The organism is Algoriphagus sp. A40, assembly GCF_002002735.1.
Lineage (GTDB): Bacteria > Bacteroidota > Bacteroidia > Cytophagales > Cyclobacteriaceae > Algoriphagus.
Map to the genome: position 1 here is coordinate 57,672 of NZ_MUNY01000034.1, position 57,671 is coordinate 115,342.

The window sequence follows — 57,671 nt, forward strand, 5'->3', positions numbered from 1 at the left end:
ACCTTCCAGGTCAAAGCCAAACGAACTGACATCTACCAGAAAATCCTGCATCGTACCCGTCTGATTTAAGATCGTTGCTTTGGCGTGAAGTTGCTCGAGCGGAACCGGATAGTCAGTGTTTTGCACAAACCCATCTTCCAGATTCAAGCGGATATCCATGCTCGGAAGTACTTTCATCGTCGAATCGTAGCGGCCCTTTGCGCTGGCATTGAAGTCTAGGATTCCCGCCAATTGTGTCTTGTCAATGGGAAAAATGGACGTCAATTCCTTCAGATTAAGTCTGCCGTTCAATTTTCCTTCCATGTCATAATCTCTGAGATTGGCCAGTTTGAAATCGCCTGAGAGCGGATTGGAACCCAAGTTCATGGAAAAAACCGGGATGGAAATGCTGGTGTTTTCGATGGCTGAGCTTTCATTTTTTGCCTGAAAATTCAGATTGATATCCTTGACAGGCATCGGCAGATCGGGATATTGAAACATCCCGTCTTTGACCTCCAATTGGACATCAAAAGCCGGGAATTGGGTTTCGTTGTACATTCCTTTGACAAAGCCCTGAAAGCCGAGTGTTCCGGAGGTTTGAATAGAAGAGAAACTTTCCGTGTAGATCCCCGGCACAAGCGAAAGGATATTTTTGAAATCGGTCTGCTCGCTGCCAAAGGTGAGATCCATGGCAATCCCATCTTCGGGAAGCCCGATCACGCCGCTCAGATCAAAGAGGAACTCATTAAGTCCAAAATGGCCGTCTGCCAGCGTAAACTTCATCTGCTCAAGATCCACTTGCAGCAAAGTTTCTCCTGTGAATTTTTTATCAGTTAGGTAGTGAACTCCCTCGTAATTCACATCGGCGATGGTTGCTTTTAGCTCCAGTGGCAAGTCATAGACATCAGACGTAAATTCACCGCTTCCCTTCGCCTCAATACCTGCCAAAGCCATGACAAACTGCATGGATCGGTCGTCGTAGATCAGATTGACATCGCTTACTTCGATGAGGTCAATTCCCAGTTGGAAGTTGCTTTCAGTTGCAGGTTCTGATTCGGCGGATTCTTTGGCAATGTCATAATTGGCCAGGCCGTCTTCGAGGACTTTGATGTAAATATCGCCTCCATTCAGACGAAGGCCTGTCAAAGTGGGATAATCGTCAAAAAGGATGGATTTGAGATTGAAGTCAAGAGCCAACTCCTCTGCATGAACCAAGGTGTCGTTTTCAAAAGGTTCCAGTCCCACAATACCGAAATCGCCAAATGCAGCACTGACGGAGGGAAAGCTTCGAAATAAACTCAGCGAAACCTGATCCACGTCGTAGTAGATTTTGGCATTGAGTGCCTGATCAAGTTCCTGATTGACCCGGGCGATGATTTTGTCTTTGAACAAAAAAGGGATGGCGACCGCCCCCGCAACCAAGAAAACCAGAATTCCCAAAAATATAAGAATGAACTTCTTCATAATTGAATTTCAATTGTCGAATTATCTAACGAACGAAAGGTGGAATTAATTCAGTGGAAGCAAAGAGGGTGGAAGCTTTTAAAGTATTGCTAGGAGAGATTTGATTTTTCAAATTAGGATTTTTTGCCACTAAGACTCTAAGACACAAAGTTTTTTTAAATTAAGGTTAACAAGCCATACCAATTTATGAGTTACGGAAAGCCAACTGATTTTGAAGAAGAAATAGGAAAAGCAGTTGTTCATGCTGCATTTACAGTCCATAAATCACTTGGGCCTGGGCTTTTAGAACGTGTGTACGAAGTATGTATGGAACATGAACTTAAAAAAAATGGCTTTGAGGTTAGACGGCAAGTTGACATTCCGATTTGTTATGATGGAATTTGGTTCGATGAAGGTTTAAGATTGGATTTGTTGATAAATGAGCGGGTAATTGTCGAACTCAAAGCAGTTGATGTTGTAAATCCAGTATGGCAAGCCCAAATCATAAGCCATCTAAAACTTTCCAAATTGAATCTTGGGTACTTGATTAATTTCAATGTTCCTGTTATAAAAAGTGGTATCAAAAGATTTATCAATTGAAAAACCAATCAAATCCCTCTTTGTGCATTTGCGATTTAGTGGCCAAAAATTGCACATCACTTCTTTGCGATTTTGTGCCTTAGTGGCAAACAAAAAGCCTGAGCGATGGCCCAGGCGATTTGGTTCAAAAAGCCGTGGTCTATGTCTCCACAGACCACTATATTCTTTAAATCACATCTTCAAATTCTGCATCTCCAATTGCGGCGCAAATGGCTGCTCGTAATACCTTTTTCCAGTCGCTTTGTAAAGCGAATTGGCCACTGCGGCAAAGACAGGAGGGAAGAAGGGTTCTCCCAATCCGGTCGGATCTTCTTTGCTGTCTACAAAGTAAACCTCAATCTTTTTTGGAGCTTCCTTATGACGGATCATGCGATACTTGTCGAAATTGGTCTTCGTTGCTACCCCATTTTCAAAGGCTAACTCTCCGAAAAAGGCATTGCCAATGCCATCTACAATCGCACCTTCACCCATGTTGGTGGCTGAATCCGGATTGACCACAATACCGCAATCAACGGCTGCATAGACTTTTTCTACGACAGGTTTGGAATCTACAATCTTGGTGTCCACTACCTCTGCCACGTAGGAATTATGGCAGAAATAGGCCGAAACACCACGGTGAACGCCTGCTGCCGGAGTGTTCCAGTTGGATTTGTCACGTACCAGTTCGAGCACGCCCGCATATCTCTTGGCATCGTAATCATTGTTTTCACCTACCGGATTGGTCTCCGCACGCTTAAGAAGTTCCAAGCGGAAGGCGATCGGATCTTTCTCCATCACCTCTGCCAATTCATCCAGAAAGCTTTGCTCAGCGGCGGCCATGAAGTTAGAACGGGGAGCACGGAAAGCACCGACGGTAATATTGGATGGTATTTCCCAAGCTTCCGCCAGGTAGTTGTCAATAGCTCCGGCTGGAAACCGATTGGCATGGAGTGGGGATTCGGGGACACCACCTGCTTTCACATGGAGGGCCAAGAGATTGTTGTTTTCATCCAAAGCTGCCCGATAAGTTGCCGAATAAGTGGGGCGATAGATGCCATACGTCATTTCGTCCTCACGGGTATAGACCATTTTGACCGGAGCTGCGATTTTTTGGGAAATTAAAGCTGCTTCCAACAAGTGGTGGCCATAGGCTCTTAAACCAAATCCTCCGCCCATTCGGGCTAGATTGATTTTGATGTTTTCTTTAGGTATTCCCAACCGATCAGCTAAGGCTGCACTCATTGGCTCGGGCCATTGGGTAGGTCCATAAAGTTCGGCCTTTTCAGCAGTCACATGGGCAAAAAAGTTGGCAGGTTCCATGGTGTTGTGGGCCAGGAAAGGAGCAGTATAGGTTTTTTCCAATACTTTTGCTGCCTTTTTAAATGCTCCCTCAGGATCACCGTCTCTTCGGACAACATTTCCGGGCTTTTGGGTATATTCGGCCATTTTTTCCCGATGGTTTGCTGAGCTTTCCAGTCCTTCAGGAACGGTTACTTTGTAAGGATTTCTACCTCCAAATCCCGTCATGGTGAAGCTTGATTCAGGAGCATTTTCCCATTCGACTTTCAGATTCTTTTTTGCCTGGAAAACTTCCCACGTGGAATTTCCTACTACAACCAGAAGTTCGGGGAAGGTCGCGACATCAAAGAAGGTTCTCACATAGTTTTCATTGAAAATGTTGATTGTGAAGACCTCTTGAATCCCCGACATTCCTAAAACATAAGAGGCATCAAACGACTTTACCTTCATCCCAAAAGCAGGAGGATGTACGATGGCCGCGTACTTCATTCCTTCTACTTTGTAGTCAATCCCGAAAAGCGGTTTGCCAGTCACAATTTTTTCGGCCTCAACATTTTTCTTCGAGTTACCGATGATTTTGAAATCGGTAATGTCTTTTAATTTGGGGTTTTCCGGTACCTCAATCGCAGTGGCCAAGGACGCCATTTCACCGTAGTGGGCCTTTTTCCCACTTCCCTTGTGCTCCAGGATTCCAGCTGAAGTGGTGATTTCTGAGGCGGGAACATTCCAGATTTGTGCTGCTGCGCCAACGAGCATGGCTCTGGCCGTGGCTCCCGCTGTCCGAAGTGGTGTCCATCCCTGGCGGATAGATTGGCTACCTCCGGCAGACTGTCGTTGGAATCGCTGGGAATCAAAATTGCCCTGCTCGACGATCACTTTTTTCCAATCCACATCCAGTTCCTCGGCAAGGATCATAGGCATGGATGTTTTTACGTTCTGTCCAAATTCAGGAGAAGAGCTATAAAGTGTCACGACGCCGTTTTCCCCGATTTTGATATAGCTGTTGAGCTCAAACCATTCCTTTGGCATCGCCAAAAGCTCCTCCTCTGTGGTAGGTTTGCATCCCGCCAGCCAGCTAAAGCTGAGTACCATGCCTCCGCCAGCCAGTGCTGACACTTTCAAAAATGACCTGCGGTCCAATTTTTTATCTAAAGTTGTCATTGGTTTATCGGATTAAAGGTTTTGGGAGGCAGTGATCACAGCGGCTTTGATTCGGGTATAAGTGCCGCATCGACAGATGTTACCGTTCATTGCGTTTTCGATTTCTTCCTCTGAAGGATTTGGGTTTTGCTGAAGCAAAGCTGCCGCTGTCATGATTTGACCGGCCTGGCAATAGCCACATTGGGGCACATCGTGTTCCATCCAGGCTTTTTGCACCGGATGGTCGCCAGTTTCGGAAAGTCCTTCAATGGTGGTGATTTGAGAATCTTGGGCAGATGAAACTGGAAGCTGGCAGGAGCGAACCGCATTACCGTCCAAGTGGATGGTGCAGGCACCGCACTGGGCAATGCCGCAGCCGAATTTGGTTCCCACCAAGTCCAGGTGATCTCTCAAGACCCAAAGCATGGGGGTGTTGGGATCCACGTCTACCTGTTGGGATTTACCGTTGATGTTGAGATTGAAAATGGCCATAGTTGTTAAAATTTAAGAATTCAAGTTAGAGTTTTTATGAGTGATGACCTTACGGAAATCAAACATAAGTTTTTATAAATCAAGCGGATCTGGATAAACGCTGGTCTGGATTTGCAATCCAGACCAATTATCATTGGAATTTGTAATTCCAATTTCTCTGGTTATGTCTTGTGTTTTCACTGACCAACACATGTTTCCTTCTCCGTTGCGCTGGTTTTTTAATTTGCCTTCCAAATCTAGATTCCAGACCAGCGCTGAAATCATGTGTATTCTCATTCGCCAGGGGTTAAAACCCCTGGCTATTACAAATTCGCCCCTACAGGGCTATTCTTTCAACTCTCCAATTGCTTTGCAAAAGGCTGATCGTAAAGCCGCTTGCCAGTCGCCTGATACAGCGCATTGGCCAAAGCGGCAAAAACCGGTGGATAGGCTGGCTCCCCCAAACCTGTGGGGTCACGCTGATTTTCCACGAAATAGGTCTCAATCGCTTTTGGAGCCTCTGTCATCCGGATCATCCTGTATCGGTCAAAATTACTTCGGTCCGGCGCTCCGTTTTCAAACTTCAATTCCCCAAACAGGGCAGTACCGATTCCATCTACAACCGCACCTTCGCAGAGGTTTTTCGCAGCATCAGGATTGACGACTAATCCGCAGTCGACGGTCTGAATGACTTTTTCGACCTGAACCTTCCCATTTTCCACTTTCAGATCTACCACCTGAGCAGCGTAGCTATTGTGGCAGAAATAAGCCGAAACACCACGGGAAATCCCGGATTGAGTTTGACCCCAATTGGCTTTTTCTTTCAGCAATTCCAAAACTTTGGCAAATCGCTCTGCATCGTAGTCGTTGTTTTCACCCACTGGCTTGTCCTTTGCTTTTTGCAAAAGCTCCAACCGAAACTCGATCGGATCTTTATCGGCTGCCTCGGCTACTTCGTCTATAAAAGACTGCTCGGCTGCAGCGATAAAGTTGGACCTTGGGGCCCGAAAGGAACCCACGGTAATGTTGGATGGGACAGTCCATTCCTCAGCCCAGTAATTTTCCACGGCTCCTGCCGGGAATCGGTTGGCATAGAGCGGAGGCTCCACCAAACCGCCTGCATTCACATGAAATCCGATCAGATTATTGTCTTTGTCCAAGGCCGCCCGATAAGTAGCCTGGTACATGGGGCGGTAGATTCCTCCTGTCATGTCATCCTCCCGGGCGTAAATCAACTTGATGGGCGCGTTCATTTTTTGTGAAATCACCGCCGCCTCGATCAGCCAATGTGCATAGGATCTGCGCCCATAGCCTCCGCCCAGCCGGGTCATTTCGATGTTGATATTTTCGACAGGAATTCCCAATCGGGAAGAAAGGGCCTGTTCGGTCAGTTCGGGTTTCTGAAGTGGACCGGCACAATCGACTTTATCTCCTTGCACATGTGCAAAGAAATTCATCGGTTCCATGCAGTTGTGTGCAAGGAAGGGACCATTATAGGTTCGTTCGATGACTTTTGCAGCTTGCTTAAAAGCTGTTTCAGGATCTCCGTCTTTCCGGACTGTTTTGGCTTTCTTGGAAGCTTCGGCCATTTTTTGCCTTTGTTCCGGCTCATTTTCCAATCCTGCTGGGATGGTCCGGTTTTCTTTTCGACTTCCCCAGTCCCGTTTTTCTTCAAAAGTGGAAAAAGGCTCCCATTCCACATTGACGGCCTTTTTGGCTTTCATCACTTCCCAAGTGGAATTACCGACGATAGCGACCAAATCCGTAAAGCTGGTGGTGTCAAAGAAGGTCCGCTCGTACTCGTCTTGGTGGGACTTGATCTGGAAGATGTCCCGAATACCAGGAAGGCTTTTGGCAGTCGCAGCATCAATTGATTTCAACTTCATGCCATGGGCAGGAGGATGGATGATCATGGCGAAAAGCATTCCCTCTTTTTTGTAGTCTATTCCAAAGAGCGGTTTACCGGTGACGATGTTTTTTGCCTCCACGTTTTTGTGTGAGGTTCCAATGATTTTAAAATCCTTGATTTCTTTCAGTTTGAATTCTTCAGGGACGGGTAATGTGGCAGCCAGAGTTGCCATTTCTCCGTAATGGGCCTTTTTATTGCTTCCCGTGTGAATCAAAAACCCAGGTTCGGTTCTGATTTCTGAGGCAGGAACTTTCCATGTTTGCGCAGCTGCATTAATCAACAATTGTCTTGCGGTGGCTCCGGCCGTTCGCAAAGCCGTCCAACCCATGCGAATGGCCTGACTTCCTCCTATGTACTGGCGAGTAAAATTATCCGTATCCAAAGGAGCCTGCTCGACAATCACCTTAGTCCAGTCGGCATCGAGCTCTTCGGCAACGATCATCGGCATGGAGGTTTTGATATTTTGACCGCCTTCGGGATTGGGAGACATGAGTGTGACCAGGCCGTTTTCCCCGATGCGGATATAGCCATTGAGCTTAAACCATTCCTTTGGCAGCCCTAGTGTTTCCTCCGAGTTTGGTTTGCAACTTGCCAGCAAATTAAAGCTCAACATCATTCCCCCTCCCGCCAAAGCAGAGACTTTGAGGAAGGATCTTCGGTTGAGTTTGGAGTTTAGGGTAGTCATCGTCTGAGAGGTTTTAACCTTTACGTTCTCTATCTGATCCATATGCAGTCAATGAACCATCTTCTGGATTGAATTTTTGCAAGATTGTAAGCAGTTTTAATTTATATAAAATTCTCCGCTACGGACTTACACATTTCAAACACTATCAAAGTACCGCTTTGAAGAGGTCGTCACTTTTCACTTTCTCGTAGTAATCCAAGACTTTCCAATTGATTACATTTTTCATTGATCTACCAAAGTACACTCTGGGGTTCTGGTGCCGAGAAGCTTGAATTTCTCGATCTCAGCTCGTATCTCTTTCAATTCAGCAACTGTAAATTTCACAGCAAGTGCGCCTAAGTTTTCAGCTAAATGTTGTTGGCTGGTAGTCACCGGAAAGGCACGAAACCAACCTGAGGTATCGATAATTTGGTTTTCTGCCACCCGTTCTGGCTTGGAGCCCAATTTCGATACAAAGCCAGGCTAGCGCAATCCAAGGAGATAGGCTGAAATGTCGGCGAGTTCCTGAGCGCTCATCCCCAAACCTGAGGGGGTCGGCATGATGGATTTTTTCTCCTGTTTCCGCTCCTCAATTTCTGAAATAGCAACTGTGGTTCGCTTGCCTGTCAGATCTTTGATGATCAGGGCTTTTTCGGTTTCGCCTTGGACAAAGCCGTAGTATGACTCTCCTGATTTCAACTTCACCAACCAAGGCTCGTACCCAAAAACGATCCCACCGTCGGGATTGATAATCGCATCGAGCAGGGTTGTTTGGTCGTATTTAGTTTTGATTTGGGACAGGTCTGGCCCGATGTCTTTTCCGAATCCATTAGCTTGATGACAGGTCGTACAGTACTTTTTGAACCCAATTTCACCTTTGACCGGGTCAGCTGACAAGCCCGACACGTGAGCCACGGCATAGTTCTCACCGTTGCTTTTGCTGCCAAAGTAATTTCCAGCCTGCACTCGCACTCCCAGGTCAGGATTGGCGGAAATGGTCTCTTGAACGGTGGCGATCAGGTCATTTGGTAACTCATCAGCTGCAAGCATCGCCATCAGAATCTGCCCTCCAATCGGATCTTTAGCCATGGCTTTCGCCTGACTTTTCCGATCGTTAAGGGACATTTTTTCCTCCAAAAGAAGACTCTTCTTAGCCTTCATCACTGCCAGTTGTTTGGTTTTTTCCGGATCGACGCCGATTTTTTTCCAATCCAAAAAAGCCTGCCAGTCATTGTCCTGACGAAATGAAAGCCAAAACATCGCCTCATCAGCGATTTGCTGATCGGCGCTTTTGCTCAACGAGAGCATCGCTTCTGCGGCACTTTTTTCTGGGATAAAAGCCAAAGATGTCAGCGCATAATCTTGCTCTTTTCTATCCAATTTCCCGCTTTCCAAACGCTTCCTCAGTCCCGGCACAGCATCCACACTCGAAATTCTCCAAGCCAAGACTTTCAGCTCCTCCGGCCAGTTTCCGTCGTCTAGTGGCTTGAATTTTTCATACGAAAGCGCAAAAGCGGCTTGTTCATGGCCTTCGGCGACTTTGCCCAAAGCGTCCAGGTACCAAGGATCCGAGGGATCAAAATTCTGAAGCAGCGACACAAAAGCCGGTTTTCTTTCCTCCCAAGATAAATCCCACAAAACGGTCGCAAGCTCTCGGCGCAAAAATGCAGATGGGTCAGTCAAGAGCTTGACCCGCGGAATCGCACTGAGATTTTCGGTAGCCTTCACCGCCCGAAAGGCTTCAATGCGGATCGTTTCCTGCTCACTGTCGAGGAGTTTGAGGGTTTTTTGCAGCCCTTGATCACCTAGTTGTGCCAAAAGAAAAATCGCCCGAGACTGTACAAAGGGATTTTCATCGGCCAGGAGGGGTTCAATCAGCGGAATGGCCGATTCTCCTTTTGCTTTCAAGATCTCAAAAGCCCGGAACCGAACATTTACGGCGGGATTTCGCAGGACCTCGACGAGTCCTGCGTCAGAGTTGTAATCCATTGTCGGATTCGTTAATTTCTTGTTTTTGGGGACGATGCGATAGATTTTGCCGCTGGCGGCGGAGTCCTTCATCTGGTGTCCGCCCACTACCGGATCGTACCAGTCGGCAATGTAGATGGCGCCGTCCGTCCCTGTCACCAGATCACTCGGGCGAAACCATTTCGACTTCTGGCTCTGAAAAGAAGTGTCGTTCCAGACGTATCCCTCGTCATCGACATTGACCGAGGAAAATAGAATTTCCCGTACGCCGAGGTCGTAGCCAGATTTTGAAATGTGAGGCTGATAGCTGAAAATAACGTTCCTTCCGGCATCTGCGCTCATTAGCGTTCCGGTGAAGGCTGCCCCAAAGGCATCTCCTTCATAGCGCATCATTCCTGTCGGCGATCCGGCACCGGACTTGTCCCCGGCGGGCATCACGCCGGGATCGTCCTGATGCCAATGCGCACTGAAAATATCCTGATCTGGCCGCTGATCGGCTTGCCAGGTTCGGCTGCCATCGGCACTGAAATATCCTGCGTTACCTCCCTCCGGAATCCAGGAAACCCGACAAGCAACGACCTGATCGTCGTTGTCATTTTGCCAGAGATCACCACGGGAATCCACAAAAACCTCGTAGCTGTTTCTGAAATTATGCGCTAATACTTCCAGCCCGGTACCATCGGGATTGATCTTCAAAGCCAATCCTCCTACATAGATCTTACCATCGTCGCTGACTTGGCTGCCGGCATTGCTGGTGTTGTAGGGCGAACCTCCGGTATAGAGACTTCCGGATCGGAGCTCCCAACCGTCGTTGTCAGTCACGTGGTGCGGCCCGGCATTTCCCGTGTTGAAGTAGAGCTTGCCGTCTGGTCCAGCCAAAACTGAATGCAGGGAATGGTCATGATCTAGTCCGCCAAAGCCCGTCAGGAAAATCTCCTTGGTGTCAGGCACATCGTCACCATTCTCATCCGTGTACACCAGCAAATGCGGCGCACAGGACACGAAGATACGGGTGCCGATCACTGCGATGCCGAGAGGCGATACCAAATCGCTGTCCTGAATAAATACCTTGGAGGAATCCGCTACTCCATCTTGATCGGTGTCCTCGAGGATCATCACCCGATCACCTTTGGAGTGATGAAGAAAGGCAGTCGAATCGTTGTTGTAATTTCGGTAGTTTACGGCTTCAGTGACCCAGATTCGGCCTTTAGCATCCACATCCATATTGGTGGGATTGAAAAAAAGAGGAGACTCAGCCCAAAGCGTTACCTCAAAATCAGACGGTGAAAAAAGCAGTGGGGCCTCCTGAACCTTGGTTTTGCAGGAGCCGAGGCATGCGATTATCAGCAGGGACAGAATAAGAAATTTTGAGCTCACACCTGTTTGATTTTTTGATTGACGAAAGAGAGATTGTTTTGATATGCCTGGACGATATCCGCACCTGCCGGAGTTGACCACTCGATCTGCATCCATCCCGATCCCCGGTAGTCGGATTGGGCAAGGAGCTCGCCGATCTTCACCCAATCCAAATCTCCTTCACTCAGCAATTTCCCGTTTTCTTTGATGTGGATTTCGCAAATGTGCTCTTTGGCAAGCAGCGGAATCTCTTGATAGATCGGATGACCTGCGTCTGCTGAATTGCGGAAATCATAGTAAATCTTCACCGCCGGGGAGCCCACGGCATCGATGATTTCAAGATGCTCAGCGGCTGAGAGGTAGGATTCAATCCCCAATATCACCCCCGCTTTTTCTGCCTTTGGAGCGACTTCCTTCAGTCTGCGAATCACTTCCTGCTTGCCTTTCGGATCTTCTCTCAGGTCATTTTTATTGAAAAAGGCCAGCAGAATCACTGGAAGCTTCATCTGTTCGGCGACATCGATGCTGTCCGAAACCCACTGTTCCGTTTGCGGATCTGACTTGTAGGGGTAGTTGTTGAGTTCACCGATCGCCAAACTGCTGATAGGAATCCCAAGCTTATTGGACTGCTCCTGATAGGCTTGCTGCACAGAATACTCGCGCAGGTGAAGCTTGTTTTCGACGTTCCCGAGATTCACCTGCAAACCATCCAGACCGATCTGCTTCGCCAGTGCCAAACCTGCCGGATTGCTATTCTGTCCAATCGACCAGTCACATGCTCCAACTTTGAGACTGAGTGTTCTGTAAGGACTGGCAGCGAGGTCAAGCCCCATTCCCATTAGGACAGAGACCAGTGCAGATCGTTTGATAAATTCACGTCTTTCAATCATTTTCTAGGTGGTTGATCTTGGGTTAATGCAACGTCCGGGTAGTTCTGTTGCCCAAGTGAGTGTCTCACTCACTTGATTTCAATGGGTATTTCTAATTAACAATTCCGGTTAGTGAAAACACTAATCGGTGCGTGGATGTACGAGTTCCTCAAGCATTCAGGGTTCAATTCCGGCTTATTTCAGCTCCCTTTTGAGAAAATCCATGACCCTAACCCGGATTTCATCCGCATCAAACATCGTCCCGAAATGTGGTGCACCGGGAACGACAATCAGATCTGCAGGGACACCCGAGACTTTCAGCCAAGCGTGCAACAACTGGGATTGACGGGGTGAAACCAGGTCGTCCTTTTCTCCATGAATGATCAGAAAAGGAGGATCATTTTTGTCGATATAGCTCACAGGGCTGGCGATTTTCGCCAAATCTGGACGATCCAAAGGTGCGGCACCGATCAGCAATCCCTCGGGAGATTTAGGGTCAATGGCCCCAGGGAAAAGGGTCAAATCGGCTGGGCCATAGAAATCTACCACAGCTTTGAAATCAAATGCCTTGCTGCTTCCGGGCATGAAAAAGGCATCTACCGCATTGTTTTTGGAAAGCCCCAACATGGATGCCAGGTGCCCGCCAGCTGAAAAACCCATCAAGGCAATGCGGTCCCTGTCGAATCCATAGTCCTTCGCATGGTCATATAGGTAGGAAATGGCCGTATTGCAATCCAGCATCTGGGCCGGGAAAACCGCCTGCGTGCTGAACCGGTAGTCAATCGACGCCAAAGCATAGCCCTGATTGATGATTTCGGCTATCGTCTCCTTCATATAACCCATATCGGCATATTTATCATTGCTCAGCCAACCGCCTCCATGAACCCAGATCACCAGAGGGACTTTTCCGGTAGCATTGGGAGGAAGGTAAATGTCCAACAGGTGCTTTTTGAGCGTGTCGTTTTGATAGGGGATGTTTCCATGCAAGGTGGTGCCCTCTGGGAAAATGCTTATAACACGATTCTCTTGGGCAAATCCAATGGTTTCCAGAATTCCAATTAGAGTCAAAGCGAGAAAGAAAAACTTCTTCATTTATCAGTGGTTATAGGTTAGATCAATTTCCGATTAAGATACCTTTTATTCGGCTTACTGGTTTGAAGCAGGTAATCCGATCCCAATTTTTTCCAGCCATTTCACTAATTCTTGCCGGACTTCCAGTTCTTTTTCCGCCTCCATCAAAAAGAGAAACCCGTCCCTTTCTGATCCGCCCCGAACAGAAAATCCTTCCAGAATCTCACTGTTAGGATAAAGCTCCGGAACCTTATCGAAGCTGCTTCCGATGCCATAGAATCCCGAGCTGTTTGAATTCTGTAAGTTTTAATTTGATTCCAGTTACTTTCTAGTCTTGAAAAGCCGGATTTTTGTAAAATAGTATTATGTAATTCCTGAAAGGAAAGTAGTTATGGAATATCCAGAAAGCTTGGAGGAATTTTATAAAAGGAAGTTTAACTGGATTCCTGAAAGCCTTGCACAAGACATAGGCCATTTCAATTTGTTCCGCCTGGAGCCTTATTTAGAAGGAAAATTAAAAGCGATCCCCTATCGGAGGCGTGATTTTTATAAGGTTATGCTGGTCAAAGGTGCAAGTACGGTTCATTATGCGGATCGGATTTATGAAGTAAAAAAGCAGGCGCTATCTTTTTCCAATCCTTTGGTACCGTATAAGTGGGATCATTTTGGCGAAAATAGCTCCGGAATTTATTGCATTTTCAATCCTCACTTTTTTATGAATTTCGGCCAAATTCAGCAGTATGAGGTCTTTCAGCCAAATGGTACTCACATTTTTGAACTGACTGATGAAGAAGCGGTGGAGGTCGAAAAGATTTTTGAAAAAATGCAGAGCGAATTTAATTCTGAATATAAATACAAGTATGATTCGCTGAGGGCCTTAGTCTTTGAACTGATCCACTTCGGTATGAAACTTCAGCCAGCTGAAGTCCAAAAGACCCAACATGGAAATGCGGCATTGCGAATTGCCTCCATTTTTCTGGAGCTTCTGGAGCGGCAATTTCCCGTGGACGATGCCCACAAGACTATCGAGATACGAACTCCTGCTGATTTCGCTTCGCAACTGAACATCCACGTCAATCACCTCAATCGAGCTATCAGGGAAATGACCGGGAAGACCACTTCGCAGCTCATCGCCGACCGCCTCTTGCAGGAGTCCAAAATTCTGCTCAAACAAAGCAACTGGAACGTCTCCGAAGTGGCATATTCCCTGGGTTTCAACGAAGTGACGCATTTCAATAATTTCTTCAAAAAACAGCTAAATCTCAGTCCAACCCAATTCAGGAAAGGGCCCTTGGTTTAAAAAAAGCACATAGATAGATTGACTAACAAGAAAGCCCAGGCCTAGTGGGCTTGGGGTTTTTACCCAAAATCCCAAAATTAAATTCAAAAAAGAACCAGCTTTAGTGATTTGAAATTTAACTTGAGTTTCATTTCGCTTAATTGTTCCTAACCACACTTATGCTTCAGGACACCTTTGGACGTATTCACGATTACCTTCGGATTTCTCTGACGGACAACTGCAACTTCCGCTGCAGCTATTGCATGCCTGTGGAGGAGATGGAGTGGATGCCCCAGTCCAAGCTCATGAGCAAGGATGAGATTTTGAAGCTTGCAGAAATATTTGTTTCCCTAGGAGTAAACAAAATCCGACTGACTGGAGGCGAGCCTTTGGTCAGAAAGGAATTCCCCGAAATACTGGCAGGAATTGCCAAGATGGGTGTAGAATCCACCCTCACAACCAATGGCGTGCTGATCCACAAGCATATTCAGGCTCTTAAAGACGCCGGAGTACGCTCAGTCAATGTCAGTCTGGATACGCTCAACCGGGAGAAATTTCAAAAATTGACCCGCAGGGATCAGTTTGAGCAGGTTTGGGACAATATTTTGCTGCTTTTGCAGGAAGGCTTTCGCGTCAAAGTCAATGCGGTCGCCCTCCACGGAATGATTGAGGAAGAAATCTGTGACTTTGTCAAAGTCACCGAAAAACTCCCGCTTCATATCCGCTTCATCGAGTTTATGCCCTTTTCCGGAAATCACTGGTCCAGCAAGCAGGTCGTGACAGCAAAGCAGATGCTGGATTTGGTTCAGACTCAATTCCCAATCGAAAAGCTGGAAGACAAAAAACACGATACGGCCAAGAAATATCAGGTTCCGGGTTTTGAAGGGACATTTGCTTTCATCACCACGATGAGTGAGCATTTTTGCGGAGACTGCAACCGGATGAGACTGACCGCCGACGGGAAGATCAAAAATTGTCTTTTTGGCAAAGAGGAGCTGGATCTATTGGCTGCTTTGAGATCCGGTCTAGAGGTAATCCCCTTGATCAAAATGTCTATTTTAAGAAAGCATCAGGCCCTCGGAGGTCAGTTTTCACAAGACTATAAAAAAGCCGATCCCGATAAAATTGACAACCGAAGCATGATCACAATTGGAGGATAAATGAAAGAATTCATTCCAGTATCCGAAGCCAAAACCATCCTGAAATCCCAAAAAGTGAAGGGATCTCCTGTCTTTTTACCCATTGAAAAAAGTTTGGGAAAAATTACCGCATCTCCGGTTTTTGCCACGATGGATGTGCCCTCCTTTGACAATTCTGGAATGGATGGCTATGCCCTTTCCTGGGATGAAGGCGGGGAAGGCAGGCATGTTATCGATGTCATCCAAGCAGGGGCAAGTCCTGATTTTGTTCTGGAGAAAAGCAAAGCTGTTAGGATTTATACCGGTGCACCGATCCCCGAGGGAGCGGATACGGTTATTCCTCAAGAAGAAATTGACCGGACAGGGGAAATGATTTTTTTCGACTCCCAGAAATTTTTCCGTGGAGCAAATGTCCGTAAGAAAGGAGCTCAATGCCGAATTGGATCGGAGGTTGTTCCAGCTTGCACCAAAATCACTCCGGGTACCATCGGCCTTTTGGCTTCACTTGGAATCAGGGAAATTGAAGTTTTCCCATCGCCGATAGTTACCTTGATCCTGACAGGAGATGAAATCATCGATTTGGGCAATGACCTCCAACCCGGCCAAATCTACAATGCCAATGGCCCGGCACTGGAATCTTATCTTGGATTATTGGGGATTAATGAACTCCAAGTTCTCAAAGTGAAAGACGAGGAAACCGAGGTGACCCGAGTGATCGTAGAAGCCTTGGAAAATTCAGATTTCGTGTTGCTCACTGGTGGGATTTCAGTCGGTGATTTTGATTTTGTGAAAGGAAGCTTGGAGCAAAACGGTGTGGAAGGGCTGTTCTATAAAGTGAAGCAGCGGCCCGGAAAACCACTTTTTGCCGGAAGAAAAGGAGAGAAGCTTGTCTTTGCACTTCCCGGAAATCCAGCATCGGTACTTTCCTGTTTTATCCAATACGTCAAACCCTGCCTGCTGGAGTGGATGGGAAATCCAATGGCTTGGGCTGGTCCTCAATTTTTGCCCATCTTCCGGGATTACAACAAAAGGACTGAACTGACTTTTTTCCTGAAAGCGAAAATTGAAAACGGCAAAGTGATCCTCCTTCCCGGTCAGGAATCTTTCAATCTGTTGCCTTTTGGAGTTGCCGACGGAATAGTTGAAATCCCACTTGCCATCGAGCATATCGAGGAGGGAAGCCTGGTTGCATTTTATCCCTGGTAATGGAAGATTGGGCTTGGGTTTTGTACATTTTGATGCCGATTGCGGCATTTTTTTACGCTTCGGTTGGGCATGGAGGAGCAAGCAGCTATCTGATGCTATTGGCTTTGATGGGCTTTGCACCTGAAGAAATAAGGCCTTCTGCCTTGATTTTGAATATGTTTGTCTCGATGATTTCCTTTTTGAATTATCGAAAATCAGGGGTGTTTCCACTTAGACTTTTCGTGTCTCTTGCAGCTTTTTCCATTCCTGCCGCTTATTTGGGCGGCACTATTTTGCTAGATGCAGGGATCTACAAGCAGGTTTTGGGGGTCTTACTTCTCTTTCCGGTGTTGCGGTTTGCCGGTGTTTTTCCCATTTCGGAAACTGAAAAAATCGAACGAAAATGGTGGATGGCTCCCGTTTTGGGCTTGTTGATTGGCTTGCTTTCGGGCATGATCGGAATCGGTGGGGGAATCATCCTTTCCCCGATTATCCTGATGCTGGGCTGGGCAGGAGTGAAGGAGACGGCGGCACTGAGTGCGCTTTTTATCTTTCTCAATTCCGTGGCGGGGTTTCTCGGAGCATCCGTATTTCACATTGATTTTCCCATGGAGCTTTGGATATTATTGCCATTGACTGTAGCTGGCGGGGCATTGGGAGCGTATTTGGGATCAAAAAAATTCAGCAGCAAAACCTTGAAATACCTTCTGGCTTTTGTGCTGTTTTTTGCGGCTGTTAAGTTGATCATTGGGTGATTATTCACCGCAGAGCCTCGGAGAGCGCAGAGAATTGTTCTCATAGATGTCAGGTATGATCGCAGATTGTTTCATCTGTGGCTATCTGTGAAATCTGTGTGCTAAAAATAGTGATGACTATCCTTTCAAAAACTTCGGAACCAAAGCCGATTTTCAAGGAATGAGAGTCATGCCCATTCCCTATTCTGTTATCTTTAAGTCAAAAATTTCCCCAGAAATGCCGAATACAATTCACATTAAAGCCTTTGGAATGGTGGCCGAAAAAATCGGAACGACCGAACTGGTGATGGATCATTATCAAGATTCAGAGGCACTTCTTGATGCACTTTTGGTTAAATTTCCGGCTTTGAAAACCATTAAATTCAGCCTTGCAATCAACAAGAAGTTGATTTCCAACAAACAGGAAATCCCCGAAAATGCCGAAATCGCTTTACTACCACCCTTTTCCGGAGGATAAAATGAACCGATACGAGAGACAAATCATACTGCCCGGTTTTGGGATTGAGGGCCAAGTCAAACTTCGAAATTCCTCCGTGCTGGTCATCGGGGCCGGAGGATTGGGATGCCCGATATTACTTTATCTGGCAGCCGCAGGAGTTGGAAAAATCGGGGTTGTTGATGGGGATAAAGTGGCGCTTTCCAACCTGAACAGACAGGTGCTTTTTGGGGAAAAAGAGCTGGGTAAAAACAAGGCTGAAACTGCCGCCCGGTATTTTCAGGAAAAATACAGCGACATCAAATGGGAGGTTTATCCGGAATTTATTACCACTGAAAATGCCCAGGAAATGATTTCCGGCTACGATTTGATTATCGACGGTACAGATAATTTTCCTACCCGATACCTAATCAATGACGCCTGTGTTTTGCTGGGAAAACCCTTGGTTTTCGGTGCGATTTATCAGCATGAAGGACAGGTTTCCGTTTTTAATCTGGGCGAAAATGTCTGCAATTATCGGGATTTATACCCGAAGATGCCTTCGGCTTCTGAGATCCCGAATTGTGCGGAAACCGGTGTAATCGGGGTTTTGCCGGGGATTATTGGCAATTTAATGGCTTTGGAAGCAATCAAAGTACTGAGTGGTTTTGGTAAGCCTCTGAAAAACAAGGTTCTTTTTTTCAACAGCCTTTTCTCTCAAACCTACGAAGTGGAAATTTCCCCAAATCCTGAGGCACAGGAGGCGATGCCAGCCTCCCTGGCTTCATTTGAAATCATGGATTACGAACTTGCATGTGAGGGAATCAAGCAACTTACCTGGTCAGAAGCCATGAAAAAAATGAATCATGATGTGGCATTTGTGGATGTGCGCGAGCCCGGGGAAATGCCGCCTTTGGAATGTACCGGCTTAATTAAAATCCCGTTTTCTTCACTCTCAGAGCAGTTTGAGAGATTGGAGGATTCTTATGAGGTGCTGTTCTTCTGCCAAAGTGGAATCCGCAGTCAGAATGCCGCCCGGCAACTTCAGGAAGCCTTTCCTGACAAGAAAGTCTACTCCATTCGGGGCGGAATCAACGCCTTGAAAACCAATTGAACTGACCATGGAAAAAGAGCGCAAACCCAAGAATATTTTTGTCCAAGGGTCCATTTCACCAGAAACAATTGCCAAATCCATTGCCAACCACAGCACCAAAACGGATATTGGAGGCCATAGTATTTTTCTGGGACAGGTAAGAGCGGATGAAAAGCCGGAGGGCAAAGTCCTCGCTATAGATTATTCGGCATATGAGGAGATGGCATTGGAAAAAGCATTCGAAATCCGGGAGGCCATTTTTGCCAAGTACCCTTTGACCTGTATGCACATTTACCACAGCTTGGGAGAAGTGAAAGTCGGAGAACTTTGCCTGTTTGTATTCACTTCCTCCAAGCACCGAAAGGCTGCAATGGATGCCTGTGATGAGCTCGTGGAGCGGATCAAAGCCGAGCTTCCGGTTTGGGGAAAGGAAATCCTGGACACGGATAATCATGTCTGGAAGGTGAATGTGTAGTTTTAATTTTTTCTGATTTCCATGACCAGCCTAGACTCAAAATACAAGTTTCTTTTAGACTCCATTGGACAAACCATCCAAGATGCTAGGCAAAATGCCCTTAGAGTTGTTAATACCGAATTGGTCAAGGCAAACTGGGAAATCGGCAGACACATAATTGAGTATGAACAGAATGGAAATGAGCGGGCAGAATATGGAACCGACTTGTTATCAAGGCTTTCCTATGATTTAAAGCTTAGGTTTGGAAAGGGATTTGGCAGACGGAACATCCTAGATATGCGAAGATTTTATCTAGCCTATCCAATTTGGCAGACGGTGTCTGCCAGATTAAGTTGGAGTCATTATATCCTGCTTCTAAGCATTGGAGATGAGGTAGCAAGGAAATTCTATGAAAATCAGACCATCCATGAAAACTGGTCAATTAGAGAGCTAGATAGGCAAATAAACTCCTCTCTATTTGAAAGATTAGCATTGAGTAGGGACAAGAAAGGGGTACTTCAACTTTCTGAAAAAGGGAATATTTCAAATGATCCCGCCGAGGCAATCAAGGATCCTTATGTTTTAGATTTTTTAAAAATTCCTCAATCAAAGCGTGTCACTGAGAAAGTTTTAGAACAGAAAATCATTGAGAATCTTCAACATTTTCTTTTAGAATTAGGCAAAGGCTTTGCTTTTGTTGCAAGACAGTTTAAAATATCGATAGCTAATAAGCATTTTTATATTGATTTGGTTTTTTATCATAGAATTTTAAAATGTTTTGTTCTGATAGACCTTAAAATCAAGTCAGTTCAACATTCTGATATCGGTCAGATGAACTTGTACCTGAATTATTTCAAAAAGGAAGAAAATGTTTCGGGAGATAATGAACCAATTGGGATAATACTTTCCGCAGAAAAAGATGAAATCTTTGTTGAATATGCCACAGGGGGAATATCCAACAAAATATTTGTATCAAAGTACCAATTGTATCTCCCGGATAAAAATCAACTTGTGGAACAGGTAAAGGCTATTTTGAATAGATAGATGGCAACTTAAGTATTTCCAATGACCCCATGATCAACATCACCCATAAAAGCCCAACACTCCGCAAGGCAATTGCCCAGGCAATTGTCAAAGTGAGCAGGCCGGAAACCATCCTAGCTGTAAAAAACCGCACTGTTCCCAAAGGAGATGTCCTGGAAATGGCGAAAACAGCAGGGCTTTTTGCTGCCAAGCGAACGGCAGATATGATTCCGGATTGCCACCCGCTTCCTATTGAATTTACCCAAATCAGTTATGATGTGGGTGAGATGGATATTTTGATTCTGGTCGAAATCCACACCATTTACAAAACAGGAGTTGAGGTGGAAGCCATGCATGCTGCCTCAGTCGTGGCACTTACGATGTATGATATGCTTAAACCGATAGATAAAGGGATAAGCATCGAGCAGATTAAATTGGTGGAAAAACGGGGAGGGAAGTCAGATCAGAAATTGGATTTTAGCCACCTGAAAGCATCCGTGGTCGTATGTTCCGATTCCATTTCTCAGGGAAAAGGAGAGGATGCTTCAGGAAAAGTGATCATTGGAAAACTCGAAGGTTTCGGAGTCCAGGTCGTGGAATACATCGTCATCCCGGATGACAGCGACCAAATCCAAAATTCTGCCCATGATGCTTTGGCACAGGGGATTGATATTTTGATCTATACGGGTGGCACGGGACTTTCCCCAAGAGATGTTACGCCGGAGTCCCTGGAGCCTATTTTAACAAGAAGGATCCCAGGAATAGAAGAGGCAATCAGAAGTTATGGTCAGCAGCGTGTCGCCACAGCCATGTTATCCAGATCATTGGCCGGCACAATTGGCAAAATGCTGGTTCTGGCTTTACCGGGTTCGATAGCTGGTGCGAGTGAATCCATGGATGCGGTTTTCCCGGCAATTTTACATTCGTTTAAGGTACTATCAGGGGAAAGGCATTGACGGAAGTGTCAAGATGGGAGTATCAAGTATCAAGAGGCAAGAATCAAGAAACAAGAAAAAAGCAAAGAGAAATTTCGGATTGACAAAAGCAAAAAAGGCAGCTGATCGGCTGCCTTTTTGAGTAATATCTAGCCTAAAACCGGCTTCAATTCTTCGATTTCTGCTCTCAGTTCCTCGAGTTGATTTTTCATTTTTTCAATGATTTCTTCGGAATCCATTTGAATCGAATTGACCAAATCCCGGTAATAATCCAATCCCAGATTCAGATTTTTTCTGAATTTCTCCAGATAGGCTTCCTGCTTGGTTGAGGCTTCAGGGATTAGTTTTTGAAATTCCTTTTTCAGGTAATCCACGTAAAGCTGAGCCTCTTTGACAAAAACATGTGGACGGTCAGAATCGAGCTTCAGCGTGATTTTGCCGTAGATATGATCGACCATTTCTTTCAGGCTAAAAACTCCTTTGAAATAGGCCAAATTGGGTCCAGGGCAGATGGTTACGGCTTTTAGATTGCGTCTTGGAGTTTCGCCCTGAGCCAAAATCGCCGGTGCACTCAATCCCTCACAAAGGCAGTCTTTTTCAAGGATTTCAGTCATTTCTTTCTGGCTTATTTTTCCTTCATTGAACAGTTTGGACTTAAGGTTTTGATATTGTCTCGATGCGGTACAGATCGGTTTTTCGGTGAATTCAGTGCTGAAGGTCAGGAACTTCTTGTAGCAAGGACTTCCGGGACGGCCCTTTTCGATCCTTTCCAGGCGCTGGGTTTCGCCGCTGCTGGTTCTCAGGTTGTTGAAAGGAACACCAAGAGGAGAAGCATGGCTAAGGAAAAAGTCGGACTTTTTGGCTTCGATTATTCGCTGAATCGTCTCCTCATCCACAGAAGTAGCCTCTGGCACGAGCAGAAAGGGACTTCCCCAACCTGTGCCGTCCAGTTGGTAATGTTTTCTCAGAAAACTGTCTTCTCCCGCAGTTCCGATCCCTCCTTGGTAAGTGATTTTGATGGATTCATTTTCCGGTAAAAGAGACAGACCTTTTTCGGATAAAGCCTGATTGCATGCTTGCCGGATGGTTTCGATCAGTTCTTTTCGGTTGGTTTTGAAATCTTCCAAAATCGGTCCTGCCAGAAAGCCGTCTGTTGCAAAAGCATGACCTCCGCAGTTCAGTCCGGATTCGATCCGGAATTCAGAAACCCAAAGGCCTTTTTTCGCAAGGAATTTTCCCTGGATCAAAGCTGACCGATAATCACTTACTTTCAGGATAATCCGCTTTTTTATCTTTCCGTTTTCGTCAGGGAAAAAGTCAGAAAACTGCTCCGCATAGCTGTAAAGGGCCGGGTTCATTCCTGCGGAAAAAACCACCGAGGCTCTCAGTTTGCTTTTGGCAAAACCTCTCAGAGCTGACAAGGCATCCGAATATTCACGGGGAAGCTCGGTGCCTTCTTTGTCATAATTGAGCTTGTCGACTTTGGTCATGATATTGACATCAATCGATCCAGGTGTCAGTAAGCGGATGATTTGGGCTTTCAATTCTAGTTTCACAGAAGGATCTGCGAGCCTAAACTCTTTAAACAGTCTGGCTACTTCACTGTCTTGAGGAAGCAAGGCAACCAACTGATTCATTTTCCCATCTTTTTCCCAGTTTTCAGATTTCATTTCCTCCATTTGGGCATGGATGGCAATATCCAGGAGGTCTAAGTATGCCTGAACTCTTTTGGCCCGATAGTCTTCTTCCGAATCAGAAATCGGATAAAAAGGGAGGTCAAGTTTCTTGGAGTGAATTTTTCGCATGTCTTCCAGCAGAAAATCATCCATGATGGAGACTACGCTGGAGATTCCGAATTTGGCAACTTTGAGTGGTGTGTCGACGGTATATCCCAAACCCATTACAGGGATATGAAAGGTGTGAAGTCCAGAAGGTTGAAGCATTGATTTTACGCGGGTAAGTAACTTGAATGAAGATTCAAAATTACCTCCCCAACCCAGGTCAATCAGTGCTATAAGCTTTGTTGTCGGCTGACTTTTATCAGGGATTAATTGAAAAGTGTATCAGGTAGCATTTAGATTTATTGATTTTGCCTTAGATTATTGAGCTGAAAATCAAAAATTTATGATCGAAAAGTTCAATTTGGGTTTGCTGGACCTGCTTTCCATCCTTCTTCCGGGAGGATTTTTGATCGGATTGGCCTGGCAGTCCGGTTGGTTGGAGGACTGGCCGATGCTGAGTGGGATTCCAGAGGGCTGGGCATCAGGGGCGGTATTTGCAGCTTCTGCTTATGTTCTCGGGCATTTCATCCACATGATAGCAAGCTATCTGGACGAATTGGTCTTTGAGAAAATCAAGGAGAAGAAATGGCCCGATCAGACGCTTGTCAAAGAGGTTGTTCAAATCAAAGACAGTGAGATTGGTGAGATCGATAGAAAGCACTTCAATGCTTTCAAATGGTCCCTGGCTTATCTGATGCAGCATCAGCCAATGATGTATCAGGCGGTAGAAAAGCATATCGCCGAGTCGAAGTTTTTCCGGAGCTTTCTTATCGTATTGCTGGTTGCGAGTCTTTGGGCTTTCGTCCAACAAAGCTGGCTTGAGGGGCTATTGAGCTTGGGTTTTGCTTTTCTCTCTTTGGTCAGGTATGCGACTCAACGACAAAAATCCATCGAATCTGCTTACCAATATGTGATTGCTGCGAAAGGGAAAGGTCGGCAGGCCTAAAATCTTGAAGTGAAATCTGTCAAAACTCCATTTCAATGCTTTCTCCAGCTTTGAGCTGAAGGTCGATTTCGGATCCGTCGGCAAAAAGTATTACTTTGTTCCCTTTTGCCGAATGCAATCTGACGGTCTTTACCTCGCCTGATTCCCAGGTAAAATCCAGTGTAAAACCTCCTCGGGCTTTCAAGCCTTTCACTGAACCGCTCGACCATGCTTTTGGCAAAGCCGGCAATACCCGGATAATCCCATCCTCATGGGATTGGAGCAGCATCTCAGCAACCCCAGCTGTATAGCCAAAATTACCGTCGATCTGAAAAGGTGGATGGCCATCAAACAAATTGGGGAGGAGGCTTTGGGTGATGAGTTTTTGAATGTGTTCATGGGCCATTTCCCCATCCAACAGTCTTGCCGAAAAGTTGATCAACCAGGCTCTGGACCAGCCGGGTCCAGCGCCTCCATTTGCCAGGCGGTATTCCAGAGTCTTTCTGACAGCCTGAAAATACTCCGGGGTCTGACTTTTGGTGATGGCAGCACCAGGGTGAAAGGCATAAAGGTGGGACATGTGACGATGACCTTTTTCCGGTTCTTCGTATTCACGGTCCCATTCAAGTATTCTGCCATCCGAACCGAGTTGAACCCCGGTACGCAATTGAGCCAGTTGGCTTTGGATCTGATCGGTGATGGCAGATCTCTTGCCCAGGATTTCATTGGACTTCAGATAAATCCCAAAAATATCTGCTATCAGTTGTTGATCCATCGCGGCACCCATAGTAGAGGCTGCTTTTTGGCCTTTTTCATTGATAAACTGATTTTCCGGAGAAGTCGAAGGAGCGGAGACCAAGGTGCCGTCTCGGGGATCGGTCATCAGCCAATCGGAATAAAATTGGACGATTTGCTCGAAGGCAGGCAATGCTCTTTCCTCCAGAAAATCCCGATCCTGCGTAAATAGATAATGCTCCCAATAGTGCCTTCCTAACCAGGCTCCAGCCCCAATCCAACTGCCCCAATAGGCCGTGGAAGACTGTAAAAAAGGAATTTTCCAAAGATCAGTGGTATGGGGAAGCATGGTGCCTTTCATGTTGAAATTCACTGAGGCAGGCTTCTTTCCATTTTCGATCAGCCCATCTGTGAAGTCAAAAAGTGGACCGTGAAGCTCACTGAGGTTGGTTACTTCTGCAGGCCAATAGTTCATCTGCAGGTTGATATTCAGGTGATAATCTGCATTCCAGGGAGCTCCGATATGATGATTCCAGATTCCTTGAAGGTTGGCAGGATTGGTTCCGGGACGGGAGGAAGAAATCAAGAGGTAGCGACCAAAGTCAAAGAGCAGTTTTTCAAGATGAAGATCCGTCTGACCTGCTTTTACATTTTGGATATGCTGGTTAGTCGGAATTTCATCCGCAGTTTCCCCTCCCAATGCGAGGCTCATCCGGTCAAACCAGGAGCTGTATTCTCGCTCATGAGCCTGCTGAAGTTGACCCCAACTGCTGAAGGCGATTTCGTCAAGCGCGGCTTCAGCCTTTTTTTCAAAGTCCGGGTGATAAAAGCTCGTCTCAGCCACCAGTTTCAGGTAGATTTCCTTTGCTCCGTTTACCTGAAGTCCTTCTGGATTAGCCTTGATTTCCCCATCCTGATTTTGGGCAAGGAGGAGAGCTCTGAATTTTACCCCGTTCAGGATTGGAAAAGGTTTGGAATCAATCTGCCCGCCGCGCTGTGTCACCATTCCTTTCATTTCAAGGAGGTTGTCATTTAAGGCCTTTGTCTCCGCAGTCGGGTGATCCATGTCCATCGGACGGTTCATGCGGATCAGTCCCCTGAACCCATTCGGATGGGTGGTGTGTAGTTTGATCAAGATCGCCTGATCGGGTGCTGAGACAAAAACTTCCTGCGAGACCGAATGTCCTTCACTTTTGAACTCTGTGAGTGAGGTTGCTTTGTTCAGATCCAGACTTCTTTTATAATCTGTGAGTTCGTTCCAGTTAAAGTCAAACCACAGATCTCCCATCGTCTGATGGGAGCGGGTGATTTCTTTTCTTGAAAATTTCAATACCAAAAGTGAATCTGCCTTTACATGTTCACCTGCCACGATGTACTCTCGGATCTGAGCCAGATCGGCAGGAGTACCATCCGCAAGTCCCCAGTCATCCGGACCTCCTGGCCATAGGGAATCCTCGTTGAGCTGGATGCGTTCCTTGCCGGGTATGCCAAAGACCATGGCGCCCAGTCTGCCGTTTCCGACTGGGAGCGCTTCGTCCCAATTTTGTGCAGGCTGTTCATACCAGAGAACAGATTTTTGGGCAAAAGCAGGAAGTATAGCAAAAAATGCCCATAGGATTAAAAGCAGGGACTTTTTCATAGGAATTTTGGGTTGGGGGTTAAGATTACGACAAATCATCAATCCCGCCAACCGGAATTTCGAAAAAAAGCCTGAAACTGACTCAAAAGCCGTCTTTTCTACAAGGAGCGCAGAAAATCTTTGAATTCATCCGTATTGAAATTACTCATGCCCTGCTGGTAAAAGACGATTTTCCCTTCTTTGTTGACGACCAAAGTAGTGGGGATGGACTCACTTTGCAGACTTTGGTTGATTCCAAAACTTGCATGTGCAGTGGGGAAAGTCCAGGTTTTTCCATCCATGAAATCTTTGCTTTTGTTGAAGTCATTATCCAACCCAATCATCAGGAATTCGAGATCCGGAGTGTCTTTAACCGATTTGTAGAGTTCGGAAATGTGAGGCATCTCCGCCCGGCATGGCCCACACCAGGAAGCCCAGAGGTTAATGAAAACCGTCTTTCCCCGATAGTCCTGCAGATCGATGATATTTCCGTCAAAGTCTTTGAACTGACCCCGGTAGTCGAATTTCTGATCCGTGAGGTCGGAAATTTCGATTTTCGGTTTCATCAGGCCGGTCGAAAGCAACACTGACTGCAAGCCACCCTGAATCACCGGGAGCAATCCCGTGAAGTAGAGAAATGCGAAAAAGGCCAAAATCAGGCCCCAGGACTTAACTTCTTTTTTCCAAACCATTTATTGAGATACGATTTTTGAATTACGATTTACGAGGTTTTCGATAACCTTTGAGGTTTTTGAAACCTCGAAGGTTTGGGTTTGGATACTAAATTTTCCAATTTTTCAATCTTGTAATCCGAGCAATATCGAACGCTAAATGAAGAATATCGAATTTTGAAGTTCGGGAATCCGAAATCCGAAATCGAAAATCCGAAATCAAAATTACCCCCACATTTCCAGCTTCTTAGTGACTTGCCGCACATAAAACTCAATTCTCCTTCGTTGGAAGTTTATCTTGCAGGTCCAAAATAGAATTGAATTCCCCGAATACTATGCAGTACGAGATTAAAATCGCCTCCGAACTGGGTGTCAAGCCGCATCAGGTACAAGCCACCATCGAACTTTTGGACGGAGGAGCGACGGTACCATTTATTTCCAGATACCGAAAAGAGGCCACCGGGACCTTGGATGAAGTGCAGGTTGCTACGATTCGGGACCGAATTGAGCAGCTCCGAGAACTGGACAAGCGCCGGGAAGCCATCCTCAAATCCATCGAGGAGCAAGGGAAACTGACTCCCGAATTGAAAAAGTCCATCGATGCAGCCGAGACCATGTCCAAGCTCGAGGACATCTATTTGCCCTACAAACCCAAACGCCGGACCAAAGCCACTATTGCCCGGGAAAAAGGCCTAGAGCCGCTTGCTGAACGGATTTTTGCGCAGACTTCCTTTGATCTCGAAGGAGAAGCCGGGAAATATTTGAGCGAGGAAAAGGAAGTGAAATCTGTGGAGGAAGCCCTTCAGGGTGCAAGAGATATCATCGCCGAATGGGTCAACGAAAATGCTGTCCTGAGGGAGAAAATGCGAAAGCTTTTCTTGGATGAAGGGACTTTTACTTCCCGAGTCATTCCCGGAAAAGAGAACGAAGCCATCAAATACAAAGATTATTTCGAATGGTCTGAACCGATCAAAACGGCTCCATCCCATCGGGTTCTGGCGATGAGAAGAGGGGAAAAGGAGTTGTTTCTGATGTTGGATTCCTGTCCGGAGGAGCTTTCCGCGATAGCGGTAATCGAACGAAATATCTTGGAAAACGCCGCCAACTCCGCTGTGGATCAAGTGAAACTGGCAATCAAGGATTGCTATCGAAGATTGCTTAAGCCAAGCATGGAGACGGAAGTCCGTCTTTTGACAAAGAAGAAAGCAGATGAAGAAGCCATCCGTGTTTTTGCAGAAAATCTGCGTCAGTTGCTTTTGGGAGCACCCTTGGGAGAAAAGTCCGTGATGGCCATTGACCCGGGTTTTCGAACTGGTTGCAAATTGGTTTGTCTTGGGCCGCAGGGTCAGTTTCTACACTACGAAGCGATTTACCCGCACGAACCCCAGCGGCGAACTGCTGAGGCTGGAATGACGGTGAAAGGATTGGCGGAGAAATTTTCCGTGCAGGCTATCGCTATCGGAAACGGTACGGCCGGAAGAGAGACTGAAGCTTTTGTAAAGAATCTCGGACTGCCCAAATCCATCATTGTAACCATGGTCAATGAGGCCGGGGCCTCGATTTATTCGGCTTCGGATGTGGCAAGGGAGGAATTTCCTGACTTGGATCTGACCATTAGAGGGGCAGTTTCGATAGGTCGCCGACTGATGGATCCTTTAGCAGAATTGGTCAAGATTGACCCCAAATCCATCGGAGTAGGCCAGTATCAGCACGATGTAGACCAAAATGCGCTGAAAAATTCTTTGGACGATACCGTGATGTCTGCGGTGAACGGCGTGGGAGTGGAGGTCAATACTGCTTCCAAACAACTGTTGACTTATGTGTCGGGATTGGGTCCTGTTTTGGCGCAAAACATCGTGGATTTCCGAACTGATAACGGCCCTTTCACCAGCCGCGCCCAACTCAAAAAAGTGCCGCGTCTGGGAGAAAAAGCCTTCGAACAGGCTGCTGGTTTCTTAAGAATAAGTAAAGCCAAGCATCCCCTGGACGCTTCTGCCGTCCATCCGGAGAGGTATGAATTGGTGGAGAAAATGGCTAAGGATCTGAATACCTCTGTTAAAGAATTGATGAGTTCGGATGATTTGCGCAGCAAAATCATTTTGAAAAACTATGTTTCTGAAACAGTCGGTTTGCCTACACTTCAAGATATCTTGGAGGAATTGGCCAAACCAGGCCGGGATCCTCGGGAAACCTTTGAGGTATTCAATTTCCAGGAAGGAGTCAACTCCATGGCTGATTTGAAAGTAGGGATGAAGCTGCCCGGTGTGGTGACAAATATTACGGCTTTTGGTGCTTTTGTCGATGTGGGAGTGCATCAGGACGGTTTGGTTCACCTGAGCCATTTGGCAGACCGATTTGTGAAAGACCCGAATGAAGTCGTGACCGTCAACCAAAAAGTGCAGGTCACGGTGATGGAAGTGGATATTCCCAGAAAGCGGATTGGTCTGAGCATGAAGTCAGATCCCTTTGCGGAACGGGTTCGGGATTCCAAATCCCGAACAACCGAAAATCCAGCTGCCAAACCTCAAAAAGTCGGAGAACCTCAAGGAAGCATGGCAGATAAACTGGCAATGCTGAAAGGGAAGTTTGGGAAGTAGGGGTTATTGAGTTATTGGTTATTTGTTAGTGAGTTCCCAGTCAGCGCTTGAGTTGGCTGGGGCTTTTTTGGGAGGATGTTTTTTTGGAATGGAAATCTTGCGGTAGGAGTTGCCTGTCAATACATCATCCCAAAAACCCAAAGCGGCACCTTTTTACCAAAGCCGTGCTCTATTTCATCTGCGGCAATGAGGTAGTTTTCCAAGTGTTTGACTTGGCTTGAATCTTTGTTTTTACCTCCAACTTCTATCACCAGGTCGTCTACTTTGAAATCACCTGATTCCGGCAATCTGACTTCTTTTTGAAGGTTTTTGAGTTGGTTGAGAAGGAAAGTCTCACGAACAGACCCAATATCAGGATTTGCCTGAAGTGCATAGGAAAGGTTGGTGTTTTCCAGGTAGATTTTATCGGGCTTTTGCAATAAGGAAATCCCCTTTCCTTCAGCGGTAAGAAAATTAAGCAACCTGGCTTTTTCCAATTGGGTAAGCCATTCATAAACCGAGTCCCGGCTGGTTTCTACCTTGCGGGAGATAGAGGATACGTTCGGTTTGAAAGGAACAGATTCCGCCAATACGCCAAGCAGTTTTTTGACTTTGTAGGCGGTACCGGCATTGTAGTCCGCGATGAAGGCCAGATCTGATTCGACTACCGTGTTGATGATTTGTTGGAGGAAAATCGGGATTGTTTCAGGATTTGACTCGGTGATAATCGGGAGATAACCTCTCTTGAGATACTCTTTAAAAGCCGGTATCGGTTGGAGTTTGGAGGTGATTTCTGGAGTGATTTGTGAATGTGAGTTTTGGATTTCTGCTAGAGTAACCGCTTGGAAATTCTCCTTCTGAGTCAAATTCAGGTATTCCCGAAATGACATTCCCGGCAATTCATAAGTGATTACCCGACGGCTCAAATCAGACTCACCCCGATAGATATCCAAAGCGGAGGAGGAAGAAAACACCACTTTCAGATCAGGAAATGAGTCATAGATGTTTTTGAGCTCACGGGACCAATTGGGATACTTGTGGACCTCGTCGATGAACAAAAACCTGCCGCCGTTTTGATAGAAATCAAAGGTTGTTTCGACTAGATTATGGGTATAAAACCAGTAATGATCGGCTGAAAAGTATAATACTTGGTTGGGGCCCGCCCCAATTCCATATTTGATTCGCTGGAGCATGAGGGTGGTTTTGCCAGAACCTCTGGGGCCTTTGATAGCCAGCATTCGCTGGTTCCAGTCTATTTCTGAGAATAGATATCGGAAGAATTTGTCGTCAACCTGACTTAACAGATTGTGGAAGTTCGAAAATAGAATGTCCATTTTTGTAGAGTCTACTCTTCAAATTTATTTAATAAATGTCGAATAAAAAAGACATTATTATATTAAACATGACTTTTTGATTCGACAAAATTATAATCCAAATCGCCTGATTTTGACAACTTTTGAGTTTCTCTCCCCCAATAATTATTATCACCAAATGGGTTTTTGACCGGAATGTGAGTGGTGACACTCACATTGGCGAAGAGATTTTGAAATTAGAATTTTGATTGCGCGTTATGACTTATAAGACTAGGTGTTTGAGTGATTTATAAATTTGGAGCATTTATCCAATTAACTACATTTACAAAATGAAGCCAGCCGTCCGCAATATTTTTATCCTGCTATTGATTTCTCTGACTCTCGCAGTTATTTATTGGTTGGTGATCAGCTATTACGATGAGAAAAACCGCACCGACGATGCTCAAGTGGATGGGAACATTGTTCCTGTTTTGGCCCGTACCGATGGTTTTGTGGATTCTATTTTTATTAAAGATGACCAATTTGTAGAAGAAGGAGATATTCTCGTACAGCTCGACACTACTGACCTTTACTTGCAACTGACGCAGGCATTAACAGCTTTGAACATCTCCAATACCAAGGTGAAAAGAGCCGAAGTGGGGATCGATGTGGTGGAAATGGAAAAGGAGATTGCCGCTCAAAATATTGAGGCGCAGAATGTCTCGGTCAACACTTCTGAAAGCAATTACAAGCGAAATAAGGTCTTGCAGGAAAAGGGTGTGGTTTCGGTACAGGTATATGAAAAAACAGAAGAGAGTTTTAAAAATAATCAGGTAGCGCTGCAAAATGCCTATAACCGACAGGTTCAGGTAGAGTCCCAACTGGTGGATGCAAAAACGCAATTGGAACTAGCCCATCAGGAAATTATCGCACAGACGAATCAGGTTGCCATTATCAAACAGAATATTGAATACGCAACCATAAAGGCCCCGGTAAGTGGTTTTGTATCGAAGCGAAAAATCCAGGCTGGCCAAATGGTGCGTACCGGTGCGCAATTATATTCCATTGTTCAGTCCAATGATTTGTGGGTTACAGCCAATTTCAAAGAAACCCAACTAGCTGCTTTTCCCGAAGGGCAACGGGTTAAAATAATCGCAGATGCCTATCCTGATGAAGTTTTTTATGGAATTGTAGAATCGGTAGGAAGCGCCACCGGTTCCAAGTTTGCGTTGTTGCCACCTGACAATGCCACGGGCAATTATGTAAAAGTGATCCAGCGTGTTCCCGTCAGAATCAGATTTGAGGATGCTGCCAAAGCACAAAAAATGTTGAGGCCAGGATTTAGCCTTATGGTATCTCAATAATGGGTTTTTATACTCCTTTAGAATGTAATCAACAGGGAAATAGCGCAACTAAATGACTATAGATCATAAATTTTTGACGCGCTTATTTTTTCTCACTGCATTGCTTGTTGGGAGTTTTAATTTCCTGGGACAAAGTCTTTCATTCAGTTATGTTCAGGGATATTTTGGAGTTACTGCCAAAGATGCCGCCTGGCTCCTCCGGGGTTTTCAATCCGGAACCATCATCACCGGCATTGCAGGGTTGGTTTTTATAAAATGGCTAGGAAATAAGAGCTTGTTTATCGGAGCTGTTTTAATATTTCTGGTCGCTACTTTCTTTTCATTTTCAGCAGCAGAATTCAATGAATTGCTGATATCAAGAATTGCAGCCGGTATTGCCAACGGGTTTATAATCGCAGTTTCAACCCAAATGTTCCTTTCCACCTTTGAAGGCAAAGCAAGAATCATTGGCTCTTTATACACCGTAGCGGCCAATATTGGAGGCTTGTGTTTGGGTATGCTTTGCAATAGCCTGTTTACCGAAGATTATGGCTGGCAGTTTAATTACTTTTTAAGCATCCCGATCATGCTGGTGTTGCTTGTTTTCTCCTTCTACTTTGTGCCAAGCAAGCAGAAAAATGAAGAAATAGAGGAAGACTGGATTAGCCTGATTCCATTTTCGATCCTGATTGTTTCCCTCTTTTTTCTGGTGCTTTTCCGCGAACAATACGAGGGAATCAGTGATCCCAAAATTCTGATATCGGCCATCATTGCCCTATTGGCGGCAGTTACTTTGTTGATTCGAGGGCTTACCCATGAAAAGCCCTTATTCGATACCAAGCTGTTGCAATATCCCGAATTCGTATTGGCGCTTTTGATTTCCTATCTGACCGGGGCGGCTTTTGTTTTCAATGTTTCCATCCTTGCCAAATTGCTTGGCGGGATCCTGCAAATGCCGATGGGGGACGTGTTTCATTTCATCAACTTTCTCTTCCTCGTTGTTTTCGTGATGCTCATCTTCACCTTTATCCTGATCGTGAAAAAATTCAATGCGCATTGGTTGATGATCGTAGGTTTGCTTGCGATTGCCTATACTGCGTTTTCATTGTCCAAGCTAAGTCCTGAATTTAGTTTTGACAGCATCATCACTCCTTCACTTATCGGGATAGCAGGAGCAGGGGTAGTTGCCACAAGTGTGATCATCATCGCAGTCAAAAGCGTCCCTCCGGAGCATATCGGCAAAGTGGCCAATTTTCGAAGCGTGGCATTTACCCTTGGAATTGCGCTTACCGCGACTGAATTGGGCAGGATTCTCAACTTTGAAAGTTCCAGAAATTTTAACCTGATGATCAGCTATACTGATCCCGGAAATCCGCTGGTGCAGGAAAGATTGAATATGCTCCAATCTCTGTATCGAAGCAATGGTCTGGATGCAGACCAATCCTACCAAGCTGCAATAAATGGACTCACAGGAATGGTAAACCTACAGTCTTTTTTCCTCAGCATGAGTGAAATTCTGTGGAAAGGTGGAGTGATGTGCATTGCCCTGGCATTGGTACTTTTTCTATTATGGATAGCTCGAAATTATCAGATGCTTTTCCACTTATTCAATTCTAAAGAACCCGGAAAATGAAAAATTTCAGCCTGAAAATGGTCAAAATAAGTACGTGCACCCTTTTGATTACCATGCTTTGTTTGGCACAAACCTACGCACAAAGAAGCTTCACGGTGGAGGATTGTATCAACTATGCATTCGAAAATAATCCGCTGCTGAATGCTATCGCAAGAGATACCGCGATAGCTGAATTGGGCAAGCAGAGGGTGACGGGATTATACCTTCCGAGAGCAAATTTTGCCTCGGCATTCCAATACTATATCGCTACGAGAAAAACCCTGGTTGAAGGCGGTTCAGCGCTGGCACCGCCTTCTTTGCCAGTGGGTGAGCCTCAGGCACTGGATGTAGGTTATAAAAACAGTTGGTACCCCTCATTCAATGTCAACCAGCTTATTTTCGATCCTTCTTACCGCAACAATTACAATATCGCAGTGCAAAACCAGCAATTGCAAAACCAGCAGTTTGTCAGTTTAAAAATTGACATCATCACCGGAATTATCAAGGCATTCAATACCTGCAAATTGTTGGAGCTTCAGGCGAAATTTCTTGAGGGAAACATAACCCGTATCGATTCACTGATTGAATTGACCAGGGTAAAATTTGACTATGGTGCAGGGGTGCAAATCGAGGTAAACCGAGTGGAAGTGACCGGAAACAGGATGCGGAGCGAGCTTGCCAATGTGCAGGGAAGCTACAACGAGGCCTTGGTGGCATTGCAGTTTCAGATGAATTACCTGGAGGAGGAAAGCATGGTTTTGACCAGTCAACTCACCGCAAATCAAATCGTGAGTGGAGCGGATGAATTAATGGTTCAATTATCCCAGGGAACTCCAGCTCAACGGATCGAAAATCAAATGCTGGAAACTCAGATTGCTATTGCCGATGAATCCATCAAACTGGAGAAAAGCCGATCCGGGCCGGTAATTGGGGCTGATGCCGCCCTGGGATTTTCGCCTGCGGCAAATGAGATAGATCTGATTTTCCAGGGGGAAAGATGGAAGCCGTATTCCTACATCGGGATAAATCTGGGCATTCCCATTTTCAACGGCCTGGATGTGAGGCGTGGTGTGGATCAGAGAAAGTTGGTTGCGCTCCAGACTCGGGATTATTTGGATCAATTTTCAAATCAATTCGAATCGGAGAGAGCAATCACGCAGGTGCAGATCCAAAAAGCCATGGAGAGATTCCACTTTGCGGACGCAAATCTAAAATTGGCAAATCATAACATCGAGTTGCTGCATGAAGCATTTGTCAACGGTGTGGCAGACAACCAAGACATGATCTTGGGGGAAAACGATCTGTATGACAACCAGGCGAGATATTTTAATGAATTACTTCAATTGATGCTGAGCCAAATAGAAGGGCGGCGGGTGATCGGTTCATTCAATGCATTGGGTGGATTGTAGCAGCCCACGGTCCACAGATGGCCCAAAAGTAAGTCAACCGTCCTTTTCTATTGTAAGTTGAAATTTTGCAGTTAATCAGTTTTTAAGTTCCCTCTAATTTCCTCTACCAGTTCTTTCAGTCGGGATTTCGCTTCGGGAGGGGAAACGATGCGAACTCCATCCGCCAAACACATTACCCAGCGGACGAATCCTTCGAGGTGGGAAGTCATAAAGGTCATTTCCACGCGATCTTCCAGTCTTTTTTCCATCACAAAGCCCTGGTTATACTTTTGTTCACGAAGGTATTTTTCAAAGGAAAAAGGCACAGAAAGTACGATTTGGATCAGGTTTTCGGCTGCGCGGACTTTGTCGATGTATTCTTTCAGGGTGGGATGCGCCTGTGGATCGTAGGTTTCATCCAGTGTTTTCAGACTGTTGATGCGATCCAGGCGGAAGGTCCGGTAATCCTTTCTCAGCCGACACCAGCCGATCAGATACCACTGATCAAAGGCGTAGTATAGGCCCACACATTCTACATTTCGGCTGCTTGTTTGTTCTTCCGCAAAGGTGGTATAGTTCATTGCCAGCAGTCTTTTGGAACTGAGAGAGTCCAAGATCATGCGAAGGTGCTCGTCTTTTCCCTTGAGTTGGAGTTGATTTCTGTTTCGAAATACTGCCACTAAAGGAGATAACTGATCAAGACGGTCTTTTTCTGAGCTGCGTAAAACGGATTTGATCTTGAGCATGGCCGAGTGAAAATGCTCGCCGCTGCTACGATCCGAAAGTTTTTCGAAGATCTTCTCCGCCACGACAAATGCTTGCGCCTCTTCTTGGGTAAACATCACCGGAGGCAGTCGATATCCCTCTACCAAAGAATAGCCCTGCCCGGCCTCACCAATGACGGGCACACCGGCTTCCTCCAGCGCCCGGACATCCCGATAGACGGTTCTCAGGCTGATCGAAAATCGATTAGCAATTTCTTGCGCCTTGGTGACCCGCTTGGATTGGAGTTGGGTAAGAATGGCCGTGAGTCGGTCGATCCGGTTCATGCGTTTGATTTTTTTTAGAAAAAATGAAAAATACGAAAACCCTGCTGACATACTGTTGTCACTGAGCGGTAGTTTCTTTGAATCAATAAACAACCTAACCAATAAATATTATGGAAACTCAAGTGAAAAATGAGACACTGATTTCAAAAGAACAATTGCTGGCGCACTGGCAGGGACACCGCGCATTGACTCGCAGGACAATCGAGGCTTTTCCTGAAAAGGATCTGTTTTCCTTTAGTATTGGTGGAATGAGAACTTTTGCAGAGCTGGTTTCTGAACTTTTGGGAATTGCCGGACCCGGAGTGGTGGGTCTGGCGACTGACGAATGGAAGGAGCTGGATGAAAGAGATCAGGCTAAGGGAAGCAAAGAAAAGTTGCTGGAACTTTGGGACAAAACCACTGAGCAGATTGACCAATATTGGTCGCAGATCCCAGAGGGAAGATTTCAGGAAAAACTGGTGGCATTTGGTCAGTATGAGGACAAAGGTTACTGTACCCTACTTTATTTCATTGATAATGAAATCCACCACAGAGGGCAGGGCTATGTGTATCTGAGAGCTTTGGGAATAGTTCCACCGGCTTTCTGGGAAAGATAAATCAGAAGGCAGTGATCAGAAGGCAGTGTTCAGTGATCAGTATTCAGGTGTCAGAAACTGTCTACTGCTTACTGAGACTGGTCACTGCCTACTGCAAACTTTTCCCTTAATTGTTTTGGTACATTTCTTTGTATTTGTCTTCGTCCATCCCTTTGCTGAACCTTCTTAGGTTGTAGGAGAAGGAAAGTCCGACAAATCGTTGGAGGACGTTGTTTTTAACATCTTCAACATAGGTCTCGGTGACGACCCTTCTGACACTGGCATTTTGTCCCAAAAGGTCATAAACCATCAGACCCAGTTCCCCACGTTCGTTTTTGAAGATTTTTTTACCCAAGCTCATATTTACAAGGGAGAAATTATTTTCAAATCCAGCTGATAGTCCAGTGTTGATCTGGTGTGAGAGATCCAGACGATAGATGATTCCTTCCCAGATGATCCAATTGAAATTGACACTAAATACCTGTTGGAAGTAGTTGTTGTTCAAATTGGAATTCAGGGTGTTCACCACATTGTTATAAGAAGATCTGGAGTTGAAGTTGAAGTCAACTTGTTCTGAAATGTTACTGTTGATCGAAAACCCGGAGAAAAAACGATTGGAATTGTTGAATCCGAATTCGTCGTTTACCTGACTTGGTCTCTGAGTGATGTTGACCCCGGCATAGTATCCGAAATTGGATTTGATAAAGCCGAAAGGCATCCCGTAGTTAAACCAGGAATTGAAATCCCAATACCCGTTTAGGTTGACAGGTTTGTTGAGCTGGGAGCCTTTTTCAAGTATAATCCCATCTTGGATTTCGGTAGGTTCGTCGGCAATAAAAACACTGTTGCTGATATAATTATTGGTCCAATTGGATCGCGCAAACAGGAACCAACTTTTGTTGGTGTCTGGATTGTTGCTTCTAAACCTAAACCTGAACTGGTTGTTGTAAGACTGATCCAGTTCTGGATTTCCGGTTCTGAGTTGCAATGGATTGGAGTTGTCAACAACAGACTGCAGTTGGCTAATATCCGGTTCCTGGGTTTGCGTGTCGTAATCAAATTGAATATTGGTGTTTTGGGAAATCTTATATTCCATTCTCACCGTTGGCATAACGCTTGAGAAATTCCGGTTCAATTCAAAAGGCTGAGGGAATTCCTGCTTGTTGTCCAAGCTAGCATTCTGATACTCAACTTCTGCCTGGAGTTTGAATTTGGTGGATTGGTATTGGTAGCCCAATTCAGCCTGTTGGGTTAAATAATCACTGATAAACGTGTTGCTTAGTGCGGTATCTAGGGAGTGATTGCCATACTCGAAATCCCCTCCATCGACATTGAAAGTAAGCTTGTCGGAGTCATTATTTCGATTTTCGATTTCATATTCGATTTCCATTTGACTCTTTTTCCCGAGAGGTTCAGTATAAGAAACCCCGGTTCCCCAGCCCAAGCCTGTCCGCTCCCTGGTTATATTTTGATTTAGAATCTCAGATCTATCGCCGGATCCTTCATAATAGGTGTTTCTCGCTTTACGGTCAGAATCGTCGATGTTCCAACCCTTATGGAAGTTACTTCTCCAAGAGATGGTTCTTCCGGGTTTTGAAAACTTGTGGCTGTAAAATAGTCGGTTGAAAACATCGTAATCTTGGTAGTAGCCATTTTTGATGTTTTCTACCTCGTTTACCAGACTACCAGCATTGGTGGTTTCACCGAAAAAACTTGAATTTTCAGTTTCATACCGGGCCCGAAGCGTAGGCACATAGAGTATTCGGTTGTTTTCATCGATGTTATAATCGAGTCTTAGGTTGGCCTCGTGCTGTTTGTTGGTTCGGCGATCTGTGCTGTTTTCTGAATAATATTGGTTGCTTTCATCCGTGGTGACATACTCCCTGACCCGGTTGACCACTCCGACATTTTTGTTGTTGGAGTAAACATAGCTCCCGGTGACTTTGATTTTTTTTCCCCAGAGATCCGAGTAATTGGTGCCTATGGTGTTTGTCGTAATGAGTCCATTTTGAGGGCTCATGTTTCCATAGGAGTTCGGGTCGCTGGAATAGCTGGTCATGTTGATATTGTTGGACAGTCCAGTGAATGTAATTCTACGGTCTTCGTTGAATAGATTGATACTGGCACCTGCTATATATCGCTCGTCGGTACCGTATCCTACGGTAGTTTTCCCAAACTGTCCTTTTCGTCTATTTTGCTTGGTGACGATGTTGATGGTCTTGAGTCTTTGTCCATCGTCAAAGCCACTAAGCTGGGCTTTTTCACTCTTCTGATCATAGATTTCGATTTTATCAATGACCTCGGCCGGGAGGTTTTGAAGTGCGGTTTTGACATCGGAGCCAAAGAAAGGTTTTCCGTCAACAAGGATCTGGGTAATTGTTTCCCCCTGGGCCTGAAGTGAGCCATCTTGGGAAGTAACTCCGGGAAGCTTCTCGATAAGTTTTTGGGCACTGGCATCCTTCATGGTTTTGAAGGCATCAGCATTGTACATTGTTGTGTCGTTTCTTTGTTCTCCCCTGGATCGTTGCGCAGCCACTACCACTTCATTCAGATCGGTAGCTACTTCCTTAAGGTGGATAGTGCCTAAAGCCATATTGGATTGTATCTGAATCGTTTTAAAAAATTCCTGATATCCCAGGTATTGGACTTTTAGGATATATGATCCCTGCTTGACGGAATTTATTTCAAAATTCCCGTCTATGTCTGAAATGACTCCCTTTACCTGAGCTGAGTCTGATTGGCTTAGGAGTAAAATGTTGGCATAGGGTATTGCTTGCTGAGAATCTGATTCCAGCACATTTCCTTGAAGGGAGTAAGTCTGGGCCATTCCTTTTGAAATTCCTGAAATCAGGATCAGAAAAAGAATATAATATTTCATTAAAAGGGGGTTAAATAGGTTTGCGTTTGTCGGTAGAAATCTACTCGATGGAACATTGCGCAAATTAAGGAACCCTGTGCGATGATTCCGCAAAGTTTTGTCTGAACGGAGGATAAGCCTTTTAGAAAGGTTGAAATTCATGAGTAAGGACTCAATATTGAGCGTAGTCGAAAAAGAGTGATTTTTAGTCTGTGATCAGGTTACTTTTTCAGACAGTTTTTGTCTTGAAAAATTGTTTAAATTTTCACCATCTTAATGTTTATAAAAGCAACATTTTTAACTTAGCTCCCGTAAACAGAATCAGTTATGGAAACAGCAGAAAAAATCAGCATTACCACCAAGACCCTTTCATCAGGCAATTGCCAGGTCAAGTTTTTTGTAGAGGATGAGCAAAAGCCCCAGTATGGGTATTTACTCGTTACTGAGCCAAAACCTGTAGGAGATATCATCGAAGAAATCAAAAACAGGCTAGAGCAAAGACGGATGGACAACCTGAATATCAATCCGTTTTTCCCCCTGGCGCCCACTTTTGATGATCCTAATTTTTACCTTTTTTCGGCATGAGTTTCCTGGCTTCCAATCTCCGGTTTTTGCGAAAGCAAAAAGGAATCACCCAAAATGATCTGGCTGATCAGTTGGATGTGCAACGCACGATGATTTCTGCTTACGAAGACGGTAGGTCTGAACCAAAGTTGGGTACTTTACAGAAATTATGTGATATTCTGGGTGTGGGCGTGGAGGAGCTGTTGGAGTATGACATTGAAAAACTGGGAAGAAAAGCCATCCAAAATCGGGGAATCAATATTCTGACGATTGCGACGGACGATTCGGACAGGGAAAATATTACTCTAGTTGGCCAAAAAGCCTCTGCCGGATATTTGAATGGTTTTGCAGATCCGGAATACATGGAGACGCTGCCTCAGTTCCATTTGCCAAATCTTTCCCGACAGGCTACCTATCGCGCTTTTGAGCTTTCGGGCGACTCCATGCTACCACTCATTCCTGGCACAATCGTGATCGGTGGGTATGTGGAGCAGTTGAATCAAATCAAGAGTGGTAAAACCTACGTGCTGGTCACTCAGACCGAAGGGGTTGTTTACAAGCGGGTATTCAATTACCTGGAGGAAAATGGGAAGTTATTTCTTGTGTCCGACAATGAGCACTACAAACCTTATGAGATTCGAGGTGAGGATGTCTTGGAAATCTGGGAAGCAAAAGCCTTTATCAGTACTGATTTCCCAAATCCCGGTGACAAAAAGAAGCCACTGACACTGGACGATCTCGGAGAAATGATCCGGGATATCCATGCAGATTTGAGAAAGATCAAAGGCTAATTTCTTGCCAGCTGGACTTGGGCACTTACACCTGACGCCGGAAAATAAATGGTCCCCTCCCAAGTTTGGCCCGAGTTATTGGTTGCCATGGAAATCGTGCCAGTCACATTGTTTGCAGAACTGAAGTAACTCATAGACAAATTGATCCCGTTGATTTGGCCTGATCCTTCACCAGTCCGTTGATTTGCTCCATCGTATTCATAATATGCCACATCGATTCCGGTTTGGCCAAAAGCGAAAATGCTCACTTTTTCTCCATTTAGGTATAAGTTCCATTCACCGCTTATGTCGGGAATGGTGCCAAAATCCGGATCATCCACTGCGGGTTGGCTAGGTTCACTTTCTTGGTTATCAAGTTGAAGGCTGTTGTAAATTTCGTTTCCTTCCGGGTTTTGAGTTCCGATGTCTGCCTCCGAATTGTAAGCTAACGTGTCTTGTGTTTCATCCAATGCAGGATAGGTTTGGTCTTCTGTGGAAGTACACATCCCAATCAAAATCAGAAAACCAACCAAGCCCCCTATGGCCCAGAGGTAATTTTTAGCCCACCAGCTTTTAGGTTTAGGGATTGGAGGGACGAATGGCCTTGGGTCAGGACGGGGTATGGGCTCTGGCTTTGGTTCAGGTTTTTTGGTTATGATTTTTTCTAGAACCTTGGTCAGTTCTCCCACATCATAATTCCACCTGGAGCTGGTTAATTCCTGGGCATGTTTGAGGGAAAGTTCTTTAAGCTCTTCTGGCAATTCTTCCTGATCAGGCATTTCTGCGCCATTGACCAAGACAGGGATGACCCTGAGTCCCCGCTTCAGTGCTTCTGCGATTTCTTTCCTGACCCAATCCTCCGGTTTTTGAAGCCGCTTGACACCCTTGTTGTCTTCTACTTTCAACCAATGGGGCCCGATCATGGCCAAAAGCACTTTGCTTTCATTCAGGGCTTTTGCAATAGATTGGTCAAAATTCAATCCAGCCTCCAGTGTCTCTACGTCATAAAAAATATTAGCCTGCCCGAAGACCTGCTCCAGTTTGTCCTTTAATCTGCCGGACTCACCTGAAGTATCTTCCCTTCTGTAACTGATAAAAATTTTCCCAGAACTCATGCAATTGATTGATTTTTGATTAGTGTAAGTTTTGGAAACTATCAACTCTTTCCAAAGCGTCGCAGTGTTTCAATAACTGATTAAATGCCAGACAAATCCGAGCAAAGTTGCATTAATAAAATTAATGCAAAAACCGTCAGCGCCCATTTGTAATTTCTTGACCACCAGGATCGGTATTGATTTACCCAATCACCAGATGGAGGTGACCAAAGGGATACCGGAATGGGAAGTGGATTTTTTCTTTCCTGGTTGAGGGGACCAATTGTACTGATTAATTTTTTAAGCACTTTGATCAATTCCCCGACATCGTAATTCCACCGGCTGCTACTTATTTCTTTATAATGAATCAAGGAAAGTCCCTTTAATTCATTAGGAAGCTCTTCACTTGTAGGCATATTAGCTCCGTTGACCAAAACGGGGATGACTCGGATTTGCCGCTGTAGGCCTAATGAAATTTCTTTTCGGACCCAATCTTCGGGATTATTAATTCTGGGGATCCCTCTTGAATCGGTGACTTTCAGCCAATGAGGTCCTATCATTGCCAACAAGACTTTGCTTTCTTCCAAAGCTCTAGAAATGGCCTGGTCAAAGTTTAGTCCTGCCTCTAGAGTCTCAACATCATAGAAAATGCATTCTTCCCCAAATTCCAATTGGAGTTTATCTTTAAGTCTTCCGGATTCACCGGAAGTATCTTCTCTTCTATAACTGATAAAAATCTTTCCGGATGCCATAAAAAAAGCCTGAATTACATCAGGCTAAAGTTAAATAAATCAGGCAGTTTATTGCAAGAAGGCAGAATTTTATTCCTTGAGCAGGTCTGAAAACCCGGATTTTATTTTGCCGACCGCATCGAATGAAGGATCGATGTTTACGACGCCTTTGCCCAGCTCGTGCCAGTAGCCGTCGCCGCATTCGATGTAGGTACCACGTTTTTTACCGGGCTCTTCCTTTGCCAGTTCATAATGATAATCTGGCGTAAAGACGATTTTCATCAGTTGAATCGCATAATCCCAATTGATGATTCTGGTCTTTCCCGCTTTTTCGAAAACCACCTCATGGTTAGAAAAATGAATTGTCAAATTGCAGTCTTGGGGTTCGTCTCCTTCGACCAATCTGTAATGCACTTGCAATGGCGCCTCTTTTTTGACTGTTTCGTAAATTGCCTGGATCAGATCCTGGGCCATGAGTTGCCATTCCTCCTGATTACCGGGGATTTTCACACCTTCATCCTTACCTTTTTCCAATGGAGATACCGTGATTCCGCCTTCCTCGATGTCTTTATTGCTCCATTTGGTTTTGTCGTAAAGCTGCTGAAGGGGCTTGATCCAAACCGAATTCAAGGCCCCTTTGTAGCTGTAGTCATCATTGGCAGTGAAGCCTTCATCCAAAATCTCCTCTTCGGTCAAGTCCTCCCGTTCGGTGTAATGAAGATCCAATTCGGTAGTTAAATCACCTTTGGACCAATCCAGAGCAAGGCGAAAAACATGGCTGTATGGAGGTGGGACTATACCTGAGTCGTATTCTAAAACCAGTCCGGTATAGGTGTTTTTTGAAAGTGTCATTGCTTAAGCTTTGCGCAAAAGTATGGTTTTTCGGGCAATTAAGTGGTTATTTTGCAGCCTTAAACCCAGTCCAATGGAAGAACTGCTCGATCATATTTCGTCTGAGATTTACCAAAAGTCCTACGTAATAGTTGATAATTTCGTCGAAGAGGACTTTCGAAAGGCTTTACTGGGAGAGCAAATCCAGTTGGTCAATCAGGGCAAATTCCGCCATGCGGCCGTGGGAAAAGGAGGCCAAAAGCAGGTTAGAACCGAAATCCGAAGCGATGAAGTCCTATGGATGGATGCTGAGGAACTAAGTCCTCTCCAAGCTGCCTATTGGGCTAAAATAGAGGAAATCCGCCAAGTGCTGAATCAGCGCTGTTTGTTGGGATTGCGGTCATTTGAAGGACATTTTGCGAGATATCCGATTGGGTCATTTTACAAAAAGCATTTGGACCAATTTAATGCCGTGCCCCACCGCGTGGTTACGGTGATTTTGTATCTCAATGACTCTTGGACTCCCGAGGATGAAGGTGCCTTGAGAATGTATTTTCCTCAGGAGGATAGAACAGAACTTTTCGAAGATGTCTTGCCCTTGGGCGGGAGATTGGTTGTTTTTCTGAGTGGAGAGATCCCGCATGAAGTGTTGCCTACCAAAAAAGAGCGGATCAGCATTACCGGCTGGCTGAAGAATATCGATTAGCGGAGATTGATCCGTAGGTGCTTTGTCTCTGATGAGAGTTCAAATGCTGCTTTGTCAAAACTCGGTGGGGCCAAATAGACCTTTGGGTTGTTGGAAAAACCGAATTTCTCAGTCGGATAGCCAATCAAGTTTGTGGTCAGACTGCCATCCTCATCTTCGTCATGAATCACCGAAACGGCATAGTTTCCAATTGGTAAATCCTCAATTCTGAATTTGTAGCTTTTCTCCTTTGAGGAAAAAGAATAGGATCGAATTGCCATTTCGGGTTGATCGGGAAAGCCTTTTTCCGAAGAGAAAACCAAAACTCGAATCTTGCCCTGATCCGATTTGGCATCATGAATTGATACTTCTAAAACTGGATTTATCAGGTTTTCACCAGGAGTTTTCGTAAAAAGGAGAAGCGTAAATATCAGTTCAAGCATTGATTTTGGAATTGAGAATTCTGTCGATTTTTCCGCTTTGAGTCAGCGCAAAAGCCTCTTTGAAATAGATTTCTTTAGGGAACTCGTACTTTGTCAATCGATTTTTCAATATCTCCTGCAAAAGCTTTGCCTTTTCCTTCGATCCATTTGCAGATTCGATTAGAAGCACTAGTTTTTGGCCCAGTTTTTCATCTTTTTCTCCATAAAAGAAAAACCTCGAACCGGGAAAAACCTCCTGAATTGAAGCTTCGGCTTTTTGTTCGAGCAGTTCGGGATGAAGCTTAATCCCTCCGGAATTAACCACAAAGTCAGCCCGGCCAAGCCATAAAAAGCTGTTATGGGATTTCAGTTCAATCAGATCGTTGGTTCGGATTTTGTCAGGGCCGCTCATGGGGGACTTAACCCAAAGGGCCCCGCGCTCATCCTGTCCGATTTCCACTCCAGGCAGCGTTTCATAATGAACATTACCAGTTTCGATTTTGGCCAAGGCAAAGTGCGAAACCGTCTCCGTCATCCCAAAAGTTTGCCAAGCCTGAATTCCTTTTTCTACCAATGATTTTCTAAGCCTTTCAGAAATTTGAGCTCCGCCGATGATCAAGTGAGGAGTGGATTTGAGTTTCAAAAGTGAAGCAGGATTTCCCAAAGGTTGCTCCACTTGGAGCGGAACCATAGCGACAAAATCCGGGATAAAATCAAGGGTTTTCAAGGGGTCGGAGCTGGGTTCTACAAGCCAAATTGGGCAGTCCCACACCATGGCGCGGACCAGCATCATTTTGCCGGCGATGTATTCCGGATTGAGACAACAAAGAAGTTTGGTGCTTTGATTTGTTTTGAAAAATGCCCCGGTTGCCTCTGCGCTTGCCTGCATTTGTTCCCGATGAAGCTCAATTGTTTTCGGAATTCCAGTCGATCCTGAAGTTTGCTGGGTGAAAATTGTTTCTCCCGAAAGCCAAGCTTTGCAAAATGAAAAGGCCGCCTGCGAATAAGCTGGTAATGACCCGCATTCCAACCCAAAGTCAGAAATTTTGCTGAAAACCTGATTCTCAAAATGAAGCTGAAACATCTAAAATAGATCGATTAGAAAGGATTTTGGGTAAATAACAAATTTCAGGCAAGGCTGTTATCTTGCACAAAAATCGGATTTTTAAACAAAACGAAAATCATGGAGTGGATTACTGCCAAAGTTTACGAAGATATCACATATAAAAAATGTAACGGCGTAGCTCGGATTGCATTCAACCGACCTGAGGTCCGAAATGCCTTCCGTCCCAAAACAACCGCGGAACTTTACGATGCGTTTTACAATGCGCAGGAAGACACCTCGATCGGTGTGGTACTTTTGAGCGGAGAAGGTCCTTCGTCCAAAGACGGTGGCTGGGCTTTTTGCTCAGGTGGGGATCAGCGTGCGAGGGGAAATCAGGGCTACGTAGGGGAAGACGGATACCACCGATTGAATATCTTAGAAGTTCAGCGGCTGATCCGCTTTATGCCCAAAGTGGTCATTGCTGTGGTGCCCGGATGGGCAGTAGGGGGAGGACACAGTCTTCATGTGGTGTGTGATTTGACTTTGGCAAGCAAGGAGCACGCGATTTTCAAGCAGACGGATGCAGATGTGACCAGCTTTGACGGTGGCTACGGAAGTGCTTATCTGGCAAAAATGGTCGGTCAAAAGAAAGCCAGGGAAATCTTCTTTTTGGGGAGAAATTATTCATCACAGGAAGCTTTTGAAATGGGGATGGTCAATGCGGTGATCCCGCATGATGAGCTTGAGGCGACGGCATACCAATGGGCCCAGGAGATTTTGGCCAAGTCACCGACCTCGATCAAAATGCTGAAATTTGCCATGAACCTGACCGACGACGGGATGGTAGGACAGCAGGTTTTTGCAGGAGAAGCTACCCGATTGGCTTATGGTACCGAAGAAGCGATTGAGGGCAGAAATGCCTTTTTGGAGAAGCGGAAGCCGGATTTCAGTAAAATTAAGTGGATACCTTAAAATTGATTGAGTCTGAAAAAACTAATGGAGGCCTGACATTTTGGTCAGGCTCCATTCATTTTCCGCTTACTGATTCACAAACTTTTTCCTGACGATGTATTCCACAGCCCGGGCAGCCAATCTCGCTGTGGCATTGTCTTGATCAAACTGCGGGTTGAGTTCTACCACGTCCAGACTGATCAGCTTTTTGCTTTTCACGATCAGTTCAAAAACCTTAAATGCGATCTGTGGATTGAAGCCCATGGGAGAGGGGGCTGACACGCCGGGGGCAAAGGCCGAAGAAAATCCATCCATATCGATGCTTAGGTAGATTTTGTCAACCGAGTCTATAAACCAAATGATTTGCTCCTCGATAAATTCCCAGTTGTGAAGACGAAATTCCTCCATCACGATGAATCCGGCTTTTACTTTTTCCGCCATCTCGAAAAGAGATTTGGGATTTGCAGCACGCTGGATACCCAAAGCCAGGTAATGAAAATCTTCCTGAAATTCCGCTGCAAGTTGAGAAAATGGTGAACCGGAGTGGCCTTTCTCTTTGACCAGTGGGCGAAGGTCAAAATGTGCATCCAGATTGATTATGCCGAGTTTTTCGCCTTTCTCTTTGACAAATTTCAATGCTCCTCTGCCATGCGCATAGGCCAAATCATGGCCACCTCCCAAGAGCACTGGAAAATGGCTTGAAGTAAGTAGATCGTAGGTGATTTTAGAGATTGCTTCGTGAGAGGACTCCATGTCCTGATCGAGCGTGAAAATGTCTCCGTAATCCAAAATTGGGACATCTTCGGGCAAATGAAGGGCAATTGAGCCGAGCATTTTTCGAATTGAAGAAGGGCCTTCGATGGTGCCGATTCGACCTTGATTTCGAATCACTCCTTCTTCTCCGGAGTAACCCAGAATCCCGATTTTTCGGGTATTATCCTCCCTTAGTTTCAGATTAGATATGGCTTCAACTGCTTGGTGCCAGTATTCGACCTGGTCAGATTTTCTACCAGACCAATGAAAAGGAGAGGGGTTTTGATGGAGATTCATAGAGTATGAATTTTTATTTTTGTTAACTTAAGAAAAGTAGCTTGATAATTTTATTGACAAGTTAAGTTCATGGAGATGAAAGAGTACAGAATTCCCCAAAAAGAAAAAATTGATCTGGATACTTTTCAAGAGCCCGATGAATCATTTGCTGGCTACAGCTATGCAGATTATCTCAAATGGGATTTTGAAGAAATCGTGGAGCTGATCAAAGGAAAGATTTTCGCAAAAGCCGCCGCTCCCAATAGAAAACATCAGGAGGTCTCCATGAATTTGTCGCGAACTCTTGGAAGTTTCTTGAAAGGTCAAAAATGTAAAGTATATGCAGCCCCTTTTGATGTTCGACTTTCTAAAGATCCTGATTTTAAGAAAATTGATTCAGTTATCCAGCCTGATATTTCTGTCATCTGCGATCCTTCAAAACTGGACGATAAGGGCTGTATTGGCGCCCCGGATCTGATCGTCGAGATCCTTTCACCAAGCAATAGTCGAGTAGAACTCCAGGACAAATTTGAGCTGTATGAAGAGTTTGGAGTCCGGGAATATTGGATTATTCACCCAGTGGAAAATACCCTTTTGATCTATACCTTGGTTGACGGAAATTATCTGCCCTCCAAACTTTTCACCTCTGGGGATAAAATTAAATCAAGCGTACTACCTGGATTAGAACTGGATTTGGAGGAGGTTTTTGAGGAATAGTAACCACAAATCATCTTTTCCAAAGTTACAAACATTGGAAAAGTTAAAGCTTGATTTTACAAAACTCCCTTCAAAATCTCCTCATCTACCAAGTTAGGAAGGGTAACTTTCAGTCCTGGACTTCTGTCCATTTCCCGCTGGATGGCTTCCAGTGAACCTGGATTTCTGGCCCAAGCACGTCGTGCGATCCCATTGTTGACATCGTAAAAGAGCATGGATTTCAGTTTTCTTTCTGCTTCCTGACTTCCATCGAGAACGAGGCCAAAACCTCCATTGATGACTTCGCCCCAGCCAACACCGCCACCGTTGTGAATGGACACCCAGGTGGCACCCCGGAAGCTGTCGCCGATCACATTGTGGATGGCCATATCCGCCGTAAACCGGCTTCCGTCGTAGATATTGCTGGTTTCCCGGTAGGGGGAATCCGTCCCGCTCACATCGTGATGGTCTCTACCCAACACGATCGGAGCGATGATTTCTCCTTTTTTAATGGCTTCATTGAAAGCCTCAGCAATTTTTGAGCGACCTTCCGCGTTGGCATAAAGTATACGTGCCTGAGAACCGACAACCAAGTTGTTTTTCTCCGCCTCTTCGATCCAAGTGATATTGTCTTGCAACTGTTGAGAGATGGATTCAGGAGCGGTTTTCTTGATTTCCTTTAAAACAGCCGCTGCAAGTTGATCAGTTTTGCGGAGATCTTCAGCATTTCCCGATGTGCAAACCCAGCGGAATGGGCCAAATCCGAAGTCAAAACACATCGGTCCCAGGATGTCCTGAACATAGCTTGGATAGCGGAAATCAATCCCGTTTTCGGCCATCACGGCTGCGCCAGCTCGCGATGCCTCGAGCAAAAATGCATTTCCATAATCGAAAAAGTAGGTTCCCTTGGCTGCGTGGCGATTGATCGAGTCTGCTTGGCGACGGAGAGATTCTTTGACTTTTTGCTGGAAAAGCTCCGGCTGAGATGCCATCATTTCATTGGATTCTTCGAAAGAAAGTCCCACCGGATAATAGCCTCCTGCCCATGGATTGTGCAGCGAAGTCTGATCGGAGCCGAGTTCGACAAATAGATTTTCAGTGTCAAACCTTTCCCAAACCTCCACGACATTTCCCAGAAAGGCTATTGAAACTACTTCCTGGTTGAATTTGGCTTCAAATACCCGCTCGACCAGCTGATCCAGATCTTCGATCAGCTCATCCACCCAGCCTTGCTCGTGGCGCTTTCGTGCGGGGGCAGGGTTAACTTCAGCGCATATAGTCACGCAACCGGCAATGTTTCCAGCTTTTGGTTGAGCACCGCTCATTCCACCTAAACCGGCTGTCAGGAAAATCTTTCCTTTTGGACTTTCTCCGGACTGGAGCTTTTTCCGGAAAGCATTCATCACCGTGATCGTGGTGCCATGGACAATGCCTTGCGGCCCTATGTACATATAGGAGCCCGCTGTCATTTGTCCGTATTGTGTCACGCCAAGGGCATTAAAGCGTTCCCAATCGTCCGGTTTGGAGTAGTTCGGGATCATCATACCATTGGTGACGATCACTCTTGGAGCTTCTTTGGATGAGGGAAAAAGGCCCATGGGATGTCCCGAATACATGTGAAGCGTCTGTTCCTCACTCATTTCGGACAGGTATTTCATGGTCAGGAGATATTGGGCCCAGTTTTGAAAAACCGCCCCGTTTCCCCCATAAGTAATCAATTCTTCGGGATGTTGTGCGACTGCCGGATCCAGGTTGTTTTGGATCATCATCATAATGGCCGCTGACTGCTTGGATTTGGCCGGATAGTCTCCGATCGGTCTTGCGTAAATCCGGTAGTCCGGCATAAACCGATACATATAAATCCGGCCGAATTCCTTTAACTCATCCAAGAATTCTCCTGCCAGTTCACCATGCCATTCCTTTGGAAAATACCTTAAAGCATTGCGCAGCGCCAGTTTTTTCTCTTCAGGAGAAAGTATATCCTTTCTTTTCGGGGCATGGGAAAGCTCGGGATTTCGATGCTTTTTTGGAGGAAGTACTGATGGGATTCCTTGTATGATTTGATCTTGAAAAGTCATGGGATTTACGATTTTTGATTTACGGGCTCCTTTTGCCACTTATCACTGGATTCTTTTTTCTTGCGTCTAAAGTCTTTTCCCCTTCTTCCACACCATTTTCGGCTTCATTTTGCCTTGGTTGTAGAGGATTTCCCGATAATCAGAAGTGGGAAAAAGGATGAAGTCAGCCAAGAATCCGGCAGTAATTTTCCCCCGGTCAGCTAATCCCAAAGCCGCAGCTGCTCGGTACGTAATTCCTGCAAAAACTTCGGCAGTGCTGAGTTTTTCAAAAGCAGCTAAGATCGATGCTTGCGTGAGCAAATCTCCCATCGGTGCAGAACCGGGATTCCAGTCCGAAGCGATCGCCAATGCTCCATCCTGATCGAGGATCTTTCTCGCTGGGGTAAAAGCGCAACCCAAACCAATCGAAGCCCCCGGAAGAGCCACGGCTATGGTTTCGGATTTCACCAAAAGCTTGATTTCCGCTTCTCCGGACACTTCCAAGTGATCGGCCGAAAGCGCTCCGATGGCTACTGCTACTTGGGATCCTCCAGTGCTAAATTGATCAGCATGTACCGTTAGCTCAAAGCCCATTTCTCTGGCTTTTTGGAAATAGGGACGGATTTCCTCAGGTGAAAAAGCACTCTTCTCTACAAAGGCATCAATTCGATTTGTCAACTTCTCGGATTTGAGAATGGGGAAAAGTTCCGTTGCAATAAGATCCAGATACTCAGCATTGGAACCAGAAAAGTCTCTAGGTTTCATATGGGCTGCCAAACAGGTAGGGATCAAATCTGCCGAAGTTGAGTTCCCTGCCAGTCGGATCGCCCGAAGCATCTTTAGTTCTTCTGCGACAGAAAGCCCGTAGCCGCTTTTCACTTCGATGGTGGTGACTCCATCAATCAGGTGTCGATTGGCGTTTCTGGCCGTGATTTGGGCCAATTCCTCCAAACTCAGTTTCCGGGTTTGAGTGACGGTATCCCAGATTCCTCCGCCTGCTTCAGAGATTTCGAGGTAAGTTTTGCCAGAATTTCGCATTGCAAAATCCTTTGCTCTCGACCCTCCAAAGCAAATATGGGTATGGCAATCCACCAGTCCGGGCATCGCGACATAGTCACCATTCAATTCAAAAAGCTCAGCTTTTGGAAACTCAGTAACTAATTCTAGCCAAGAATCCACCTTAAGGATTTTTTGACCCTCAACCAGGATTCCCGCTTGGGAAATTATTTCCAGTTGCTCGTCAATCAAAGCTCCTTTCAATGGAAGCTTGTCCAACGTAAGTACTTGGGTGATTGGGCCGATTAGTTTTATATTTTTCATATTTTTTTCTCACAGTTGTCACGGATTTTCACAGATGGTTTTGATTGAAATCTGTGTTTATCTGTGGAATCTGTGAGCTTTTTTAATAGTCAAACATTTCACTCCATTCCGTTTCAAATGCTAAACCTTCCTCTTTAGCTACGTTTTTTGCCAAAGTCACCAATTCACCACTTTTCACCAAGTCAATCGCCGTTTCCATGTCTTCGTATAGGATTCGGTCTGAAACCACCGGATCAATGTCTTGTCTCACTCGTTCGTAGATGGCGGTCATGATTTTCCCTGACTTGAGTGGTGCGTGGTAATCCATAGCTTGTGCAGCGTAGAAAAGCTCGATTCCGAGGATTTTTTCGACGTTCCCGATCACTCTCAGTGCCTTTCTGGCTCCAATACTTCCCATGCTGACGTGGTCTTCCTGACCGAGGGAAGTCGGAATAGAATCTGCCGATGCCGGAAAGCATAGCCCTTTATTTTCCGAAGCCAAAGCCGCCGTAGTGTATTGCGGGATCATCAGTCCGGAATTGAGTCCGGTTTCTTTGAGCAAAAGTTTGGGCACTCCCGGCGTGTCTCCTTCTATGGAAAGATAGATTCGACGGTCTGAAATATTACCGATTTCGGAAGCTGCCAGACAGGCATAATCCAAAGGCAGAGCGATGGGTTGCCCGTGGAAATTCCCGCCTGAAATGGTGTTTTCTGCATCAAAAATCACCGGATTATCTGTGACCGAATTTATTTCTGTCTCGATGCAATCCTTCAAATGGAGCCAGGCATTCCAGCTCGCTCCATGTACCTGAGGCATGCATCGAAGGGAGTAGGGATCCTGAACCCGAGCACAATGGAGATGGGAATTGACGATTTCGGACTTGTGGAGTAAATTAAGAATGGTCTGGGCGACATGTTGATTGCCTACAAAAGGCCTTAATTGATGCAATTGGGCGGTAAATGGTTTGATCGAACCCATTAAGCCTTCGATCATCATCGCACCGGTGATGCTGGCATGGGTGAGGAGATTGTGGAGTCTGTCCACGATCTTTACACCGTGCGCAGCCATAAATTGCGTTCCGTTGATGAGCGCAAGCCCTTCTTTTGGTCCGAGTGTCAAAGCTTCTTTCGAAAAATGGGCCAATGCTTTTTTGGCAGTGGTGATTTCACCTGCAAAATGAACTTTTCCCAAACCGATCAAGGGCAAAAACAAATGGGAAAGTGGCGCCAAATCTCCCGAGGCTCCAACTGAACCCTGCTCAGGTACCACTGGGATCACATCATTTTCCAGCATCCAAAGGATCCTTTCCAGTGTTTCCAAGCGGATTCCTGAATAACCTTGGGCAAGTGCATGGATTTTCAATGCCAGCATCAACTTGGATATTTCCTCCGGAATGTAGTCACCAACTCCAACAGCATGGCTTTTCAGTAGATTTTCCTGAAGCGTGGTCGTGTCATTTACCGAGATTCTTGTCGTACAAAGTGGGCCAAATCCGGTGTTGATTCCGTACACCGCTTTTTCTCCTTGGGCGATTTGGGCGACAGCCTCAGCTGATGCGGTTACTTTTCGGATCGTGTCAGGGCTCAAAGTCCCTTTTATTTCTTTTTTGGCCAGTTTTAAAGCGATAGAAGCTGTCAGGTGATCTTGGCCGTAGTGGAAAGTTTTCATGGCTGTGAGAAATCCTTTGAGGTTTTCAAAAACCTCGAAGGATTGGTTTTAAGATGTTAAAATTTTCCGGTCTGTGAGGACACAGACCGGGGCGGAAAGACCTGCCAGGTTTTAAAAACCTTGCAGGTCTGTGGGATTATATTCATTCCAAAATTACTTTGAAATAATGATGCTTAATGATACTATTTTTGTCAATAATCAATAACTATTAAGCATCAATGGAATTAAGACACTTGATCTATTTTCAGGCCGTGGCTGAGGAATTGAACTACCGGAAAGCTGCCGAGCGGCTCTTTATTTCCCAGCCTGGCCTGAGCCGGCAGATAAGGCAATTGGAAGAATTGCTGGGTGTGCAGCTTTTTGAACGGGATAAGAAGCATGTGGATCTGACAGCTGCTGGAGATTATTTGAAAGGGGAAGTTGATTTTGTGATCAATCATCTGGAATCGACCAAGAATCAGTTGAAGCTGATCGAATCCGGAAAAGTAGGTGAGCTGCGGATAGGATTTCTGGGTTCCGCTTCCAATCAGGTTTTGCCTGACTTGCTCACTAAGCTTAACTCCGAACAGCCTTTAATCACGACAAGTTTGGAGGAGCTGAGCAATGCTGTCCAAGTGGAAATGATGCAAAAAGACAAGCTGGATTTGGGTTTTGTACGCTTGGCCTCAGTGCCGGAGGATCTGGAGATGAGTCCGGTTTTGCGGGACACTTTTTCTCTGGTGGTGCCCAAAAATCATCCGGTTGGGAAAAGCAATTTTCGATCCGTCAACCAGTTCCAGGAGGAATCTTTCATCCTTTTTTCCAGTGATTACTCCAATTACTATTTCGAGCAAATTATGAGTATCTGTAGGGATTCTGGGTTTTCCCCCAAGATCAGACACAAGTCTGTGCACGCACTCACTATTTTTCGGTTGGTGGAAAATGGTCTCGGCGTGGCAATCGTTCCCACTTCGCTCAAGGAAGGCTATGACCTTAATGTTCGCTTTATGGAAATTCCCGGAATTCCCCAGTTTACAGAACTGTCTGTCATCTGGAAACCCGTAAATCGAAATCCTGCATTGAAGAAGGTTTTACCTCTGATTTAGGATAGAATCATCACCAATTTTTCAATTTTACAATCTTTCAATCAGAAAGCTGGAAATCCCTATTTTCAAGCTCAAATTGAAATGTCGGGTGAAAGTCGGGTCAAATCCGAGTCCTATACGTCCTTTAGTAATTTTCAAACTCAGAAATTGCCATGGTTAATCAAAAACTCATTACAATGAAACAACCACAATTGGGCAAGAAAATCTCTGAACTGAGAAAAGCCAAAGGACTGACGCAGGAAGAGCTCGTCGAGAAGTGCAATCTGAATGTGCGGACGATCCAGCGCATCGAAGCAGGGGAGGTGACTCCCAGAAGTTATACGGTTAAGGCGCTGTTTGAAGCGCTGGAATACCAATGGGAAGAAGCCAAAAATGGCTTTGCAGATGAGGAGCGAAAAGTGCCAGCCTATCTCTACTTCGCATTTGCTGCAGGCTTGGTTTATTTCTTCCTGGCATTTTTCGAAATCGGGATGGAATACGAATGGTTCGAAGGTGGAGCAAAGGCGGATTCTTCGGCATTCATCGGAGTGAAAATCGGGACTTTTCTGACCTATGCAGCATTCATTTATGGCTGGATAAGACTAGAATCTTTCATTCCAAATTTTGTACTCAAAATTGCACTTTGGACCATGCTGGGAGCAAATGTGATCTGGTATTCGGTGGATTGCTACAGTTTACTTTCCGGTAAATTTTCACTTGAAGATTACTATCTGGTAAAGATGAGTGCCTTTGGGTTGTGCTATACCTTTTTGGGAATCGGGTATTTGACCTACAAAAAACTTTGGTCCAACATTCCTCAAATTGTAGGAGCACTCGGACTCATTGCTGGAATTTTGATCTTTTCAGGCATCGGCGTCATTTTCGGACTGATTCCTCTGACTCTCTTTGAGATAGGGCAGTTGGGATTGATGATCTGGGCTATAAACAAAATCGGGAGAACTTCTTCTCCCGATTACAGTCCTGAAAGCGTTTCTGCTTGATTTTTTAACTGATCAAATCAAATTATATTCATGGTAAATACACTACCCATGAATAACCCTGTCAGATTTATCCTCATACTTTTTTTTAGTTTTTTGATTAGTGCTTGCGCAGAAGATGCCTCTACAGATCCGGTGAAGCTTCCAGATAACCTTGACGTAAAAGTGGAATACTTGGGTAACGGGGAGGTAAAGGCCAGCTTTACTGCCGATAATGCTATTTTTTTCAAAGTGAATTTCGGTAAGCCAGGCGAGTTGGCCGTTCGGGTTGATGGAAATTCGGCCATTGGAAAATATACTGAAAAGGGAAATTACCAGCTTAATGTCCAGGCGCATGCTACAGAAACCGATTTTGTGGTTTCTGCGCAAACGATCAGTATGAATGCTGAGGCCTTGGGATTGGGCCCAAATGCAGGCTATACCAGTCCGACTAGTTATGATGGTTTTAATTTGATTTGGGCAGATGAGTTTTCTGGTTCTACACTTTCTTCAGATTGGACCTTTGAATTGGGAGACGGATGCCCGGATCTTTGTGGCTGGGGAAATCAGGAACTTGAATTTTACAAAAAGGAAAATACCAGCCTCCAAGATGGGAATCTGATCATCACCGCAAAACAGGAAAATGCCGGAACCAGAAGCTATACTTCATCCAGACTGATCACCAAAGGAAAAAAAACCTTTACCTATGGCAGAATAGATATTCGTGCTAAGCTACCCAAAGGACAGGGCATGTGGCCAGCTCTTTGGATGCTAGGGGAAAATATCACCGAAGTCGGATGGCCAAAATGCGGAGAGATCGATATTATGGAATTGGTGGGAGGAAGTGCTGAAAATAAGGATGGCACCATCCATGGAACGGTCCACTGGGACAACGGAGGAAGTAATGCCAACTATGGTGGTAAAACCTCGCTGCCTTTTGGGATTTTCAACGATGAGTTTCACGTCTTTTCGATCATTTGGGATACAGAGAAGATCGTTTGGTTGCTGGATAATGTCCAATACCATGTCATAGATATCCGACCAGCCGGGTTGGATGAATTTCACAAACCCTTCTATTTTATCCTAAATGTGGCAGTGGGAGGTACATGGCCTGGTAGCCCTGACGCAAGTACGGTACTCCCTCAGGAATTAAAGGTGGATTACATCCGGGTTTTTCAGAAAAAGTAAGCCAATTGGTCCGGAAGTATTTTTAGGATTCGTTCAAAATCGCCAAAATGGAGGCTTTCACCTGCTTCAAAATCTCAGCATTTTTTGGACTCGAAGTTTCGATTTCCAGGATTTTTGGATGAATTGAAGGTTCATAGAAGTCAACCAGCGCTCTTTCAAGTTCCTCCTGATTTTTTACTTTGATATAAAAGAAGCCAAATTCCTCGGCCAAATGATTGGCGGAAAGCTGCTGTTTTGTTTCAAAAAACTCTTCCAGTTCCGGTTGCCTGGCCGGTCCATCGATCAGTCTGAAAATTCCTCCAGCATGGTTGTTAAGAATTACGATTCGCAGATTTGCCATACCGTAATTGTGCCAAAATGCGTTGCGGTCGTAGAAAAATGCCATGTCCCCCGTGATTAGTGTCACAGGATCTTTAGTAGTAAACGTACATCCGACTGCCGTACTGTTTGATCCGTCAATACCACTTGTTCCGCGGTTACAGATGATTTCCTGATTTCTTTTTCCGAGAAAATTTACATAACGCACGGCCATAGAATTGGCCAGATGGAGCTTGGAATGTGGAGGGATTTTATTGAGCAGAAAATGCAAAGCCGAATATTCACCAAATTCCACCTCAGAAAAAACAGTGGGAAGAGCTTGGGAAACTTCTTTTTCCAACGCATTCCATCGAAGTGAAAACGCTTCATCCTGCACCGGAAGATTTTCCTGTAGCCAGTTCAAAAATCCGACTGGCGAGCAGGCTAAAATCCTTGTCAGGTGTTGAAAAGTGTCTTTGGATTCTCCGTTTGGTTGAATATGCCAATGGGAAGTTTTTGAGTTTCTGAGGAAAATTTTCAGCGATTTTGAGATGACTGATTTCCCAAAACTAAGAACAAGATCCGGAGCCAAATCGTCATGCAGGCTTTCGTTCCCCAACCAATGGTCATGCAGGCTGATTGTATTTTCGCTCTGAAGATTGGAGATAGCATCAGTGACTATGACCACATTTTGGTTTTTGGCCAAATGGTCTAGCAGACTTTGGATCTGGTGATTCGGCTTTTGTTGCCCGGGAACAATCAGCAGGCGCTTGACTTCTGATAGCCGATTTTTGATATTTCTAAGGCTTTCTTCCGTAAGTTGACTCTGACTGGTGACTGTGGTGAATTCCCTG

General features: G+C 45.4%; 48 protein-coding genes (2 of these 48 cut by a window edge). 24 read left to right on the plus strand and 24 right to left on the minus strand.

Translation table 11 applies throughout. The features are described from left to right. On the minus strand, positions 1-1,443 hold the beginning of the coding sequence (locus B0E43_RS24455; RefSeq protein ID WP_077346412.1) for an AsmA family protein. 1,542 nt of this gene lie to the left of the window's left edge; only the first 1,443 of its 2,985 coding nucleotides appear in the window; the start codon lies at positions 1,441-1,443; its stop codon lies beyond the left edge, outside the window. A gap of 186 nt (positions 1,444-1,629) precedes the next feature. Here B0E43_RS24455 and B0E43_RS24460 point away from each other — a divergent pair, with 186 nt between their 5' ends. Further along, positions 1,630-2,022 (plus strand): GxxExxY protein, encoded by a 393-nt coding sequence (locus B0E43_RS24460; protein WP_077346413.1) that lies wholly within the window; start codon positions 1,630-1,632, stop codon positions 2,020-2,022. Positions 2,023-2,193: 171 nt separating this feature from the next. Here the strand turns inward: B0E43_RS24460 and B0E43_RS24465 are convergent, their stop codons facing one another. The 7 genes from B0E43_RS24465 to B0E43_RS24495 all read right to left on the minus strand — a co-directional run bounded on the left by B0E43_RS24465 (position 2,194) and on the right by B0E43_RS24495 (position 12,769). Continuing rightward, on the minus strand, positions 2,194-4,461 hold the full coding sequence (locus tag B0E43_RS24465) for a molybdopterin cofactor-binding domain-containing protein (RefSeq protein ID WP_077346414.1): 2,268 nt from the start codon (positions 4,459-4,461) through the stop codon (positions 2,194-2,196). Positions 4,462-4,473: 12 nt separating this feature from the next. Beyond that, entirely contained in the window at positions 4,474-4,932 is a 459-nt protein-coding gene (locus tag B0E43_RS24470) for a (2Fe-2S)-binding protein (protein WP_077346415.1), read from the minus strand. Positions 4,933-5,264: 332 nt separating this feature from the next. After that, entirely contained in the window at positions 5,265-7,505 is a 2,241-nt protein-coding gene (locus tag B0E43_RS24475; protein WP_077346550.1) for a xanthine dehydrogenase family protein molybdopterin-binding subunit, read from the minus strand. A gap of 222 nt (positions 7,506-7,727) precedes the next feature. Beyond that, positions 7,728-7,928, minus strand: coding sequence for a hypothetical protein (locus tag B0E43_RS24480; protein WP_139352636.1), 201 nt, complete (start codon positions 7,926-7,928; stop codon positions 7,728-7,730). A 39-nt stretch (positions 7,929-7,967) separates the two neighbouring features. Beyond that, a complete protein-coding gene (locus tag B0E43_RS24485) occupies positions 7,968-10,829 on the minus strand; it encodes a PVC-type heme-binding CxxCH protein (RefSeq protein WP_254423343.1) in 2,862 nt (953 codons plus the stop codon). Further along, positions 10,826-11,698 carry a sugar phosphate isomerase/epimerase gene (locus B0E43_RS24490; RefSeq protein WP_077346419.1) on the minus strand — a complete coding sequence of 291 codons (873 nt, stop codon included), beginning with the start codon at positions 11,696-11,698 and terminating at the stop codon, positions 10,826-10,828. Before B0E43_RS24490 ends, B0E43_RS24485 begins: the two co-directional genes overlap by 4 nt. Positions 11,699-11,872: 174 nt before the next feature. Next, complete coding sequence (locus B0E43_RS24495) at positions 11,873-12,769, minus strand: alpha/beta hydrolase (protein ID WP_077346420.1); 897 nt, start codon at positions 12,767-12,769, stop codon at positions 11,873-11,875. A gap of 370 nt (positions 12,770-13,139) precedes the next feature. Here B0E43_RS24495 and B0E43_RS24500 point away from each other — a divergent pair, with 370 nt between their 5' ends. From B0E43_RS24500 to moaCB, 9 genes are all read left to right on the plus strand, one after another. After that, positions 13,140-14,048, plus strand: a complete 909-nt coding sequence (locus tag B0E43_RS24500) for an AraC family transcriptional regulator (protein ID WP_077346421.1) — start codon at positions 13,140-13,142, stop codon at positions 14,046-14,048. 158 nt (positions 14,049-14,206) lie between these two features. Continuing rightward, complete coding sequence (gene moaA, locus B0E43_RS24505) at positions 14,207-15,187, plus strand: GTP 3',8-cyclase MoaA (protein ID WP_077346422.1); 981 nt, start codon at positions 14,207-14,209, stop codon at positions 15,185-15,187. Further along, a complete protein-coding gene (locus B0E43_RS24510) occupies positions 15,188-16,372 on the plus strand; it encodes a molybdopterin molybdotransferase MoeA (RefSeq protein ID WP_077346423.1) in 1,185 nt (394 codons plus the stop codon). Then, positions 16,372-17,106, plus strand: coding sequence for a sulfite exporter TauE/SafE family protein (locus B0E43_RS24515; RefSeq protein ID WP_077346424.1), 735 nt, complete (start codon positions 16,372-16,374; stop codon positions 17,104-17,106). Before B0E43_RS24510 ends, B0E43_RS24515 begins: the two co-directional genes overlap by 1 nt. 217 nt (positions 17,107-17,323) lie before the next feature. Next, positions 17,324-17,563, plus strand: coding sequence for a MoaD/ThiS family protein (locus tag B0E43_RS24520; protein ID WP_254423344.1), 240 nt, complete (start codon positions 17,324-17,326; stop codon positions 17,561-17,563). Next, on the plus strand, positions 17,523-18,635 hold the full coding sequence (locus B0E43_RS24525) for a HesA/MoeB/ThiF family protein (protein WP_254423345.1): 1,113 nt from the start codon (positions 17,523-17,525) through the stop codon (positions 18,633-18,635). The genes B0E43_RS24520 and B0E43_RS24525 overlap by 41 nt, the downstream gene beginning before the upstream one ends. Positions 18,636-18,642: 7 nt before the next feature. Continuing rightward, entirely contained in the window at positions 18,643-19,089 is a 447-nt protein-coding gene (locus B0E43_RS24530; RefSeq protein WP_077346427.1) for a molybdenum cofactor biosynthesis protein MoaE, read from the plus strand. Between the two features lie 21 nt (positions 19,090-19,110). Continuing rightward, entirely contained in the window at positions 19,111-20,112 is a 1,002-nt protein-coding gene (locus B0E43_RS24535; RefSeq protein ID WP_077346428.1) for a YhcG family protein, read from the plus strand. A 29-nt stretch (positions 20,113-20,141) separates the two neighbouring features. Next, positions 20,142-21,047, plus strand: a complete 906-nt coding sequence (moaCB, locus tag B0E43_RS24540; protein ID WP_077346429.1) for a bifunctional molybdenum cofactor biosynthesis protein MoaC/MoaB — start codon at positions 20,142-20,144, stop codon at positions 21,045-21,047. A gap of 128 nt (positions 21,048-21,175) precedes the next feature. On the opposite strand, the gene B0E43_RS24545 is transcribed toward moaCB, so the two are convergent. Continuing rightward, complete coding sequence (locus B0E43_RS24545; RefSeq protein WP_077346430.1) at positions 21,176-22,969, minus strand: hypothetical protein; 1,794 nt, start codon at positions 22,967-22,969, stop codon at positions 21,176-21,178. A 181-nt stretch (positions 22,970-23,150) separates the two neighbouring features. Here B0E43_RS24545 and B0E43_RS24550 point away from each other — a divergent pair, with 181 nt between their 5' ends. Continuing rightward, complete coding sequence (locus B0E43_RS24550; RefSeq protein WP_077346431.1) at positions 23,151-23,753, plus strand: hypothetical protein; 603 nt, start codon at positions 23,151-23,153, stop codon at positions 23,751-23,753. Positions 23,754-23,772: 19 nt separating this feature from the next. Here the strand turns inward: B0E43_RS24550 and B0E43_RS24555 are convergent, their stop codons facing one another. Further along, complete coding sequence (locus B0E43_RS24555) at positions 23,773-26,106, minus strand: glycoside hydrolase N-terminal domain-containing protein (RefSeq protein WP_077346432.1); 2,334 nt, start codon at positions 26,104-26,106, stop codon at positions 23,773-23,775. Positions 26,107-26,204: 98 nt separating this feature from the next. Beyond that, positions 26,205-26,777, minus strand: coding sequence for a TlpA disulfide reductase family protein (locus tag B0E43_RS24560; RefSeq protein ID WP_077346433.1), 573 nt, complete (start codon positions 26,775-26,777; stop codon positions 26,205-26,207). Between the two features lie 314 nt (positions 26,778-27,091). Between B0E43_RS24560 and B0E43_RS24565 the strand changes: the two genes are divergently transcribed. After that, positions 27,092-29,353, plus strand: coding sequence for a Tex family protein (locus tag B0E43_RS24565; protein ID WP_077346434.1), 2,262 nt, complete (start codon positions 27,092-27,094; stop codon positions 29,351-29,353). Between the two features lie 116 nt (positions 29,354-29,469). Here B0E43_RS24565 and B0E43_RS24570 read toward each other — a convergent pair whose 3' ends face one another. Then, the gene (locus B0E43_RS24570; protein ID WP_077346435.1) at positions 29,470-30,666 is read right to left on the minus strand and encodes an ATP-binding protein; all 1,197 of its coding nucleotides are present in this window, start codon (positions 30,664-30,666) and stop codon (positions 29,470-29,472) included. A gap of 308 nt (positions 30,667-30,974) precedes the next feature. On the opposite strand from B0E43_RS24570, the gene B0E43_RS24575 reads away from it, so the two are divergent. The 3 genes from B0E43_RS24575 to B0E43_RS24585 all read left to right on the plus strand — a co-directional run bounded on the left by B0E43_RS24575 (position 30,975) and on the right by B0E43_RS24585 (position 34,988). Continuing rightward, on the plus strand, positions 30,975-31,988 hold the full coding sequence (locus B0E43_RS24575) for an HlyD family secretion protein (protein WP_077346437.1): 1,014 nt from the start codon (positions 30,975-30,977) through the stop codon (positions 31,986-31,988). A gap of 73 nt (positions 31,989-32,061) precedes the next feature. Continuing rightward, a complete protein-coding gene (locus B0E43_RS24580; protein ID WP_168171878.1) occupies positions 32,062-33,600 on the plus strand; it encodes an MFS transporter in 1,539 nt (512 codons plus the stop codon). Beyond that, positions 33,597-34,988 carry a TolC family protein gene (locus B0E43_RS24585; protein ID WP_077346441.1) on the plus strand — a complete coding sequence of 464 codons (1,392 nt, stop codon included), beginning with the start codon at positions 33,597-33,599 and terminating at the stop codon, positions 34,986-34,988. Before B0E43_RS24580 ends, B0E43_RS24585 begins: the two co-directional genes overlap by 4 nt. A 71-nt stretch (positions 34,989-35,059) precedes the next feature. Here the strand turns inward: B0E43_RS24585 and B0E43_RS24590 are convergent, their stop codons facing one another. Then, positions 35,060-36,016, minus strand: coding sequence for a YafY family protein (locus B0E43_RS24590; protein ID WP_077346442.1), 957 nt, complete (start codon positions 36,014-36,016; stop codon positions 35,060-35,062). A 110-nt stretch (positions 36,017-36,126) separates the two neighbouring features. Between B0E43_RS24590 and B0E43_RS24595 the strand changes: the two genes are divergently transcribed. Next, positions 36,127-36,612 (plus strand): DinB family protein, encoded by a 486-nt coding sequence (locus tag B0E43_RS24595; protein WP_077346444.1) that lies wholly within the window; start codon positions 36,127-36,129, stop codon positions 36,610-36,612. 106 nt (positions 36,613-36,718) lie between these two features. Here the strand turns inward: B0E43_RS24595 and B0E43_RS24600 are convergent, their stop codons facing one another. Next, positions 36,719-39,469 carry a TonB-dependent receptor gene (locus B0E43_RS24600; RefSeq protein WP_077346446.1) on the minus strand — a complete coding sequence of 917 codons (2,751 nt, stop codon included), beginning with the start codon at positions 39,467-39,469 and terminating at the stop codon, positions 36,719-36,721. Between the two features lie 306 nt (positions 39,470-39,775). On the opposite strand from B0E43_RS24600, the gene B0E43_RS24605 reads away from it, so the two are divergent. Both B0E43_RS24605 and B0E43_RS24610 read left to right on the plus strand, forming a co-directional pair. Beyond that, a complete protein-coding gene (locus B0E43_RS24605; protein WP_077346448.1) occupies positions 39,776-40,033 on the plus strand; it encodes a hypothetical protein in 258 nt (85 codons plus the stop codon). Further along, positions 40,030-40,803: a LexA family transcriptional regulator gene (locus tag B0E43_RS24610; RefSeq protein ID WP_077346450.1), complete on the plus strand. Its 774-nt coding sequence runs from the start codon at positions 40,030-40,032 to the stop codon at positions 40,801-40,803. The genes B0E43_RS24605 and B0E43_RS24610 overlap by 4 nt, the downstream gene beginning before the upstream one ends. Here B0E43_RS24610 and B0E43_RS24615 read toward each other — a convergent pair. From B0E43_RS24615 to B0E43_RS24625, 3 genes are all read right to left on the minus strand, one after another. Continuing rightward, entirely contained in the window at positions 40,800-41,897 is a 1,098-nt protein-coding gene (locus B0E43_RS24615; RefSeq protein ID WP_077346451.1) for a toll/interleukin-1 receptor domain-containing protein, read from the minus strand. The genes B0E43_RS24610 and B0E43_RS24615 overlap by 4 nt on opposite strands. Positions 41,898-41,977: 80 nt before the next feature. Continuing rightward, entirely contained in the window at positions 41,978-42,628 is a 651-nt protein-coding gene (locus B0E43_RS24620) for a toll/interleukin-1 receptor domain-containing protein (protein ID WP_077346452.1), read from the minus strand. A 69-nt stretch (positions 42,629-42,697) separates the two neighbouring features. Next, a complete protein-coding gene (locus B0E43_RS24625) occupies positions 42,698-43,459 on the minus strand; it encodes a hypothetical protein (RefSeq protein WP_077346454.1) in 762 nt (253 codons plus the stop codon). Positions 43,460-43,532: 73 nt separating this feature from the next. On the opposite strand from B0E43_RS24625, the gene B0E43_RS24630 reads away from it, so the two are divergent. Beyond that, positions 43,533-44,144, plus strand: a complete 612-nt coding sequence (locus B0E43_RS24630; RefSeq protein WP_077346456.1) for a 2OG-Fe(II) oxygenase — start codon at positions 43,533-43,535, stop codon at positions 44,142-44,144. On the opposite strand, the gene B0E43_RS24635 is transcribed toward B0E43_RS24630, so the two are convergent. Continuing rightward, positions 44,141-44,566 (minus strand): DUF2141 domain-containing protein, encoded by a 426-nt coding sequence (locus B0E43_RS24635; protein WP_077346457.1) that lies wholly within the window; start codon positions 44,564-44,566, stop codon positions 44,141-44,143. The genes B0E43_RS24630 and B0E43_RS24635 overlap by 4 nt on opposite strands. Then, positions 44,559-45,629, minus strand: a complete 1,071-nt coding sequence (locus B0E43_RS24640; protein ID WP_077346458.1) for an AMP-binding protein — start codon at positions 45,627-45,629, stop codon at positions 44,559-44,561. Before B0E43_RS24640 ends, B0E43_RS24635 begins: the two co-directional genes overlap by 8 nt. 99 nt (positions 45,630-45,728) lie before the next feature. Here B0E43_RS24640 and B0E43_RS24645 point away from each other — a divergent pair, with 99 nt between their 5' ends. Beyond that, positions 45,729-46,562: a 1,4-dihydroxy-2-naphthoyl-CoA synthase gene (locus B0E43_RS24645; RefSeq protein WP_077346460.1), complete on the plus strand. Its 834-nt coding sequence runs from the start codon at positions 45,729-45,731 to the stop codon at positions 46,560-46,562. 66 nt (positions 46,563-46,628) lie between these two features. On the opposite strand, the gene hutG is transcribed toward B0E43_RS24645, so the two are convergent. Further along, on the minus strand, positions 46,629-47,591 hold the full coding sequence (hutG, locus tag B0E43_RS24650) for a formimidoylglutamase (RefSeq protein WP_077346461.1): 963 nt from the start codon (positions 47,589-47,591) through the stop codon (positions 46,629-46,631). Between the two features lie 75 nt (positions 47,592-47,666). On the opposite strand from hutG, the gene B0E43_RS24655 reads away from it, so the two are divergent. Further along, complete coding sequence (locus B0E43_RS24655; protein ID WP_077346552.1) at positions 47,667-48,287, plus strand: Uma2 family endonuclease; 621 nt, start codon at positions 47,667-47,669, stop codon at positions 48,285-48,287. A gap of 56 nt (positions 48,288-48,343) precedes the next feature. On the opposite strand, the gene B0E43_RS24660 is transcribed toward B0E43_RS24655, so the two are convergent. The 3 genes from B0E43_RS24660 to hutH all read right to left on the minus strand — a co-directional run bounded on the left by B0E43_RS24660 (position 48,344) and on the right by hutH (position 53,291). Continuing rightward, on the minus strand, positions 48,344-50,344 hold the full coding sequence (locus B0E43_RS24660) for a urocanate hydratase (RefSeq protein WP_077346554.1): 2,001 nt from the start codon (positions 50,342-50,344) through the stop codon (positions 48,344-48,346). A gap of 66 nt (positions 50,345-50,410) precedes the next feature. Further along, positions 50,411-51,643 (minus strand): imidazolonepropionase, encoded by a 1,233-nt coding sequence (hutI, locus tag B0E43_RS24665; protein WP_077346463.1) that lies wholly within the window; start codon positions 51,641-51,643, stop codon positions 50,411-50,413. Positions 51,644-51,725: 82 nt separating this feature from the next. Further along, entirely contained in the window at positions 51,726-53,291 is a 1,566-nt protein-coding gene (gene hutH, locus B0E43_RS24670) for a histidine ammonia-lyase (RefSeq protein WP_077346464.1), read from the minus strand. Between the two features lie 218 nt (positions 53,292-53,509). Here hutH and B0E43_RS24675 point away from each other — a divergent pair, with 218 nt between their 5' ends. From B0E43_RS24675 to B0E43_RS24685, 3 genes are all read left to right on the plus strand, one after another. Next, positions 53,510-54,376 (plus strand): LysR family transcriptional regulator, encoded by an 867-nt coding sequence (locus B0E43_RS24675; protein ID WP_077346465.1) that lies wholly within the window; start codon positions 53,510-53,512, stop codon positions 54,374-54,376. 176 nt (positions 54,377-54,552) lie between these two features. Continuing rightward, positions 54,553-55,356, plus strand: a complete 804-nt coding sequence (locus tag B0E43_RS24680; protein ID WP_139352637.1) for a helix-turn-helix domain-containing protein — start codon at positions 54,553-54,555, stop codon at positions 55,354-55,356. 30 nt (positions 55,357-55,386) lie between these two features. Next, positions 55,387-56,520 (plus strand): glycoside hydrolase family 16 protein, encoded by a 1,134-nt coding sequence (locus B0E43_RS24685; RefSeq protein WP_077346469.1) that lies wholly within the window; start codon positions 55,387-55,389, stop codon positions 56,518-56,520. Positions 56,521-56,542: 22 nt separating this feature from the next. Here the strand turns inward: B0E43_RS24685 and menD are convergent, their stop codons facing one another. Next, a protein-coding gene (gene menD, locus B0E43_RS24690) for a 2-succinyl-5-enolpyruvyl-6-hydroxy-3-cyclohexene-1-carboxylic-acid synthase (protein WP_077346471.1) crosses the window boundary here: on the minus strand, positions 56,543-57,671 show its 3' portion. Its footprint extends 560 nt past the window's final position; 1,129 of the gene's 1,689 nt are visible here — the last part of the coding sequence; its start codon lies off the right edge, out of view; it ends in the stop codon at positions 56,543-56,545.

Coding starts and splice junctions, on each gene's coding strand:
- B0E43_RS24460 (WP_077346413.1), top strand. CDS start 1,630: ATGAGTTACGGAAAGCCAACTGATTTTGAAGAAGAAATAGGAAAAGCA.
- B0E43_RS24465 (WP_077346414.1), bottom strand. CDS start 4,461: ATGACAACTTTAGATAAAAAATTGGACCGCAGGTCATTTTTGAAAGTG.
- B0E43_RS24470 (WP_077346415.1), bottom strand. CDS start 4,932: ATGGCCATTTTCAATCTCAACATCAACGGTAAATCCCAACAGGTAGAC.
- B0E43_RS24475 (WP_077346550.1), bottom strand. CDS start 7,505: ATGACTACCCTAAACTCCAAACTCAACCGAAGATCCTTCCTCAAAGTC.
- B0E43_RS24490 (WP_077346419.1), bottom strand. CDS start 11,698: ATGATTGAAAGACGTGAATTTATCAAACGATCTGCACTGGTCTCTGTC.
- B0E43_RS24495 (WP_077346420.1), bottom strand. CDS start 12,769: ATGAAGAAGTTTTTCTTTCTCGCTTTGACTCTAATTGGAATTCTGGAA.
- B0E43_RS24500 (WP_077346421.1), top strand. CDS start 13,140: ATGGAATATCCAGAAAGCTTGGAGGAATTTTATAAAAGGAAGTTTAAC.
- moaA (WP_077346422.1), top strand. CDS start 14,207: ATGCTTCAGGACACCTTTGGACGTATTCACGATTACCTTCGGATTTCT.
- B0E43_RS24510 (WP_077346423.1), top strand. CDS start 15,188: ATGAAAGAATTCATTCCAGTATCCGAAGCCAAAACCATCCTGAAATCC.
- B0E43_RS24515 (WP_077346424.1), top strand. CDS start 16,372: ATGGAAGATTGGGCTTGGGTTTTGTACATTTTGATGCCGATTGCGGCA.
- B0E43_RS24520 (WP_254423344.1), top strand. CDS start 17,324: ATGCCGAATACAATTCACATTAAAGCCTTTGGAATGGTGGCCGAAAAA.
- B0E43_RS24525 (WP_254423345.1), top strand. CDS start 17,523: ATGCCGAAATCGCTTTACTACCACCCTTTTCCGGAGGATAAAATGAAC.
- B0E43_RS24530 (WP_077346427.1), top strand. CDS start 18,643: ATGGAAAAAGAGCGCAAACCCAAGAATATTTTTGTCCAAGGGTCCATT.
- B0E43_RS24535 (WP_077346428.1), top strand. CDS start 19,111: ATGACCAGCCTAGACTCAAAATACAAGTTTCTTTTAGACTCCATTGGA.
- moaCB (WP_077346429.1), top strand. CDS start 20,142: ATGATCAACATCACCCATAAAAGCCCAACACTCCGCAAGGCAATTGCC.
- B0E43_RS24545 (WP_077346430.1), bottom strand. CDS start 22,969: ATGCTTCAACCTTCTGGACTTCACACCTTTCATATCCCTGTAATGGGT.
- B0E43_RS24550 (WP_077346431.1), top strand. CDS start 23,151: ATGATCGAAAAGTTCAATTTGGGTTTGCTGGACCTGCTTTCCATCCTT.
- B0E43_RS24555 (WP_077346432.1), bottom strand. CDS start 26,106: ATGAAAAAGTCCCTGCTTTTAATCCTATGGGCATTTTTTGCTATACTT.
- B0E43_RS24560 (WP_077346433.1), bottom strand. CDS start 26,777: ATGGTTTGGAAAAAAGAAGTTAAGTCCTGGGGCCTGATTTTGGCCTTT.
- B0E43_RS24565 (WP_077346434.1), top strand. CDS start 27,092: ATGCAGTACGAGATTAAAATCGCCTCCGAACTGGGTGTCAAGCCGCAT.
- B0E43_RS24570 (WP_077346435.1), bottom strand. CDS start 30,666: ATGGACATTCTATTTTCGAACTTCCACAATCTGTTAAGTCAGGTTGAC.
- B0E43_RS24575 (WP_077346437.1), top strand. CDS start 30,975: ATGAAGCCAGCCGTCCGCAATATTTTTATCCTGCTATTGATTTCTCTG.
- B0E43_RS24585 (WP_077346441.1), top strand. CDS start 33,597: ATGAAAAATTTCAGCCTGAAAATGGTCAAAATAAGTACGTGCACCCTT.
- B0E43_RS24590 (WP_077346442.1), bottom strand. CDS start 36,016: ATGAACCGGATCGACCGACTCACGGCCATTCTTACCCAACTCCAATCC.
- B0E43_RS24595 (WP_077346444.1), top strand. CDS start 36,127: ATGGAAACTCAAGTGAAAAATGAGACACTGATTTCAAAAGAACAATTG.
- B0E43_RS24600 (WP_077346446.1), bottom strand. CDS start 39,469: ATGAAATATTATATTCTTTTTCTGATCCTGATTTCAGGAATTTCAAAA.
- B0E43_RS24605 (WP_077346448.1), top strand. CDS start 39,776: ATGGAAACAGCAGAAAAAATCAGCATTACCACCAAGACCCTTTCATCA.
- B0E43_RS24610 (WP_077346450.1), top strand. CDS start 40,030: ATGAGTTTCCTGGCTTCCAATCTCCGGTTTTTGCGAAAGCAAAAAGGA.
- B0E43_RS24615 (WP_077346451.1), bottom strand. CDS start 41,897: ATGAGTTCTGGGAAAATTTTTATCAGTTACAGAAGGGAAGATACTTCA.
- B0E43_RS24620 (WP_077346452.1), bottom strand. CDS start 42,628: ATGGCATCCGGAAAGATTTTTATCAGTTATAGAAGAGAAGATACTTCC.
- B0E43_RS24625 (WP_077346454.1), bottom strand. CDS start 43,459: ATGACACTTTCAAAAAACACCTATACCGGACTGGTTTTAGAATACGAC.
- B0E43_RS24630 (WP_077346456.1), top strand. CDS start 43,533: ATGGAAGAACTGCTCGATCATATTTCGTCTGAGATTTACCAAAAGTCC.
- B0E43_RS24635 (WP_077346457.1), bottom strand. CDS start 44,566: ATGCTTGAACTGATATTTACGCTTCTCCTTTTTACGAAAACTCCTGGT.
- B0E43_RS24640 (WP_077346458.1), bottom strand. CDS start 45,629: ATGTTTCAGCTTCATTTTGAGAATCAGGTTTTCAGCAAAATTTCTGAC.
- B0E43_RS24645 (WP_077346460.1), top strand. CDS start 45,729: ATGGAGTGGATTACTGCCAAAGTTTACGAAGATATCACATATAAAAAA.
- hutG (WP_077346461.1), bottom strand. CDS start 47,591: ATGAATCTCCATCAAAACCCCTCTCCTTTTCATTGGTCTGGTAGAAAA.
- B0E43_RS24655 (WP_077346552.1), top strand. CDS start 47,667: ATGAAAGAGTACAGAATTCCCCAAAAAGAAAAAATTGATCTGGATACT.
- B0E43_RS24660 (WP_077346554.1), bottom strand. CDS start 50,344: ATGACTTTTCAAGATCAAATCATACAAGGAATCCCATCAGTACTTCCT.
- hutI (WP_077346463.1), bottom strand. CDS start 51,643: ATGAAAAATATAAAACTAATCGGCCCAATCACCCAAGTACTTACGTTG.
- hutH (WP_077346464.1), bottom strand. CDS start 53,291: ATGAAAACTTTCCACTACGGCCAAGATCACCTGACAGCTTCTATCGCT.
- B0E43_RS24675 (WP_077346465.1), top strand. CDS start 53,510: ATGGAATTAAGACACTTGATCTATTTTCAGGCCGTGGCTGAGGAATTG.
- B0E43_RS24680 (WP_139352637.1), top strand. CDS start 54,553: ATGAAACAACCACAATTGGGCAAGAAAATCTCTGAACTGAGAAAAGCC.
- B0E43_RS24685 (WP_077346469.1), top strand. CDS start 55,387: ATGGTAAATACACTACCCATGAATAACCCTGTCAGATTTATCCTCATA.